The following is a 57,671-nucleotide window of genomic DNA, read 5'->3' as shown; positions in this document are numbered from 1 at the left end:
GTTTTCCGACGCGATGATCAGGTCGCAGGCCAGCGCGATTTCAAAGCCGCCGCCCATCGCCACGCCGTTGACGGCGGCAATGATCGGCTTGTCACAATCGAAGCGGTGGGTCAGTCCTGCGAATCCGCTGGTATCCCAGCCGCGCTGGCCGCCCTGGGCCTGCCACTTCAGGTCGTTGCCTGCGGAAAACGCCCGGTCACCCGCACCCGTCACGATTGCGATCCATTGATCGGGGTCCTTGTTGAACTCGTCAAAAACGCGATGCATTTCAAAGTGCATCGGCGAATGCACGGCGTTCATTACCTCGGGACGATTGAGCGTGACGATGGTCAGCGGACCTCTGCGGTCCACCTTGGCGAATTCATAGGCCATGAGCGATTTCCTTACGCTGCGTTGCAACACTTGAGCGATGTTGTCGTGCCTTAAATAGACAGCAAAGAAGCCGCTTCACAAATTAATTAAGCGCTTGACTAACGCGCCGCGTCTTACCTTAATTCCCAACCATCGTCGGCTCTCGCGAGCAGCGCGGCGGAACAAAAACAAAGTCCGGGGATGGACGTCTGGGAGTCGCGCGTTGGATTTCTCGCTGCCTGACGATTTGACCGCTTATCTGTCCGAGCTCGATCGCTTTATCGATCAGAAGGTTAAGCCGCTTGAGCAGCGCGACGACAACATCCGCTTCTTCGATCATCGCCGCGAATGGGCGCGGACGGATTTCGACAAGGGCGGCCTGCCGCGCCACGAATGGGAAGACCTGCTGCGTCAGGCCAAAAATCTTGCCGATGAAGCCGGGCATCTGCGCTTCGCGATTCCTGCGCGCTACGGCGGCAAGAACGGCTCCAATCTCTGGATGGCGGTGATCCGCGAGCATTTCGCTGCCAAGGGCCTCGGCCTGCACAACGATTTGCAGAACGAGCATTCCATCGTCGGCAACTTTCCGCTGGTGACGATGCTGGATCGCTACGGCCGCGACGACCAGAAGGCGATGATCGAAGGCTCGCTCACCGGCAAGTACCGCATCACCTTCGGCCTCACGGAACCCGATCATGGATCGGACGCCACCCACATGGAAACGCGGGCAGTGCAGGCCACGCGCGACGGCGTCAGCGGGTGGGTGATCAATGGCGAAAAGATGTGGACCACCGGTATGCATGTCGCCACCCACTGCGCGACGTTCGCGCGCACGTCGGGCAACGACGGCGATGCGCGGGGCATCACATGCTTCCTCGTGCCCGCAAGCGCCAAGGGCGTGAAGGTCGAAGAATATCTCTGGACCTTCAACATGCCGACCGACCACCCGCGCGTCAGCTTCACAGACGTGTTCGTGCCGGACGATGCGCTGTTCGGCGAAGTCGGCCGCGGCCTGTCGCTGGCGCAATGCTTCGTGCATGAGAACCGGATTCGCCAGGCTGCCAGTTCGCTCGGTGCCGCCGTCTACTGCATCAATGAGAGCGTGCATTACGCGCGCGAGCGCAAGCCGTTCGGCCACGCGCTGGCCGAGAACCAGGCGATCCAGTGGCCGCTGGTGGAGCTTGCGACGCAGGCGGAGATGCTGCGCCTTCTGATCCGAAAGACCGCGTGGGAAATGGACCGCATGACGCAGGCGGAAGTCGAGCACCGGCTGTCCGACAAGGTGTCGATGTGCAATTTCTGGGCGAACCGGCTGTGCTGCGAAGCGGCGGATCGCGCCATGCAGGTGCATGGCGGCATGGGCTACTCGCGGCACAAGCCGTTCGAGCACATTTATCGCCATCATCGGCGCTATCGCATTACCGAGGGCAGCGAGGAAATCCAGAAGCGCAAGGTCGCCGGATTTCTGTTCGGCTATATGGGCGCGGGGAAATTCGAGACGACGGAGAAGAGCCGCTAGTTCAGGTTTCACAAGAGGCGAACAATCGCCCGTGAAGAAATGTTTCTGGAGGAAACGATGCGCAGGTGTACGTCTGGCCGGTCCGACCGGTTCATGCTGATCAGTTCGGAGCGGGTGTTCTACGCCGGGCTGCACGGCAAGCCCTCGGTGCGTACGCTCGGTGCGCTCGCGGTCTGCGTGCCGCTGCATGGCACCGCGCGTCTAGAAATCGAAGGCCAGCCGCCGCGCATTGGCGAAATCCTCGCCGTCCCGGCTTACCTGCCGCACAAGATCACGTCGGAGTCCCGCGAAATCCTTGGGCTGCTGATCGAGCCTGAGTCAGTCTGCGACGAAGATCTCGCCGAGACCATTTGCCAGTGCGACGATCCGGTCGCCGCCAGCCGGCTAGCCGCACGCTTCCGCGAGATCTATGCGACCATGGCGCTGAGCGGCACGAGCGGTTTCACCTCGGCGGATTTCGACCAGATCTTTCTCCAGCGCCGCCTGAAGCAGCGCGATCTGGATACGCGCATATCGACCGTCGTGTCGCGGTTTCAGGCGAAACCGTCCAGCAGCATCTCGGGTGATGATTGCGCGAACGGCGTCAAGCTGTCGCTGTCGCGCTTCCTGCATCTGTTCAAGGACGAGACCAGCATGAACTTCAAGACCTTCCGCGCCTGGAAGCGCGCGCGGAATATACTGCATCACGTCAATGTCGAGCGAAACCTCGCGCATTTTGCGCTCGATGCCGGCTATCCGGATTCGACGCATTTTAGCCACTCGCTGCGCCGCATTTATGGACTGCAGCCGAGTGCGCTTTTTTCCGGCTCGCGGCGGCTGCAGATCATCAACGGCCGGGATGTTGTGAGCGACGCAATGGGAATACGGGCTTAGGTAGCCGCGCGCACGCGTGGCGCGACGCCTTGCTCGGCGCCGGCTTTGTCCTGCGCCGCGATCGCCTTGCGGAATCCCTCGCGCTGCTTGAGCCGCCCCCAATAGGTGGCAACGGCCGGAGTGAACTGCGCGGACAGGCCGTTGGATTGCGCGAACATCAGCGCGTATCCGACCGAAATGTCTGCCGCGGTGAAGCGCCCCGCGCAAACCGTCTCCGATTCGGACACAGTGGTTTCGAGCGAGCGCAGCCGCGCCAGAAACCAGCGCGCATAATCGGCGGCGGCCTGCGGGTTCCTGCGTTCCTCCGGCTCAAGCTGTGCGTAACGGAAATAGATGGTCTGCGGGAACGTCAGCGTGGCTTCGCCGAAAAACAGCCAGTTCAGATACGAGCCATAAGCGGGTTCATCGACCGCGACGTTGAGGGGCGTAGGGCCATATTTGGTCACGAGGTAGTGGCAGATCGCGGAGGACTCGGTCATCCGGGTCTCGCCGTCGATCAGCAGCGGGATGGTGCCCAGCGGATTCAGTTCGAGATATTCGCGCTTCAGAAACCGCGGCGGAAACGGCAGCATCTTCAGTTCGTAGGGGATACCGACTTCTTCCAGCGTCCAGAGCGGACGGAAAGAGCGCGCGCTGGCGCAATGATAAAGCGTGAGCATGTCGGACGTTTCCCTTGCTTCTCGGCGTTATACAGCGCGGATCGTAGGCCGAGGCAAGCGCTTACTGCTCCGGCCGGGTTCTTATTGCTCTGGCAGCGTACCCATGTACTTGCACAGCACGCTGAGCATGACTTCATCCGCGCCGCCGCCGATCGAGGTCAGCCGCCGGTCGCGATAGGCGCGGCTGACGCGGGTTTCGTTCATGAAGCCCATGCCGCCCCAGTATTGCAGGCAGGCGTCGGGAATTTCCCGGCCCAGGCGACCGGCCTTCAGTTTTCCCATCGTGGCCAATGGGGTCACATCATTCCCGGCAATGTATTCCTCGCAGGCGCGATAGAGCAGGGAGCGCAGCAGTTCGACTTCGGTTTTCAGTTCCGCGAGCCGGAAGTGGATCACCTGATTATCCAGCAGGGGCTTTCCGAACGCCTTGCGGGCGCGGGTGTATTCGATGGTTTCATCGATGGTCTTTTCGTGGGATTTCAGGCATGCCGCCACCGCCCACAGCCGCTCCTCCTGGAATTGCATCATCTGGTAGGTGAAGCCCTTGCCTTCGTCGCCGATGCGGTTGCGCTTCGGCACGCGCACGTCGGTAAATTTGATTTCCGCCGTGTCCGAGCAATGCATGCCGAGCTTGTCGAGCTTGCGCAGAACCTCCACACCCTTGGTTTTCATCGGCAGGCAGATCAGCGACTTGTTGCGATGAGCCGGGCCATCGCCGGTATTGGCGAGCAGGCACATCCAGTCGGCCTGCGTGCCGTTGGTAATCCACATTTTGCCGCCGTTGATGACATAGTCGTCGCCGTCGGAGCGGGCGGTGGTCTTGATCGAGGCGACGTCGGATCCTGCGCCCGGCTCCGAGACACCGATACAGGCCACATAGTCACCTGCGATGGACGGTGCGAGAAACTCGCGCTTCATCTCGTCCGATCCGAACCGCGCCAGCGCGGGCGTCGCCATGTCGGTCTGCACGCCGATCGACATGCCGACGCCGCCCGCGTTGATCGCGCCGAGTTCTTCCGCCATCACCATGCCGTAGCTGTAGTCGAGACCCGCGCCGCCGTATTCGACGGGCTTGCACAGGCCGAGCAGGCCGAGGTCGCCCATCTTCTTGAACACCTGATGCGCCGGGTAGATTTCATTGCGCTCCCATTCATCGACGAACGGATTGATCTCGTTCTTGATGAACTGCTGCATGGTGCGGCGGATGGCGTCGTGTTCCTGCGTGAACTGCATTGCGTTTCCTGATGTTTCTTATGTGTCTCTAAAGTCCCATCTGGCGGCTCGCCAGATCCTTCATGATTTCCTCGGTGCCGCCGCCGATGGCGTTGACCTTCACCTCCCGGTAAATGCGCTCGACCTTCGGCCCGCGCATGAAGCCCGCGCCGCCGAAAATCTGCACGGCTTCGGACGCGCAGTAGGCCATGGTCTGCGTCGCCTGGTTCTTGCACATGCAGACCTCGGCTACGGGATTGTCGCCTTGCTCCAGCCGCCAGATCAGCATTTCCAGCATCGCCTGCGTTGCCGCCACGCGCTGCGCCATGTCTACGATCTTGTGGCGGATCACCTGATGATCGGCGAGGCGCTTGCCGAAGGTTTTGCGCTCGCGGGCATAGGCGATGGCTTCCTCGACGCAGACCCGCGCGAAGCCGGTGCAGCCGGCCGCAAGGCCCAGCCGCTCGCTGTTGAAGTTCTTCATGATCAGCTTGAAGCCGGCGTTCTCCTGTCCGATCAGATTTCCCACCGGTACGCGGCAGTCGTCGAAGTAGAGCGTCGCGGTATCGGAGGCCCACCAGCCCATCTTCTTCAGCGGCGTGCGCGAGAAACCCGGCGTGTCGCGCTCGATCAGCAGCAGGCTAACGCCGCTCGCGCCTTCGCCGCCGGTTCGCACCGCTACGGTGTAGTAATCCGCGCGCATGCCGGAGGTGATGAAGGTCTTCTCGCCCTTGACGACATAGTGGTCGCCGTCGCGCCGCGCCGTGGTGCGCAAATTGGCGACGTCCGATCCGCCGCCGGGTTCGGTGATGGCGAGGGCGGAAATCTTCCTGCCCGCGAGAATGTCCGGCAGCACCCGCGCCTTCAGTTCATCCGAACCGCCATAGACGATCGGTGGCGAGCCGATGGTATGGCTTTTCAGGCTGGCGCTGACGCCGCCAGCCCCGGCGCGGGCCAGTTCCTGCGCTGCGATCATGGACATGAAGCGGTCGCAGGGCACGCCGCCATACTCTTCCGGGAAGCCGAGCTGGAGCAGGCCGATGGAGGCGGCTTTCAGGTAAAGCTCGCGGGGGAATTCCCCGGCTTCGTCCCATTGCGCTGCAAAAGGTTCGATCTCGGTAGCCACGAAGCGCCGCAGCATATTGCGGAACGCCAGGTGTTCCGGGGTCAGAAAGGGACTGGCCGGTTCATCAATGGATCGTTCCGGGGCGTTCATCGGCATCCTCCGCATTTGGGGAGATTTATGGCCGCTCCAGAGCCCCAAGACTTGCGTTAAGCCGCCATGTCTTCTGAAATTATGCCTTCTGAAATTATGCCTCCGGAAATTGTGACAAGGCCAGCTAGTTTTCACAAGACGCTGGCGGTCCCGGCCTCCTACCGTTCGGAGCAACTCGCGATGAACCTGAGGGCCTGAAATGGATAAAGCCGTCGTCACCTGCGCGCTCAACGGCGTCCTGACCAATCCCAAGCAGCACCATGTCCCGGTGACACCGGAGGAAATGGCTCGGGAGGCCAAGGCCGCGTTTAATGCCGGTGCGTCGGTGATGCATATGCACCTGCGCCGGCAGGAGCCGGATCAAGGGCACATGCCGTCGTGGGACGTGAACCTGTCGAAGGAAGTCCAGCAGGCGATCCGCGAGGCGTGCCCCGGCGTCATCATCAATCACACCACGGGCGTCAGCGGACCGAACTATCAGGGCGCGCTCGATTGCATCCGCGAGACCAGGCCTGAAATGGCCGCCTGCAATGCCGGCTCGCTGAACTATCTGAAGGTCAAGGCCGACGGCTCCTGGGCATGGCCGCCCCATGTGTTCGACAATGCGCCGGACAAGATCCAGAAATATCTCGACGTGATGAAGGTGGCGAAGTCGTTGCCGGAATTCGAGTGCTTCGACGTCGGCATTGTGCGCAGCGTCGCGATGTACAAGCAGAACGGGATGTATTCCGGGCCGCTCGAATACAACTTCGTGATGGGCGTCGCGTCGGGCATGCCCGCCGACCCCGAATTGCTGCCGATCCTGCTCAAGCTGAAACTGCCGGATTCCAACTGGAGCGTCACCGCTATCGGCCGCGAGGAAATCTGGCCGCTGCATCAGCGTTGCGCGGAACTCGGCGGGCATCTGCGCACCGGGCTCGAAGATACGTTCTATCTCGGCGACGGCACCAAGGTGACCTCGAACGGTCAGTTGATCGAGGGCATCGTCGCCTGCGCGCGGAAAGCAGGACGCGAGATCGCGTCGCCAGCCGAGGCGCGGAAAATTCTCAAGCTGAACTAACGATAGCCGAAACGGACATCAGAGCCGTGGTTGAGACAGGGAGGTACGTCATGAACGATCTGACCGCAACGGGCGGCGTGCCCGGTCCCGGACGTATCGGGCGCGTGGCTGTCGGCGACATTCTGCGCCGCGCCGCATGCCGGTTCCCGAACCGCATCGCGCTAACCGACGGTCCACGTCAGGTCACGTTCACCGAAATCGAGCACGATGCCAATCGCTTCGCCAACTATCTGGTGGCGCGCGGGCTCAAGCCCGGCGAGAAGATTTCGACCATCTGCAACAACTCGGTCGAATTCGTCAAAGCGCTGTTTGGCATTCATCGCGCGGGTCTGGTCTGGGCGCCGATCAACACCATGCTCGGCCCGGCTGACATGGATTATATCCTCGGCCATGCAGAGGTTCGTTTCGCGCTGATTGACGACAACCTGCATGCACAGCCGGAACGGCGCGCGGCACTGAAACAGCGTGGTGTCGATCTCATTGCTGTGGATCTGGCCGGTAAGGCAAAGGAGCAGGGGCTTGAAAGCTTCAACGACCTGATCAAGGGACAGTCCATCATCGAACCAGAGATTGCGTTCGACGACCGCGATCTGGCGATGATCATCTACACCTCGGGCACGACGTCGCGGCCGAAAGGCGCGATGCATTGCCATCTCGCGGTGGTGATGGCCGCGATGAGCAACGTCATCGAAATGCATCTCGATCGTAACGACGGCATTACCGGACAGTTTCCGCTGTTCCATTGCGCCGCTCACGTCCTGCTGCTGACGTATCTGTCGGTCGGGGGCAAGCTCGCAATCATGCGCGGATTCGATCCCGTCGCCTGCATGGAGGCGGTCCAGCGCGACAAGCTGACGGTTTTCATCGGATTGCCCGCGATGTATCAGGCGATCCTCGATCATCCGCGCCGCAAGGAATTCGATCTCACGAGCCTGCGCACCTGCGTCTACACCATGGCGCCGATGCCGCGCCCGTTGCTGGAACGGTGCATCGCCGAACTGTGCCCGACATTCGTGCAGCCGAGCGGTCAGACCGAAATGTATCCGGCAACCACCATGTCGCAGCCGGACCGTCAGTTGGCGCGCTTCGGCAACTACTGGGGCGAGTCCATGATCATCAATGAGACCGCGATCATGGACGACGAGGGCAATCTGCTGCCGCCCGGACAGATCGGCGAGATTGTCCATCGCGGGCCCAATGTGATGATGGGTTACTACAAGGACCCGGAGGCGACTGCAGCAGCGCGCAAATTCGGCTGGCATCACACCGGCGACCTGGCGCTGATCGACGAGCACGGCGAGGTGCTGTTCATCGACCGCAAGAAGGACATGATCAAGTCCGGCGGCGAGAACGTCGCCTCGGTCAAGATCGAGGAAGCGCTGCTGGCCCATCCGGCGGTGCTGAATGCCGCGGTGGTTGGACTGCCGCATCCGCAATGGGGCGAGGCGGTGTCGGCCTTTGTCAAGCTGAAGCCCGGCGCGCAGACCGGGGAGGCCGATATCATCGAGCACTGCCGCAAGTCGCTCGGCGGATTCCAGATCCCAAAGCTGGTGCGGATTCTGGACGAAATGCCGATGACCGCGACCGGAAAGCTGCGCAAGGTCGAACTGCGCCAGAGGTTCGTCGACCATTTCAACGCGACATCGGCGGCGTGAAAGCAAAGACCATCCATGACGGTAATTGAAAACTCCATCTCCCACGCCAGCGAGACCTATCAGGCCAATCGCGCGGGCATGCTGGCGCAGATCGCGCGGGTCAACGCGGTGGTCGGGCGGACCAGCGCAGCGTCGGAACTGTCGAAGAAAAGGTTCCATGAACGCGGGCAGCTGCTGCCGCGCGAACGCATCGCGCTGCTGCTTGATCCGGGCGCGCCGTTCCTCGAACTCTCCGCATTGGCCGGTTACTGCCTCGACACACCTGACCCGGAAAAGAGCATTCCGGGCGGTGGTACCATCGCGGGAATCGGATTTGTGTCCGGCGTGCGCTGCATGGTGACCGCGAGCGATTCCGGCATCGAGGCTGGATCGCTGCAGCCGATGGGCCTCGACAAGCGGCTGCGCTCGCAGGAAATCGCGCTGGAGAACAAGCTGCCGTCGGTTCAACTGGTCGAAAGCGCCGGCGCGAACCTGATGCGCTACCGGGTCGAGGATTTCATTCGCGGCGGAACGACATTCCGAAATCTCGCATTGCTCTCGGCCGCGGGACTGCCGGTGGTGACCGTCACCCACGGCTCATCCACCGCGGGCGGCGCCTATCAGACTGGTTTGTCCGACTACATCGTGATGGTGCGCGGACGAACGCGCGCATTTCTGGCCGGGCCGCCATTGCTCAAGGCCGCAACCGGCGAGATCGCCACCGAGGAAGAGCTTGGCGGCGCGGAGATGCACACCAGCACTTCCGGTCTGGGCGACTATCTCGCGGAAGACGATCGCGAGGCGCTCGGCATCGCCCGCCAGATCATGGCCGATCTCAACTGGGATCGCGCGTTGCCCGAGAGCGGCGAGCCGCCACGCGAGCCGCTGTACGATACCGAAGAACTGCTCGGCATCATGCCGATGGACCACAAGCGGCCCGTCGACATGAAGCAGATCATCGCGCGCATTCTCGACGGTTCGGATTTTCTGGAGATCGGCGCGAACTACGGCCCCGCGACAGTCTGCGGTCATGGTCGCATCGGCGGTCAGGCCATCGGCATTATCACCAATAATGGGCCACTGGACCCCAACGGCGCCAACAAGGCGACGCATTTCATTCAGGCCTGCTGCCAGTCGCGCACGCCGATTCTTTATCTGAACAACACCACGGGCTACATGGTCGGCAAGGCCTATGAGGAGGCCGGCATGATCAAGCACGGTTCCAAGATGATTCAGGCCGTGACCAACGCCACCGTGCCGCAGATCACCATTTACTGCGGCGCGTCGTTCGGCGCGGGCAATTACGGCATGTGCGGGCGCGGCTTTCATCCGCGGTTTTGCTTCTCGTGGCCCAACGCCAAGACCGCTGTGATGGGCGGAGAGCAGGCGGCGGGCACCATGGCGATCGTCGCTGAGGCCGCCGCCGCGCGGCGCGGCAAGCCGCTTGAGCCGGAGAAGCTGGAGGCGATGAAATCCCAGATCATCGATGTGTTCGAAAGGCAGATGGATGTGTTCGCCACCAGCGGGCGGCTGCTCGATGACGGCGTGATCGATCCGCGCGACACCCGCGCGGTGCTGATCAACGTGCTGGCGATCTGCAGCGAGGCGGAGAGGCGCAATCCGCAGAAGGTCCAGTTTTCGGTGGCGCGGCCATGAGCAAACTGACGCCGTTCCGTAAAATCCTCATCGCCAATCGCGGCGAGATAGCGCTGCGCGTGATGCGCACGGCCAAGCGCCTTGGCTACGAGACAATCGCGGTCTATTCGACGGCCGATGCGAATGCGCGTCACGTCCGCGAGGCGGATCAGGCGGTATGGATCGGCGAGTCGCAGCCGTCGCAGTCCTATTTGCGGATCGATGCCATTGTTCAAGCAGCGAAGGCCAGCGGCGCGGATGCCATCCATCCGGGCTATGGCTTTCTGGCGGAGAATGCCGAGTTCGCCAAGGCCTGCCGCGATGCTGGTCTCGTCTTCATCGGGCCATCGCCCGAGGCGATCCTCGCCATGGGCAACAAGGCCGGTGCGAAGGACATCATGCAGAAGGCAGGCGTGCCCTGTGTGCCCGGCTATCAGGGCGAGGACCAGAGCGACGCCACGATGCTCACCGCCGCCAAGCGCATCGGCTTTCCGGTGATGATCAAGGCGGTGGCCGGTGGCGGCGGCCGCGGCATGCGATTGGTGGCGAATGACGCGGCGTTTCCGGCTGCCCTGCGTGCAGCGCGCTTGGAGGCGCAGAATGCGTTCGGCGATCCGGGTGTCATTCTTGAGCGCGCCATCGTTCAGCCGCGCCACATCGAAATTCAGGTGTTCGGCGATCGTCACGGCAACGCGATCCATCTCGGCGAACGCGACTGCTCGGTGCAGCGCCGGCATCAGAAGCTGATTGAGGAGGCGCCGTCACCCGCGGTATCGCCTGAATTGCGTACGCGGATGGGTGCGACTGCCGTCGCTGCGGTCAAGGCCATCGACTATGAAGGCGCGGGCACGCTGGAGTTCCTGCTGGATAGCGCGGGCAACTACTACTTCATGGAGATGAACACGCGGCTGCAGGTCGAGCATCCGGTGACGGAAGCAATCACGGGCCTCGATCTGGTCGAGCTACAATTGCGTGTCGCGGGCGGCGAGCCGCTGCCGCTGACACAGGCCGAGGTGAAATCCTCCGGCCATGCCATCGAGGTGCGGCTCTGTGCGGAAGATGCCGCGCATGGCTTCATGCCGCAGTCCGGACGGATGCTGCGCTGGCGCGCGCCGTCAGAATTGCGCGTAGAGGATGCTTTGGAATCCGGCGGCGAGATTTCGCCGTTCTATGATTCGATGATCGCCAAGATCATCAGCCATGGCGCGACGCGTGACGAGGCGCGGCGCAGGCTGACGGCGGGCCTGAAGCAGATGACGGCACTGGGCGTCACCACAAACCAGTCGTTTCTCGCGCGCTGTCTCGATCATCCGGCCTTCGCAGCAGGGCAGGCGACCACAGCGTTCATTGATGAGCATTCGACCGATCTACTCGGCGTGAAAACCGGCGATGGATTGCATGCCGCCGTCGCTGCGCTTCTGGTTCATGTCTCGGCCATTGGGCCGGTTCACGCGCAGCAGCGTCTGGGTCTCGCGCATGGCTATCCCATCCCGATGCGTTTCGATCTCGACGGTCATGTCATCGAGCCGACGGTGCGGCGCGAGCGCGGTGATGTATTCCGGGTCGGGCTGGCGGAGTCCGAACACACCCTGACGCTCGGATCGCGCGACGGCAATGTGCTCCATTTCAGAAGCGACGGCGTTCTGGCCTCGGCCACATTCGTGCGCGAAGGCACTGATCTCTATTTCAATTTCGCCGGGACAACGTCGCATGTGCGGGATCTATCTCATGTCGCCGTGATGAAGGCGGGCGCCGCTGGATCGGACGGCAAGCTGCGGGCATCCATGAACGGGCGCGTGGTGTCGGTGCTGGCCAAGGTCGGGGATATCCTTGCCGCCGGTGCGCCGATCATCGTGCTGGAGGCGATGAAGATGCAGCATGTTCATGCGGCCCCGGTATCGGGTAAGCTCGCCGTGCTGAACGCCGAGGAGGGCGATCAGATCACGACCGGATTCGTGATTGCAGAGATCGAGGCCGCGCAGGACGCTGCTTGATGTGCAATTTATTCCCGGTCATTGCGAGGAGCGGAGCGACGAAGAAATCCAGCTTTGCTTGACCAGAAGTAAATGGATTGCTTCGCTTGCGCTCGTAATGACGAAAAGACTCCAGGAGATTGATGATGTCTGACGCACCAGTTTTGCACGACGAGCGCGGGCACGCGTTCTGGATCACGATCAACCGGCCCGACAAGCGCAACGCGCTGAACGCCTCGGTGATCGCTGGAATCGTTGACGGCTACCGCCGAGCGCATGAGGATAACGATGTCAGGGTGATCGTGCTGACCGGAACGGGCACCAAGGCGTTCTGCGCCGGTGCGGATCTGCAGCCGGGGGCGGGATTTGCGTTCGATCTGTCGCGGCCCAATCTTGACTATGCCGACATGCTGCGCACGGCGCAGAATGCGACCAAGCCAACCATTGCCCGCGTCAATGGCGTCTGCATGGCGGGCGGTATCGGGCTTCTGTGCATGACCGATATGGCGGTGGCGTCGGATGATGTCGTGTTCGGCCTTCCCGAAGTGAAAGTCGGCGTGTTTCCGATGCAGGTTTTGAGTCTGTTGCAATCCATCGCGCCGCCGCGTCTGGTGCGCGAATGGTGCTTCACCGGCGAGCCGTTCACCGCGGCGGAAGCAAAGGACGCCGGGCTGCTCAATCATGTGGTGCCCGCCGCCGAACTCGACGCCAAGGTCGAATGGCTGGTGGGACGTCTGATCGACAAGTCGCCGACTGCGATCCGCCGCGGCAAGTATGCCATGCGCGCGCTGGCCTCGATGTCGTTCGATCAGGGCATCGCCTACACCGAGTCGCAGATCGCAGTGCTGGCGATGACGCAGGATGCGAAGGAGGGCCTCGCGGCCTTCGCGGAAAAGCGCAAGCCGGTGTGGACTGGCAAGTGACGCGATAACGTCGGAGACGTCATGACCAAGGTCTGGATCGAAGCTGCGCTGAACGGGCCATGGACCCGCGCGAAGCAGCCGGGCATTCCGGTCGCGGTCGATGAGATCGTCGCGACGGCATCGCGTGCGCAGGGGCGGGCGCGGCGATCCTCCATGCCCACGCCTATGACGAGACGACCGGTCATCAGAAGGACGATTGGGAAATCTATGCACGTATTATCGAGGGCATCCGCGCCAAGGTGGATGTCATCGTCTATCCAACCATTCCGAGCCAGGCGCTGGGGCAGGAGCAGACAACCAATCGCTTCGGCCATACGGCGGAGCTTGCGAAGCGCGGGTTGATCGAATGGGCGGTGATCGATCCGGGCTCGGTTCATTTCGCGCGGTTCGATGATCTGGCGCATGGCGGGATTTACCTGAACCCGCACGCGGACATTCTGGAAGGCATGCGGATTGCCCGCGCGCACAATGTCCACCCGAGTTACGCGATCTACGAGCCCGGTTTCACGCGGCTTGGCGCCGCGCTGGCAGCCATCGCGCCGCCGTCACCGACGCCGGTCTATCGCTTCATGTTCTCGGAGGAGTTCGCCTGGGGCTTTCCGCCCCGCGACACATATCTCGATGCGCATCTCGACCTGCTGGCGGAAGCCGCGCCGGGTGCACCGTGGATGATCGCAGGTCTCGGCGTCGACATCACGGCGCTGATCCCGCACACGGTGGCGCGCGGCGGCCACGTCCGCGTCGGGCTTGAAGATATCAACTGGGGAAGTGACCAAACCAACGAAGCGCTGGTGAAGGACGCGGTCGGGCGCGTCCGCGATGCGGGTGGTGAGCTGGCGACAACCGCAGAGATTAGAGCCGCGTTGCGCGCAATGGATACGGCGCGGGGACTTCCTAGCGCCCCTTGAACACCGGCTTGCGCTTTTCCATGAACGCGGCGCGGCCTTCCTTGTAGTCCTCGCTCTTGAAACAGGCGTCGACCAGATCTTCGCAGCGCTTCATGTCGCGCATGAGCTCATCCTTGCAGGCTTCGCCGACAATAAATTTGATCGAATCCACGGTGAGCGGCGCGTTGGCGGCAATGGTGGCTGCGTAGGTCTTGACGTAGAATTCCAGCTCATCGTTTTCGACGATGCGGTTGACGAGACCCATCTCGACCGCTTCCATCGCCTCGAACAGCCGGGCGGTGAAAAAGATCTCCTTGGTGAAGGACGGACCGACCACATCCATCAGCCGCTTCACGCCGGAATAGCCGTAGCCGAGGCCGAGCTTGGCGGCGGGCACTGCGAAGCGCGCGTCTTCCGAGCAGATGCGCAGGTCGCAGCAGCTCGCCAGCCCCATGCCGCCGCCGACGCAAAAGCCGCGGATCATCGCGATGGTTGGCTTCGGAAACTCATGCACGCTGGCATAGGCGGCTTCGACCGCCTCGTTGTATTTCCTGACGCCTTCCTCGGAGGAGCGCTCGTCGGCAAACTTCGAGATGTCCGCACCGGCGACAAAGGCCTTGTCGCCCGCGCCCGCCAGCACCACCACGCGGATGCCGTCGTCCTTGGCGTATTCAGTCATCAGCCGGGTGCACGCTTCCCACATCTCCAGCGACATGGCGTTGCGGCGCTCGGGATTGTTGAAGATCACATAGCCGACGTTTCCGTCCTTGCGAGAGATCACCTTGTCGGTCGAAGCCATAGCCGTGTTCCTTGATTAGATTCAGACGACCTTGCTCTGCTGGAGCGAGGCGATCTCCTGTTCACTGAAACCGAATTCCGTCAGCACGTCGCGCGTCTGCTCGCCGACGCGGGGCGGGCGCGCGGCCATGCGGCTCGGCGTGCGCGACAACGTCACCGGCTGGCCGACGAGATGCTTGCCGGCGTCGGGCAGTTGCTGCGCGATGCCGAGGTGCTTGACCTGTTCGTCATCGAACACCTGATCGATGGAGTAAATAGGGCCGCACGGCACGCCGGCATCGTTGAGGATTTTGACCCATTCGCCGGTGGTGCGTTTCGCCATGTAGGTGCCGATGGCGGCGTTGAGCGCGTCGCGGTTCTCCGAGCGCAGCGCGATTGTTGCGTAGTCCGGATGCGTCAGCAGATCCGGCGCTTCGATGGCCTGCGCAAACCGCTCCCAGATCCGCCCGCCCGTGGTGGCGATATTGATGAAGCTGTCGCTGGTCTTGAACACGCCGGTCGGAATGCTGGTCGGGTGATTGTTGCCCGCCTGCTGCGGCACGTCGCCGTCCACCAGCCAGCGCGCGGCCTGGAAGTCGAGCATGAAGATCTGGGCCTGCAGCAGGGAGGTCTGCACCCACTGGCCTTCGCCGGACACATCGCGTTCCAGCAGCGCGGTCATGATGCCGAGCGCGCAAAAGAGTCCCGCCGTCAGGTCGGCGACGGGAATTCCGGCGCGCACCGGGCCTTGTCCCGGCAATCCGGTGATCGACATCAGGCCGCCCATGCCCTGCGCGATCTGGTCGAAACCGGGCCGCTTTGAATAGGGGCCGTCCTGTCCGAAGCCGGAGATGCTGGCATAGACGAGACGCGGGTTGATCGCGCGCATGCTGTCATAGTCGATGCCGAGCTTGTGCTTCACGTCTGGACGGAAATTCTCGACGATGACGTCCGCCTTCGCGGCGAGACGCTTGAACACCTCAAGCCCTTTCGGGTCTTTCAGGTTCAGCGTCATCGCGCGCTTGTTGCGATGCAGGTTCTGGAAGTCCGGGCCGTGACGCGGACCGCCGGGTTGTTCGCTGTCGGCGAGATCGGTCGGCGCTTCGATCTTGATGACGTTCGCGCCCCAGTCCGACAATTGGCGCACGGCGGTCGGCCCGGAACGAATCCGGGTCAGATCCAGCACGGTGAAGCGCGAAAGGGCGGACGAGGCGCGCGGGAACGTCATCGATTTCTCCGGCTTGATTATCCGGCGTTGCCGACGAGGCCTGCGGCGGCGATGCCCGCGAGTGCTGCGGTTTCATCGTTGTCGGAGGTGTCGCCGCTGATGCCGATGGCGCCGAGCAGGTTGCCGCTCTTGTCATTGATAAGGACGCCGCCCGGAACCGGCACCAGCGCGCCGCGCGCCATGGTGTTGATGGCGTCGACGAAATACGGCTGCTCGTTGGCGCGCTTGAAAATCGCGCGCGACCCCATGCCGAGCGCCAGCGCACCGTAGGCCTTGCCGTGCGCGACTTCGCCGCGCAGCAGGCTGGTGTTGTCTTCCGCGATGAACGTCTTGAGCGTGCCGCGTGCGTCGAGAATCGCGATGGCCATCGGCTTCAGCTTCAGTTCCCGGCACTTGGCGAGGGCGGCATCGGAAATCTTGCGGGCAACATCAAGGGGCAGATCAGTCATCAAATACGTCCTTTGTGGGGTAGTTTAGGAAAGTGCGGGGGCTTTCGCCGCGCCATTGTCCAAGCTTATGGCAAGGACGCGGGCGACGTGCAATGCGCCACGGCCCGAACCGTCCTTGATTTGGTGGCGGCAGGAGGTGCCGTCGGCCACGATCAGCGCGTCATCGGCAGCCTTGCGCACAGCGGGCAGCAGGGATGCTTCCGCCATCTCGATCGACACATCATAAGTGTCCGCGCCGTAGCCGAACGCGCCGGCCATGCCGCAACAACTGGACTCGATCTTTTCGACCTTCAGGCCGGGCACCAGCCGCAAAATCTTCTCGACCGGCGCGAAGGCCCCGAACGATTTCTGGTGGCAATGGCCATGGACCAGCGCGTTCCTCTCGACAGCGCCGAGCGGCAGTTTCAACTGGCCGGTTTCGGCCTCGCGCACCAGGAATTCCTCGAACAGCAGCGCATGGGTGCTGACTTTCTTCGCGGCATCGTCAGAACGCAGCGAGAGCAGTTCGTCGCGCAGCGTCAGAAGGCAACTTGGTTCGAGCCCGACAATGGGAACGCCGCGCTCGGCGAACGGGATCAGCGTTTCGACCACGCGCTTGAGTTCGGCTTTCGCGTTTTCCACAAGTCCGGCCGACAGGAACGTGCGTCCGCAGCACAGCGGCCGTCCGCCATCGATCGCACGAGGCAGGTGAACGCGATAGCCGCCGTCGACAAGGACGCGTAACGCGGCGTCGAGATTTTCACGCTCATAGGCGCGGTTGAAGGTGTCGGCAAACAGCACGACCTCGCGGCCATTCTCCGGGCCGAACGCGATTCCGGCCGGCGCGAATACGTCGTTGCGGAATTCCGGCAGATCGCGCTTGGCGCTGATGCCCGCGACCTTCTCGAACAGTGTGCGGAGAATGCCGCTGCGGTTACGCAGGTTGGCGAGCCACGAAAAGCGTGCGGCGAGCGCCGCGTAGTGCGGCAGGTAACCCACCAGCCGGTCGCGTAACGTCAGGCCATGCTTTGCGGCGCGTGCCGCCAGCACTTCGATTTTCATCTTCGCCATGTCGACGCCAGTCGGGCATTCGTGACGGCAGGCCTTGCAGGAGACGCAAAGCTTCATCGTCTCCATCATCGCGTCGGACGACAGTGCATCGGGACCGAGCTGCCCGGAGATCGCCAGCCGCAGCGTGTTGGCGCGGCCGCGGGTGACGTCCTTCTCGTTGCGCGTCGCGCGATAGGATGGGCACATCACGCCGCTCTCGAGTTTGCGGCACGCGCCGTTGTTGTTGCACATCTCGACCGCGCCCTGGAAACCGCCCGCCGCGCCGGGATACGCCGACCAGTCCATCACCGTTGTGATGTTCTCGACCTTGTAGCCGGGCGCGTAGCGAAACAGCGAGCGGTCATCCATCTTCGGCGGATGCACGATCTTGCCGGGATTGAGCGTATTGCCCGGATCGAAGCGCTCTTTCACTTCCTCGAAGGCGTGAACGATCTGCGGGCCGAACATCTGCGCATGAAATTCCGAGCGGACGATGCCGTCGCCGTGTTCACCCGAGTGCGAGCCTTTGTACTCGCGCACCATCGCGAAGGCTTCTTCGGCGATGGCGCGCATCGCCTTGACGTCCTTGTCGAGCTTCAGGTTGAGCACGGGGCGGACATGCAGGCAGCCTTCGGAGGCGTGCGCGTACATGGTGCCGCGCGTGCCGTTCTTCTCGAACACCTTGTTCAGGCGTTCGGTGTAGTCGGCGAGGTGCGGCAGCGGCACCGCGCAGTCCTCGACGAAGGAGACCGGTTTGCCCTCCTGCTTCATCGACATCATGATGTTGAGGCCGGAGGTGCGGAAATCCGTGATCGCCGCTTGCATCGCGGGCTCGATCACGTCGACCACGCCGCCCCATTTTCGTTTCGGCTGATCCCAGCCGAAACCGAGATTGCCCATCAGGTCGCCGAGCTGTTTTAGCTTCGCAAGATTGGCGGCCGGATCCGCCTCCGCGAATTCCACGACCAGCAGCGCTTCCGGCTCACCCTTCACCACGGCTTCGATGGTGGGCCTGAACATCGCGATGTCACGGCCGAGTGCGACCATGGTGCTATCGACCAGTTCGACGGCGATCGGCTTCAGCTTCACCAGATGCTGGGTAGCATCCATCGCTTCATAGAAGCTGCCGAAGTGGCAGACGCCGAACACCTTGCTGCCGATCAGCGGCCACAGCTTGAGTTCGACGCGCGTGGTAAAGGCGAGGGTGCCTTCGGACCCCACCAGCAGATGCGCCATGTTGTTGACCGGCTGCGGCGTCAACGCATCGAGGTTGTAGCCGCCGACCCGGCGCTGCACGTGCGGAAACTGCGCTGCGATCTCGCCTGCTTCGCGTTCGCCGAGTGCCAGCATGTCACGAAACAGGTCGCGGCCCGGCATTCCGGTGTTCTGCCACGCCATGTCCCGCGGCACTTCGCCGAAATGCAGCAGCGTGCCGTCGGCCAGCGCGGCATCCATCGAGATGGTGTTGTCACGCATGGTGCCGTAGCGCAACGAGCGGCCACCGCAGGAATTGTTGCCGGCCATGCCGCCGATGGTTGCGCGGGAGGCGGTCGAGACATCGACCGGAAACCAGAGGCCGTGTTTTTTCAGTTGCCGGTTGAGATCGTCGAGCACGATGCCGGGTTCGACCACGCAGGTGCGCTTCTCGACATCGAGGGAAATGATCTTGTTCAGGTATTTCGAGGTATCGAGCACGATGCCGCTGTTGACGGTCTGGCCGCATTGCGAGGTGCCGCCGCCGCGCGGCGTGACGATGCGGCCGTCATCGCGCGCAATCGCCATCGCGCGCAGCGCATCCTCGACGGTACGAGGCACGACCACGGCGAACGGCTTGATCTGGTAGAATGACGCGTCGGTGGCGTAACGCCCAAGATCGAACGGGTTGAACAGCACGTCGCCGGAAATTTCGCGCGACAGGCGCGCGGCGAGGGCGCTGTGCTGCGCGGTGACGTTTGCGTTTGCGGCTTTCTGCTGAGCCATTTGTGTTCTCGATACTCTTGGCGTTGCTAAAAGCCGTCATTGCGAGCGAAGCGAAGCAATCCAGAGCGACTGAATAAAGAACTGGATTGCGTCGTCGCTTCGCTCCTCGCAATGACGGAACAAATCGCTCAGGTTGTTTCGCGCAGCGCCGACACCTCGGCTGCTGGGCGGCGGCCACTCGGCTGATGCTCGCGCATATACTCGCATACGGCGTCGCATTTGCCGCGCATGTGGTCAAACATCAGTTTGCTAAGCTCTTCGCCGTTGCGGCGGCGCAGGGCGTCCACCATCGCTTCATGCTCGCGCATCGCGTCGCTCAACCGGTCACGCCGCAACAGGTTGGCCGAATAGCGCAGCCGGCGCACCATGGCGTTCGCGGCCGCATAGCTCGAACTCAGGAACGGGTTGGCTGCGGCGTCCACGATGGACTGGTGAATCTTCTGGTTCAGCCGGAAATAGTCGGTCAGTTCCTGGCGGATATAGTGACTGTACATCTCCAGATGCATCCGCTCGATCCGGGCGATGTCCTCGTCCGAGATACGTTCGCAGGCGACGCGGCCGGCCAGGGCATCGAGACCGGCGATCAATTCGAACAGATGCCGGATATCCTGCTCGGAAAACTGGCGGACCCGTGCGCCACGGTTCGGCAGCAGTTCGATCAGGCCCTCCGACGCCAGAACCTTCAGCGCCTCGCGCAGCGGGGTGCGCGATACGTCGAAGCGTTCGCACAGTTCGCGCTCGGGAATACGGCTGCCGGGCTCGAGGTGCCCCTCGACAATAAAGTCGCGGATCTGCCCGAGCAGGTCGTCGTGCAGGGTGGCGGGGGAGGTTTCGACAACCTCAAGGGACTTGGCTCGCAAAAGATTATTCAAAATCAGAAGCCTCCAGAGGGACGTAACGCCGAAAATAGCCCAGCGCGACGCGCTTTGCGCCAATAAGTGTAGTGATACTGGATTTTCTGGTTGTGAAAAAGAAAAATCTGAATACAATTCAGATCTAGAAAATCTTGCGATGCACAATTTATTGCATGCAAAAATGTTAACAAGGTCTTTGGGAGCGCCGATCGATGTCCAACGCCTCTGTCCATACCGGACGGCATTTTCTGCAGATTCCTGGGCCGACCAATGTGCCTGATCGGGTATTGCGCGCGATGGACATGCCGACCATCGATCACCGTGGACCTGAATTCGCCCAGCTCGGGCTCGATGTGATTGAGGGCTCCAAGAAAATCTTCAAGACCAGGAACCCCGTCATCATCTACCCGTCGTCCGGCACCGGCGCGTGGGAAGCCGCCATCGTCAACACGCTGTCGCCCGGCGACAAGGTGCTGATGGTCGAGACCGGCCACTTCGCGACGCTGTGGCGCGCGCTTGCTGACAAGATGAAGATCGAGGTCGAGTTCGTACCCGGTGACTGGCGCCACGGGGTCAATCCGGACGACATCGAACAGCGTCTGGCTAAGGACAAGCAGCACGCCATCAAGGCCGTGATGGTCGTCCATAACGAAACCTCGACCGGCGTCACCAGCCGCATCCACGAGGTTCGCAAGGCGATCGATCGCGCAAATCATCCTGCGCTGCTGATGGTCGATTCAATCTCGGGCCTCGGCTCGATCGAATACGATCACGACGGCTGGGGTGTGGACGTCACCGTGTCCTGTTCGCAGAAGGGCCTGATGTTGCCGCCGGGCCTCGGCTTTAACGCCGTGTCGGAAAAGGCGCTCGCTGCGTCGAAGGCCAACAACTCGCTGCGGTCCTACTGGGACTGGCACGAGATCATCGCCGCCAACAAGGGCGGTTCGTGGCCCTATACGCCTGCGACGAACCTTCTTTATGGCCTGAAGGAAGCTGTCGCGATGCTGCTGGAAGAAGGGCTGGACAAAGTGTTTGCCCGTCACAAGCGCTATTCCGCGGCGACCCGCGCGGCGGTGGAAACATGGGGTCTCGAGAATCTCTGTCTCGACCCGCGCGAGTATTCACCGATCCTGACGGCGGTGGTGATGCCGGACGGCCACGACGCCGACCAGTTCCGCAAGGTCACGCTCGACAACTTCGACATGTCGCTGGGCTCGGGCCTGAGCAAGGTGAAGGGCAAGGTGTTCCGCATCGGGCATCTCGGTCACTTCAACGACCTGATGCTGATGGGCACGCTGGCCGGCGTCGAAATGGCGCTCGATCTCGCCAAGGTGCCGCATCGCAAGGGTGGCGTAATGGCGGCGATGGACGTTCTGACCGGGCGCGGCGCGGCCTCGGCGCAGGCCAAGACGGCAGTGGCGTAACGCCGCGTTGGCGACGTTACGGGTTTGAATTCAAAATCCGCAGGATAGCGGAAACATAATCAAGGTCCGGCACAAGCCGGACTTCAGGGAAAGACACAGGGAGAGACCGCATGAAGAATCTCATCAAGGCGACGAGTATGCTTGCACTGCTGGCGGCGACGCCCGCAGTGGCATGGGAGCCGGCCAAGCCGGTCGAGATCGTGGTTGCGGCAGGTGCCGGCGGTGCATCCGACCAGATGGCGCGCATGATGCAGGCCGCGATCCAGAAGAACGACCTGATGAAGCAGCCCGTCATCGTGTCGCTGAAGGGCGGGGCGTCCGGCGCGGAAGCGCTGATGTACATGAAGGGCAGCGACGGCGATCCCAACAAGGTGCTGATTGCCTATTCGCTGATCTACATGCTGCCGCTGTCGGCGAAGATTCCGTTCAACTGGCGCGAGCTGACGCCGGTCTCGGTGATCGCGATGGACCAGTTCGTATTGTGGGACAACGTCGCCGGCCCGAAGACCGTGAAGGACTTCATTGCTGCGGCGAAGGCCTCAAGCTCGCCGTTCAAGATGGGCGGCACCGGTTCGAAGCGCGAGGATCACGTTCTCACGGTCTTCATGGAAAAGAAGACCGGCGCGAAGTTCTCCTATCTGCCTTACAAGTCGGGCGGCGAAGCGGCGACCCAACTCGTCGGCAACCACACCGAGGCCAACGTCAACAATCCGTCGGAGAATCTCGAAGTGTGGCGCGCCGGTCAGGTGCGTGCGCTATGCGTGTTCGACAAGGAACGCATCTCCTACAAGACCAAGGTCACCGAGACGCAGTCCTGGAACGACATTCCGACCTGCAAGGAAGAAGGTCTCGACATGCAGTACCTGATGCTGCGCGCGATGTTCCTTCCCGGCAAGGTCACGCCCGAGCAGACCGCGTTCTACGACGATCTGTTCAAGAAGGTGACGCAGACTGCGGAATACAAGGAATACATGGAGAAGCAGGCCTTGAAGCCAGTCTATCTCAACGGCAAGGACATGCTCAAATTCCTTGAAGAGGACGATGCCTTGAACAAGTCGCTGATGACCGAAGCGGGCTTCGTCGCAAAATAGCGGTTTTCTCCCTCGCCCCGCTTGCGGGGAGAGGGCCGGGGTGAGGGGACTTGATATCCTTCGCGACCGGTTTGCCCTTACCCGAACCGCCTTCGCGGTTCGACCTCTCCCCGCGTGCGGGGAGAGGTTCAAGACAGCAAATGCGTGAACCATGGCCCAAGACATCGAAATCGTCGTCGAAGATCCGACCGCGCCGGACGAGAATTCACCCGCGATCACCAGCAACCGTACGGTTGAAATGGTGGTAATGGTGCTGCTGCTCGGGCTCGCCGCGCTGCTTGGCTTCGACAACTGGCGCACCGGAGCATCGTGGGACGATACAGGTCCGCAGGCCGGTTATTTCCCGTTCTATCTTTCGATCATTCTGGGCGGCGCGGCGCTCTACGGACTCGTCAGCGTAGCCATCAAGCGCACCGAAGGACTGGAAACCTTCGTCACCCGCGCGCAGCTTCGCCGCGTGCTGCAGGTGTTCGTGCCGACGCTGCTGTTCTGTCTGGCGATGCAATGGCTCGGCCTTTATGTGGCGAGCTTCCTGCTGATCTCGGGCTTCATGGCGATCATCGGCAAGATCGCCTGGTGGAAGTCGCTGCTCACCGCATTCATCTTCGTCGCGATCATGTTCGGGACGTTCGATGTCGCCTTCGACGTCATCATGCCGAAGGGACCGCTCGAAGCGGCCTTCGGACGCTAGACCGGGACCGGGGATACGATCATGGAAGCACTCGGTCTGCTGTTTCACGGCTTCGCGGTTCTCTTCACCTGGAAAATTCTTGCGCTGATGATGGTCGGGCTCGTGCTCGGTATTTTCGTCGGCGTATTACCGGGGCTCGGCGGTCCCAACGGCGTGGCGATCCTGCTGCCGCTGACGTTCTCGATGGATCCGACATCGGCCATCGTGATGTTGTCGTGCATTTACTGGGGCGCGCTGTTCGGCGGCGCGATCACCTCGATCCTGTTCAACATTCCCGGCGAGGCATGGTCGGTCGCGACCACCTTCGACGGCTATCCAATGGCGCAACAGGGCAGGGCGGCGGAAGCGCTGACCGCGGCGTTCACCTCGTCGTTCATCGGATCACTGGTCGCGGTGATGCTGATCACGTTCCTGGCGCCGAGTATCGCCGGTTTCGCGCTCAAGTTCGGGCCGCCGGAGTTCTTCGCGGTCTATCTTCTGACGTTCTGTTCGTTCGTCGGCCTCGGCCGCGAGGCCAAGCACAAGACCGTCATTTCCATGGCACTGGGATTGCTGCTCGCGGGCGTCGGCCTCGATACCGTGTCGGGCCAGTTGCGCATGACGTTCGGGTCGAACGATCTTCTGCGCGGCGTCAATTTCCTTGTCGCGGTGATCGGTTTGTTCGGCATCAGCGAAATCCTGCTGACCATGGAGGAGCGCCTTGCGCTGCGCGGCCACGCGGCACGCATCAGCCTGCGGACAGTTTGGAACGTCTGGAAGGATCTGCCGAAATACTGGGCGACGCTCATTCGCTCGTCCGTGATCGGATGCTGGCTTGGCATCACGCCGGGCGGTGCCATCGCCGCGTCGTTCATGGGCTACAACCTCGCCAAGCGTTTTTCCAAGGACAAGGAGTCGTTCGGCAAGGGCCGCATTGAGGGCGTGTTCGCGCCGGAAACAGCGGCCCACGCGTCCGGCACCGCCGCGCTGCTGCCGATGCTGGCGCTCGGCATCCCCGGCTCCGGCACCGCGGCGATCCTGCTTGGCGGTCTGATGGTGTGGGGGCTCAACCCCGGTCCGCTGCTATTTGTGGAGCACAAGGATTTCGTCTGGGGCCTGATCGCGTCGATGTATCTCGGCAACGTCGTCGGCCTCGTGCTGGTGCTGACGACTGTGCCGATCTTCGCATCGATCCTGCGCGTGCCGTTCGCCGCCATCGCGCCGATGATCGTGGTGTCCTGCGCCATCGGTGCTTATGCAATCCAGAACGCGATGTTCGACATCTGGCTGATGCTGCTGTTCGGTGTGGTCGGTTACGTGTTCAAGAAGATCGGCATTCCGCTGGCGCCGTTTACGCTTGCGCTGGTGCTCGGCAGCCGCGCCGAGGATGCGTTCCGTCTCGCCATGATCGGTTCGGGCGGTACCGTGAAGGTGTTCTGGTCGAACGGCCTGGTCGGTTCGATCACGACGCTGGCGATTGTGCTGCTGTTCTGGCCGCTGATCGACCGGGTATTTGAATTGTTCGGGCGGAAACAGAGTCCGGCGCGGGCGTAGCCATCGTGGGGCGTCATCCTTCGAGGCTCGCAAGAGCTCGCACCTCAGGATGACGATACCGGTATCCGCTGAAACATATCAACGCAAAAGGAGCCGTCATCCTGAGGTGCGAGCCGCCTCTTGCGGCGAGCCTCGAAGGATGACGAAGTCATTCCAACATTAGCTCTGCGTCGCGCCGGTGACCTTGCAAGCGCCGGTCGCGGCTTCCTGATCGATAAACGGGAATTTCGTTTTCTTGAACAGCTTGGTGGTCTTCGGCTTGACCGTCAGCGCCAGCCGCTGGTCGGTTTCGATCTTCCGGCCGCCGGTCTTCGACATGTAGTCGCATTTCACGCGGATGTCCTTGACGGCGAAGTCATTGTCGTTGGTGACGGTGATGTCCGCGGTCCCGATGTTGTTGGAGCCGGGCTTGCGCCATTTCTCGATGGAGATCTTGACCTTGTCGCCGGGCTCGGCGGCGTTCGCGATCCCGGTCGCGCCCAGAAAAATCGCGGCGACGGCAGTGACGATGACTGTCTTCATGATCGTGATCCTGACTGTTGCAATGCGGCTTCGATCGCCAAAACGGCGAAGCCCCTTAAAATCCAAAAATGAACGTGCAGCCATTGAGCGGGAGCGTTTCACCGTTACTATAACGGCCGCGACATCGAAGCGGCAACGGCTGTTGAACAGGAATTGCAATGAACGACATTTGGCGACTCTCGGCTACTGAACTTGCCTCGCAGATCCGCTCCCGCAAGATTTCAGCAAGGGAGGCCGCATCCGCTGCGCTGGCCCGGCTGAATACGGTCAATCCTGCGATCAACGCGGTGATCGATCACCGGCCCGAAGAAACGCTGGCACAGGCCGATGCCGTCGATGCCGCAATTGCGAAGGGCGCCGATGCGGGCACGCTCGCCGGTGTGCCCATCACCATCAAGGTCAACGTCGATCAGGCCGGATTCGCTACCACGAACGGACTGACGCTGCAGCGTGACCTTGTGGCGCAGACCAACAGCCCGGTGGTCGATAATCTGCGCAAGGCGGGGGCGGTCATCGTCGGACGCACCAACACGCCGGCCTTTTCGGCCCGGTGGTTCACGACAAATCTGATCCACGGCGAGACGAGAAACCCGCGCGACCCATCGATCACGCCCGGCGGATCGTCAGGCGGCGCGGCGGCGGCCCTGACAGCCGGTATCGGACACATCGCCCATGGCACCGACATTGCGGGATCGGTCCGCTACCCGGCCTATGCCTGCGGGGTCCACGGCCTGCGGCCGACGCTCGGGCGCATCCCGGCCTTCAACGCGTCGTCCCCGGAGCGGGCGATCGGCCCGCAAATCACGGCGGTGTCGGGTCCGCTGGCGCGGACCGTTGGCGATGTGCGGCTGGCCTTTCACGCCATGTCGAAGCGCGATCCGCGCGATCCCTGGTGGGTGCCTGCGCCGCTGGAAGGTCCAGTCCGCGAGAAGCGCGCGGCGATCTGCCTGCGGCCTGATGGTCTGGAGACCGTGAAGGAGGTCAGCGATGCCGTTGCCGACGCGGGCAAGCGGCTGGCGCGTGCGGGCTGGACCGTCGAGGAGATCACCGAAATACCGCCCTTCGAGGAGGCCGCCGACCTGCAGATGAAGCTCTGGCTATCGGACGGCTATGACGCTCTGCGGGATGCTGCCGAGCGCGAGGGCGATCCCGGCGCGCTGGCCATTCTGCGCGATCAGGAGAAGGTCGCGCGATCGCTGGATCTTGCCGTGTTCTCGAAGCTGCTGACACGGCGCGCCACGCTAGTGCGCGCGTGGGAGATGTTTTTCGAGACCTATGCCGTGATCGTCATGCCGCCGTGCGGAGAACTGCCGTTCCCATGGCAACTCGATCTCAAGGGCGACGCATCCCTGCACCGCGTACTCCGCGCGCAGATGCCGCAGATTGCGCTGCCGTTCATCGGCATGCCGGGGCTGACGATCTCGACCGGGCTGGTGGGCCGCGTTCCTGTCGGCGTTCAGATCGTCGCGGGACGTTACAGGGAAGATCTCTGCTTGCTGGCGGGCGAGGCCATCGAGGCGGGCGGCGTGCCCGCAAGCCCGATTGATCCTGTATTGGCCTGAAGGCGGCGCTTGGCACGGAAGACGCTCTCGGTGTCGGCGAGAAGCTGCTGCGTGCGCCGGACCACGCTGCGTCCGGCCTTGAGATCGCGGTTGGCAACGTAAAGCAGGCGGTGTCCCTCGACGACGAGTTCACGGGCATGCTTCAGTTGCTCGTCGAACGAGACAGCCTCTGTCGCTGCTTTGGCCGTCGTCATGATGCGGCTCCCGGATCTGCCTTGGTCAAGTCTGCCCGGCAGTCACCAACGCCGATGTTAGCCAATCGTTCACCGCGAGTCCCGTTGAACGATCAAAATTTCCACCAAAACCTGATTAGCGAGCCAATGCCTTGGCTATGCGAAGGAATCTGGCGTTGAACCTGCCGCCATGCGGGGCCGTCCAACCGGAAAGGCGGCAGACGCCGCCGCTTGCGAGGGCGAGCATGCCGGTTATTCTCTGTGCACGCGGGGGCGGGTGGACATGAGCCAGACGAAGACGGCGGGCCGGGTTGAGCCGGCGGACGAGTCCGCGACGATGCCGGCGAGCAACCGCAAGGTCGGCATTTACCTTGCGCTGCTGCAACTGTTCTTCACTTTGGGCTGGACGGTCTACGTCGTCTATCTGCCGCAACTCGCCGCCAAGGTCGGACTTCCTCCGTCTGCGGTCGTCGTCATTCTTCTGCTCGATCAGGCGATCTTCACCATCACCGACACGCTGATGGGCATCGCGGCTGATCGCATGACGCCGATCGTCGGCCGCCTCAGCCGGGTTGTCATCTGGCTGACTGTGGTGTCCTGCGCCGCGTTCATTGCGCTGCCGTTCGTGGCCGATCTCGGCCCGAACGCGAAGATCGCGCTGCTCGCATTGACGCTGACATGGGTGGTCACATCGTCCGCGTTGCGCGCGCCGCCGCTGGCGCTGCTCGGCAAGTTCGCGGCGAAGCCGTCGATCCCGATGTTGTCGTGTCTCGTCATGCTCGGCTACGGCATCGCAGGCGCGGTCTCGCCGTATCTCGGCGTCGTGTTGCGCAATCACGATCCGCGAATACCCTTCGTGGTCTCGACCGTGGTGCTGCTGCTCACCGCGCTGATGATGTCGTGGATCGAACACCAGTTGCGTGAAGGCAAGTTGAGCGCGCCGGAACGCAAGCCGCTTGCGATGCCGAAATCGTGGGGCACGCTGACGCTGATCTTCATTGTCGCAGTGCTGGTTCTCGCGCTCGGCTATCAGCTGCATTTTAGCGTCAACAGCGGGCAGCTGTTCCTGCGTTTCGCCAAGCAGCCCGACCTGCAATGGCTGATGCCGGTATACTGGATCGGATTCAATATCGCGATGTTTCCGGCGAGCTTCGTCACGCGGCGGCTCGGCGGGCTGCTGGTGATCGGCGGCGCGGGGTTGCTCGGCGCCGGCGCAGTGTTCGGCATGGAGAACGCGACCGGGCTTAACACCATGATCGCGATGCAGTTCCTGGCGGGTGCGGCGTGGGGCTGCATCCTGATGAGCGCGGTTGCCGCGGCCATCGCGGTTAGCGGCGGCGCAGAAGGCAAGGTGCTCGGCCTGATGTTTTCGGCGCTGGCGCTGGCGACATTCACGCGGATCGCCGCCGTGGCGGGTGGTCTGACCAGAAATTCCGCCTATGAGGCCTTGCTGCAGTGGACGCCAATCCTGTGCTGGGCGCTGGCCGGCGCGGCGTTGCTGATCATCGCGGTCACGCGGCTGCGCAAATGGCGGGAGGGTGCAAATCCCGCCGATGCCCCTGTCTAGACGGCTTGTGCGTTTATTCCCGAAAGTACGTTCTTTTTTTCTCGCGGACGCTCTCCAACCTTTGACTTGGCAAAGGGCAAACGGCGTCGCAGAACGGATGTCATGCGAGTTCGCGTAATCCTTCAGGCGCTTTGCGTGATGCTTCCGACGGCCCTTGCGGCGACGGCGGGTCACGCGGCTGCGATGGAGCGCGGCGTTGCCATCACCGATCCCGAAATTCTGCGACGTCTCGACAACTCGGGACTGAGCCTCGGCAAGCTGCTCGGCGCGGAGGCCAACAGCTCGGGCGCGGCGTTGTTCGCATTGCCGTCGATGGCGCCGTTGCAAACCACGACCGACCGCGATTTCAACGGCTATGTCCTCCAGCACAGGGACGATCTCGACAAGCTTCATCTGTTCGATCGCGATGCGCTCAACGCACCGGGCACGCGGTTCGATCTGGCCGGTATCGTCAACCGGATGGACCGCGCTTATGTATCGCCCGGTGAGTGCGGCGAGATCCGGCTGATCTACCGGCCCATCGCCAACAACGATTCCACCAGCAAGGATACTCCGCCGTCGCGGCTGCCGATGACGCTTAACCTTGTCATGAAGGCGAAGCCTGCAAGCGTTGATGTGACGTGCTCCGAACTGGCGCGGCGGTGGCTCGCTCTGGCCGATCAACCACCGACGGCAGACAGCGCGGCAATGCTCGCCGCCAGGGGCGGCGCGCTCGAATGGGTCACGCGCGAGGCCATCGATCGCATCGAGATCGACGTGCAGATCGCGCGCGCGTCGGCAGACGTCAACGACTTCGAGGGCAGGGCGGACTACCTGATGAAGGTGTTTCGCTATGACGGGACGCGCTTCGAAGAGTCGCCGCTGGAAAACCAGATCGACGCCGCGCGAATTCGGGCCGATGCCACGCTTGCAGCAGACTTCAGGCAATGGCTGCTCGATCCGGTCCGGATCGCGGACCTCGATCGCGGGACCATCGTGTTGCCGGATCGGTTTCTTGCATCGAGCGCCATCAACGTGACGCCGGCGCATGACGATCTGAACAACAAAGCGCGTGAACTGTTCACAAACGACGACATCGTAACCGCTCTGGGCAGAGCATCCGCCAATGCGCCGCTACAAAACCTTCTGTCTCCGGCGGGCTTTGCGCGCAGGCTGAATGACATGACATGCAGTGGATGCCACCAGACCCGCGCAATCGGCGGCTTTCATCTGCCGGGAGCGGAGCGGCTGGAATGGGCGGCGGGTGCGGTGGTGGCGGCAGGGTCGCCGCATTTCTTCGGCGATCAGGAACGCCGCCGCGATGTTCTGATCGCGTTCCGCGACGGCCGCCCGCCGGATTTCTCGCGGGGATTCTCCGCGCGCCCGCAGGCACGTCGCTCGACCGAGCTGACCGGTACGACCTATGTGAACGGGTGGGGCGCGTTGTGTTACGCGGTCGGCGCGAACGCCGCGCCTGACAGGAGTTTCATGTCATGGAGCTGTGCAGAGGGGCTGACGTGTCAGGCAACCGGCGCGAAGGACTCTGACGCGGGATTCTGTTTTCCGAAGAGCAATTAACGCACCCGTCATTGCGAGGAGCGAACCGACGAAGCAATCCAGTCGGTGGCTTTCTGGATTGCTTCGCTGCGCTCGCAATGACGATGGCGGGACTTTCCGCGCTATTACGCTACAATCCCCGCAGCGCGCATCTTGGCGATTTCTGCGGCGTTGAACCCCGCAGCCTGCAACACCTCGTCGCTGTCCTGTCCGACATTGGGCGCCATGCGCGGCTGCACTTTCTTCGCACCCTCGATGAAGATCGGCGTGTTGATGGTGCGCAGATCGCTGTCGGCGAACTGCACAACCGCTTCGGTTTCGCGCATCTGCGGATCGTCCGGGATGTCAGCCGGAATGCCGACGACGCCAAAAATGAGACCGTTGCCGTCGAGAGTCTTGCGCCAGTGGGCGAGGGGTTTGGTCGCAAACACCTCGTCCAGAATTGCGATCAGTGCCGGCGCGTTCTTGTGGCGGATCGGCTTGTTCTCGAAGCGCGGATCGGTCAGCAGGTCTTCGCGATCGATGACCTTGGCGAAGACGGGAAACTGCTTCTCTTCATTGAGCAGCGACAGGATGATCCAGCGGTCGTCGCTGCACTTGTAGTGGCAGGTGACGGCATTCAGCGCGCGGTCGCGCGGCGGGCGCTTCTGGAAGGTCGCGCCGCAGAGCGCAGCCTGCGCATAGATGCCGTTGGACCATATGCCGTTGACCATCAGGTTGGACATCACCTGCGTGCCCTTGCCGGTGCGCTCGCGCTGATAGAGCGCGGTGACGATGCCGGCGAACATCGACATCGCGCAGGGATGATCGCCCATGCCGGGCATCGAGCGGGCGGGTGTGCTCTCGTCGGTTTCGCGCACCAGATCCATCAGGCCCGAGCGCGCCCACCATGCGTTGCTGTCGAAACCGGGCTTGTCGGCTTCCGCGCCGATCTCGCCGTAGCCGGTGAACGACGCATAGACCAGACGGTCGTTGAGCGGCGCGAGATCCTTGTAGGTCACGCCGAGCTTCTTGCGGACCGGAGGCGGGAAATTGGTGATGAACACGTCGCAGTCGGCGGCGAGCTTGCGCAGCACGGCCTGGCCCTCGGGCTTGCTCAGGTCGAGCGCGAGGCTCTTCTTGTTGCGGCCTTCCAGCATCCACGCATAGTTGTGCGGGCTGATCGGATATCCAGGCAAATGCGGCAGGTTGCGGACCGGATCGCCTCCGCCCGGCGGTTCGATCTTGATGACGTCGGCCCCGAAGTCGGAGAGCGCCGTCGCCGCCGCGGGGGCTGCGATGAAGCTGGCGCAGTCGATGACCTTGAGACCTTCGAAAATTCCCCGACCCATGCGGTTTGTTCCCTTTTTTTGTTAAGGGCCGCCTGGGAGGTGACCCGTATCAGTCGTTCTTGCGCTCGTCCGAGATCGCCTTGCCGTCATTCGGCAGCGAGCCCGGTGCCACCAGGGTGACATTGCCCTGTAGCTTTGTCACGGCACGCAGGGTCGACGCAACCTCGTCCCGCAGGGTTTCGCCGCTGGACGGGCATTCCGCAGACAGGGTCATGACATCGACTTCGCTCTCGCGCGTCACAATGAGGCGCAACCGCCCCAATTCGGGGTGCCGCTTGCCGATTTCGGCGATCTGCTCGGGCCGTACGAACATGCCCTTGACCTTGGTGGTCTGGTCGGCCCGGCCCATCCAGCCCTTGATGCGCATGTTGGTGCGCCCGCACGGGCTTTGCCCCGTCAGCACGGCGCTGAGATCGCCGAGCGCCAGGCGAACCCACGGATGATGCGGATCGAGTGTGGTGACGACGATCTCGCCGACATCGCCGTCCGCCACCGGCTCACCGGTTCCGGGCTTGACGATCTCGACAATGACGTTCTCGTTCACCACCAGACCGTCGCGTGCTGCAGTTTCATAGGCGACAACGCCGAGATCGGCGGTGCCGAACATCTGATAGGCATCGATACCGCGTGACTTCATCTCCTCCTGAAGCGATTTGGGAAACGCCGCGCCGGAGACGAGCGCGCGCTTGATCGATGACATGTCGCGTCCGGCGGTTTTGCCTGCATCGAGCAGGATCTTCAAAAAGTCCGGTGTGCCGGTATAGGCGACCGGACGATAGGCTTCGATGAGCTCAAACTGCTGTTCCGTATTGCCGGGACCGGCGGGAATCACGGCGCAGCCGAGTGCGCGGGCGGCGCTGTCGAAGATAAAGCCGCCCGGTGTCAGATGATAGCTGAGGGTGTTGAGGACGATATCGCCGGGCCGGAAGCCCGCTGCGTACAGCGCGCGCGCGCCGCGCCATGGATCGTCGGCAGCGACCTCCGGCTCAAAAATCGGCCCGGGCGACGTGAACAGGCGGCCGAATGATCCCGCGGGCGGGGAGACGAAACCGCCGAACGGCGGCGCGGCCTTGTGCAGGACCGGCAGTTCGGATTTGCGCAGCACCGGCAGTTTTGCCAGCGCGGCGCGGCTGGTGATGGAGGCGAGGTCGATGCCCTTGAAGCGCTCGGCATAGGCCGGTGCTTTCGCCGCCGCACGCAGCACGTCGGGCAGCCGGGCGAACAGGTCGGCGTCGCGCTGCGATGGCGAGCGTGTTTCGAGAGCGTCGTAATGGTTGGTCATCGGTAGTCCATTTGTTCGTCATTGCGAGGAGCGAAGCGACGAAGCAATCCAGTCTTGTGTTTATTCTCACCGCAAGTTTGCTGCGGCCATCTCTGGATTGCTCCGCTGCGCTCGCAATGACGGATGTGATTACAGCCAGCGCTTGCGGCGCTTGAAGCTTTTCAGGTTTTTGAAACTCTTGCGCTGGTCGCCCGCGCCGCCGAGATAGAATTCCTTGACGTCCTCGTTGTCGCGCAGCTCGTCGGCGGTACCGTCGAGCACGACTTTGCCTTGCTCCATGATGTAGCCATGGCTTGCGACGGAGAGGGCCGCGCGCGCGTTCTGCTCGACAAGAAGAATGGTCACGCCGAGGTCGCGGTTGATCTGCTTGATGATGCCGAACACTTCCTTGACCAGCAGCGGCGACAGACCCATCGACGGTTCGTCCATCAGGATCATCTTCGGGCGCGCCATCATCGCCCGGCCGATCGCCAGCATCTGCTGTTCGCCGCCGGAGAGATAACCGGCAAGGCCGGTGCGTTCCTTGAGGCGGGGGAAATATCTGTAGACCATGTCGATGTCGTCATCGACGTTCTTGTCGTTGCGGGTAAATGCGCCGAGCCGCAGGTTTTCCAGCGACGTCATGTCCGAGATGATGCGGCGGCCTTCCATCACCTGAAAGATTCCACGCCGCACGATCTTGTCAGGATCGATGCCGTCGATGCGCTCGCCGTCGAATACGATCTCGCCGCGCGTGACTTCGCCGTCCTCGGTCTTGAGCAATCCGGAGATCGCCTTCAGTGTGGTCGACTTGCCTGCGCCGTTGGCGCCAAGCAGTGCGACGATCGCGCCCTTCGGCACGTCCATGCTCAAGCCGCGCAGCACAAGGATGACATTGTCGTAAACGACTTCAATGTTGCGCACGGCCAGCAGCGGCGCGGCAGTGGTCGCGGTGGCGGGTCGGGCATCTGTTTGCAACGTGGGCTGCACGAGCTTGGCTCCGATGAGTTCTTCTTCATCCCTCCCCCTTGTGGGGAGGGTGGCGTGTTGAGAGCGAAGCGAACAACGCGCCGGGTGGGGGATTGTTGTCGGCCCCCATCCCGGCCTCCGCTTCGCTTGGCCGACCCTCCCCACAAGGGGGAGGGAGTCAGCCAACATTCGTCACTTTACCAGCCGAGCCATTCCGGCTTGCGCGGCAGATCGACGGTCTTCACCTTGTCGAGCTTGATCGCGCCGTTCTTGACGAGATCGGCAACCGACGCGTCGGTCGCGCCGGACACCTTCATGCGATAGATGTCGACCTTCAGCGTCGGGCGGTGATCCTTCTCGGTCCAGGTCGAAGGATTGCAGACGCCTTCCATTCCGGCCGGAACCCAATCCTTCTTCTGATAGAAGGCTTTGAGAACGGTCTCGCCGGTCGCGCCGCCGTTCTTGGCGGCCCACTCGAGGGCTTCCTTCATATAGAGCGCGGTGCAGACACCGGCGATGTAGTGAACCGGCCGATAGGTGGTGCCCGCAGCGTCGGACATCTTGGAAATGTCCTGCATGGTCTTCATGCCGGGAGCGTTGCCGCCCCAGGCCACTGCGGTGCGCAGCGGAAACACCACGCCGTCGGCGGCTGCACCGGCGGCCTTCGCGGCGTTCTCGTCCATGCCCCAGACGTTTCCCATGAACTGGACATCGACGCCGGCGGCCTTACAGGCATTCAGCACCGAGATGTTGGAGCCGGCGGTGTTGCCGAGATAGGCGTAGTTTGCACCCGAGCTCTTCAGGGTCAGGCACTGCGCGCTGTAGTCGCCCGGCGTCAGGGCGAACACGATGGCAGGCAGAACATCGAAGCCGAGTTCGGCGGCGAGCGTTTCGCCGGCGGCCTTTGGTGCGTTCGGATACGGATGGTTTGCACCCATGTGGACGTACTTGGGCTTGCCGGATTTTCCCTTCGTCTTCCAGTCGTCCGCTGCCCAGGTCAGCATGCCACGCAGCGCGTCCGAATAGCTCGGACCATAGAACAGGTTGTAGGGCGCTGCCTTGCCCTTGCCGCCTGCGCCGGTCGGATCGGACAGCGCCGCCGAGTACGATGCCGAGATGTCCGGGATCTTGTCCTGGGCGAGGAAGCCGGTGAGAGCTTCGGTATCCGCCGTGCCCCAGCCGATGATCGCGGCGACCTTGTCCGCGCCGGACCACTTCTTGTACTGCGCGATCGCGCGCGGCACCTGGTAGCCGTAGTCGACGGTGTCGATCTTCACCGGCTTGCCGCCGATGCCGCCGTTCTTGTTGATCCAGGCGTATGCGTCGGCGACGCCTTGTCCGTACGGTGTTCCGACGTCGGATGTCGCGCCGGAATAATCGGCGAGATGGCCCAGCGAAACCTGCGCCTGAGCCACGCCGGCAGTGCCGCCGAGCAGCAGGGCGAGTGACGCTGTACTCAATAATTTCGTCATGGTCATAAGCGTAATCCTCCGGTTTCCTCTCGAGGTCTTTTGTTTTTGTCCCGTTCCGACCTCAATGCGAGAACGGGTAGAGTTTCCAGTAAGCCTTGATTTGCCGCCACCGGTGAGCAAGTCCGTCCGGCTCGAAGATCAAAAAGACAATGATGATGACGCCGATGGCCATCTCGCGCAAGAATGCGATGTTGTTCTTGAGTCCAAGGGCATGATCGATCGCGCTGCCGCTGAGCGCGGCGCTGATCCACTCCATCGATTCCGGCAGCAGAACCATGAAGGCGGTGCCGAGCAACGTGCCCATGATCGAACCAATGCCGCCGATGATGATCATGGCGAGGAAGATGATGGAGCGGTCGATGCCGAAACCTTCGTTGGACACCACCTGATTGTAATGGGCGTAGAGCGCGCCGCCGACGCCGGCAAAGAATGCAGCCAATCCGAACGAAAGCGTTCGGTATTTGGTGAGGTTGATGCCCATGATTTCGGCGGACAGGTAATGATCGCGCACTGCGACCAGCGCGCGCCCGTCACGCGTCCGCATCAGGTTGGTCACCAGAAGATAGCAGACGATCACGTAAGCCAGCACGACGTAGAAATACTGGCGGTCGCCGCGCAACACCTGGCCGAAAATCGAAAACGGTTCGGCGTGGGCCGGAACGCTGCCGCCAGTGAACCATTCGGCGCGCGAGAAGAAGTCGAGCAGGATGAATTGCGCGGCCAGCGTCGCGATCGCAAGGTAAAGACCTTTCAGCCGCGCAGCGGGGAGGCCGAAGATCAGGCCGACCAGCGCTGTGACGAGACCCGACAGCGGAATGGCGAAGAACACCGGCACGTGAAGCTTGCTCGACACGTAGGCCGAGGTAAATGCGCCGAATCCGAAGAAGGCCGCGTGGCCGATGGAAATCTGCCCGGTGAAGCCGACCACGATGTTGAGGCCGAGCGCGGCGATACCGAAGATGCCGATCTGGATCAGCAGGCTGAGGCTGTATTCGTTCAGCACATAGGGCGCGAAACAGATCAGAACGATGCCGGCGACCATCATGTTCCGGCTGGTCGTGGTCGGGAACACGGTGGTGTCCGACGCGTAAGTCGTGCGGTAGTCGCCTGCGGGGAGGAGGGTTTGGCCTGCCATGATCAGATCCGTTCGATGTCTTTGGTGCCGAACAGGCCGTAAGGCTTGATCATGAGGATGATGATAAGTGCGTAGAACGGCGCGATCTCGAACAGGTTGCCCCAGTGCAGGTATTCGCTGTCGACGAAGTGCGCGACGTTCTCAAGCAGCCCGATGATGATGCCGCCGACCACCGCGCCGCCGACGCTGTCGAGGCCGCCGAGGATCGCCGCGGGGAAGACCTTGATGCCGTAGGCTGCGAGGCCCGCCGATACGCCGTTGACCACAGCCACCACGACGCCGGCCACCGCCGACACGGTCGCGGAAATCGCCCACGCCATCGCGAACACGCTTTTCACCGAAATGCCGAGGGACTGCGCGACCTGCTGGTTGAACGCGGTCGCGCGCATGGCGAGGCCGTATTTCGAGACCTTGAAGAACCATGCCATGCCACCCATCATCGCCACCGACACCGCGAGGCTGAGGATGTAGACGGTCTGGACCTGCATCCCGAAGATATTGACCAGCTGGGTGTTGAAGATTTTCGGAAACGGCTGGAGATTGACGCCGAACATCCATTTCATCAGCGCCGAGAACACCGTGGACAGCGCGATGGTCACCATGATGACAGAAATGATCGGCTCGCCGATCATCGGGCGCAGGATGATGAGCTGGATCAGGATGCCGAAGATAAACATGAAGACCAGCGTGATCGGCATGCCGATCCAGAACGGCACCTGATATTTGGTGAGCAGGAACCAGCACACCCACGCGCCGATCAGCAGCAACTCGCCCTGCGCGAAGTTGACCACCTGCGTCGCCTTGTAGATCAGCACGAACGACATCGCGACGACGCCATAAAGCGTACCGACCACGAGACCGTTGATGAGGAGTTGGATCAGAAGCTGGGTGTTCACTCTGCGGCCTCCGCCGTCTTTCTGCGCGCGCCGAGGTCGATGACGGGCAGCGTGCAGCGGATGCGCTGCGTGGTGCCGTCCTGGAAACGGATCACGGTGTCGATGTCGATGTCCGGCTTGCCGCCGTAGATCGCATTAATGATGTCGGCGTACTTGTCATTGATGACGGTGCGGCGGACCTTGCGGGTGCGCGTCAGCTCGCCGTCGTCGGCGTCGAGTTCCTTGTAAAGCAGCAAGAACTTGGAGATGCGTTGCGCCGGCGGTAGCGTGGCGTTGACCGCTTCGACTTCCTTGCGCAGCAGTTCGTAGGTTTCCGGGCGCGAGGACAGGTCGGTGTAGGTGGTGAAGGAAATCCGGTTCTTCTCGGCCCATTTCGAGACGATGGAGAAGCGGATGCAGAGCATCGCCGCGAGGTAGTCGCGCCCGTCGCCCAGCACCACGGCCTCGGCGACGTAGGGCGAGAACTTCAGCTTGTTTTCGATGTACTGCGGCGAGAAGCGGTCGCCGCGCGCGGTCTGCGCCATGTCCTTGATGCGGTCGATGACCACAAGCTGCTTCGCCTTGTTGAAGTAACCGGCGTCGCCCGAATGCATCCAGCCGTCGCGCACTTCCGCAGCGGTAGCGGCCTCGTTCTTGTAGTAACCCGAGAACATGTTGGGATGGCGCACCACGATCTCGCCGACACCGTTGACGTCGGGATCGCGGACCTCGATCTCGATCTCGTCTGACATCGAAACGCCAGTGGTGTCGGGATCGACCTCGTCCGGCTTGTGCAGCGTGAAGGCGCCCAGCGTTTCAGTCTGGCCGTAGAGCGTACGCAGCGGCACGCCCATGGCGCGAAAGAACTTGAAGGTGTCGGGACCGAGTGCAGCGCCGCCGGTCGCTGCCGACCGCAGCCGCGTGAATCCGAGGCGGTCACGCAGCGCGCGGAACACCAGGGTTTCCGCCACCATCGACGTCTTGCCCTGATCCAGCGCCGACAGCCCGGCCTTCATGCCGGTTTCATAGAGGCTCTGCTTCATCGCCGAGGCATCCATCACGCGCGCGCGGACGTCGGCGGCGATGGCTTCCCAGATGCGCGGCGCGAACAGCACGAAGGTCGGCGCGATTTCGCGGAAGTCGTTCATCATGGTATCGGCCTGCTCGACGAAGTTCACCTTCATCCTGGAGAGCAGACCCTTTCCGAGCGCGTAGACCTGTTCCATGATCCAGGGCAGGGGAAGCACCGACACATACTCGTCGTCCGGGCCCTTGGGATCGAAGGAGAGATACGCCGCGCAGTGGCGCAGCACGCTGCCAGCGGTCAGCATCGCGAGCTTCGGATTCGACGTGGTGCCGGACGTGGTGCAGAGGATGGCGACATCGTCAGCCTTGGTGGCGTCGACCAGTTGATCGTAGAGCTGCGGCTCGCGCGCGGCGCGCTCGCGGCCCATCTTCGCGAGCTTGGCGGCGTCGATCAGCCGGGGGTCGCTGTATTTCCGCATGCCGCGTGGATCGGAATAGACGATGTGCTTGAGATGCGGCGCGCGGTCGCCGAGTTCGAGCAGCTTGTCGACCTGCTCTTCGTCTTCGGCGAACACGATCTTGGTTTCGCCGTAGGTTAGCAGATACAGCACTTCCTCGGGCAGCGACTCGCGATACATGCCGAGTGACATGCCGCCGATGGCGTGAGCCGCGATTTCCGCCGCCACCCAGTCCGGACGGTTGTCGCCGATGATGCCGATGACGTCGCCGCGCTTCAGTCCAAGCTCGATCATGCCGAGGGCGAAATCATGCACGCGGGTATGGTAGTCGTTCCACGAAAAAACGCGCCAGAGACCGAAGTCCTTTTCGCGCAGCGCGATGGCGTTGCCGTGCTCTTTGGCGTTGAGCCGCAGCATCTTGGGATAGGTGTCGGCCTGCGCGACGCGGCCTGCATAATCCATCATGCTGTGGCCTCCGCGACGGGATTGGTGTCATCGAGAGCGTCGAGCACTTCGTCTTCTTCGCCGAGATAGGCCTTTCTGACGTGCGGATCGTCCAGCACGTCGGCGGGCAGGCCTTCGGCGATCTTGCGACCGAAATCCAGCACGGTGACGCGGTGGGAAATGTCCATCACGACGCCCATGTCGTGCTCGATCATCATCACCGTCATCCCGTATTCTTCGTTGAGATCGACGATGTAGCGGGCCATGTCTTCCTTCTCCTCGAAGTTCATGCCGGCCATCGGCTCGTCGAGAAGAATGAGTTTCGGTTCCAGCGCCATGGCGCGCGCGAGTTCAACGCGCTTGCGCAGGCCGTAGGAGAGGGTGCCTGCGGTCGCCTTGCGCACCGACTGCAGATCGAGGAAGTCGATGATCTCTTCGACCTTGCGGCGGTGTTCGAGTTCCTCGCGCCGCGCGCCGGTCAGCCAGTACAGCGAACCGGTGATGAAGTTGTTCTTCAGCAGGTGATGCCGGCCGACCATGATGTTGTCGAGCACGGTCATGTGGTGGAACAGCGCCAGGTTCTGGAATGTACGGCCAATGCCGAGCGCCGCGCGTGCATTCGGCTTGAGGCCGGTAATGTCGCGGTCCTGATAGAAAAGCTGTCCCTCGGTCGGGGTGTAACGGCCGGAAACGCAGTTGACGATCGAGGTCTTGCCGGCGCCGTTGGGCCCGATGATCGAAAACAGTTCGCCTTCCTTGACGCCGAAGCTCACGTCGGTCAGCGCGCGCACGCCGCCGAACCGCAGTGAGACCCCCCGCACCTCCAATGCGTAAGCCACTCAAATCCTCCCAGATACGGCGCTTGGCGCGCTCTTTATCTATGGTCCGCTATGGTCCCGATCCTATACCGGGGGGCCGTGGCAAGCCATTCTACTATTGATGTTTTGCGCCGCAGGACGCGTTTGCCGTCGTCGTCCTTACGGCAAACCGCGACACCGAAATGTCTTGTGCCTGACAATTCGTTGGGCAATTTCGGTGCGCGCGCGGTATACCGAAGGACATTTTGCCGCGTCGCAGCATTGCACGACGCGAAGGGCGGTCGAGACAGCATGGTTTCTGCGGATTACCTCAAGCGTATTGCGGTCTGGTCGCGCGGCCTGAGCGAGCGGGAAATCGAAGTTGCTCGCGCCGGTGTCATCGAAAAGTCGTTCGGCGCGAACGAATTCATCTGCATGCGCGGCGATCATTTCGAATACTGGATGGGCGTCGTCACCGGACTGGTCCGGATCGGCACTGGCTCGCGCGACGGCAAGGCCGTCAGCTTCACCGGCATGACCAACGGCGCGTGGTTCGGCGAGGGAACCGTGCTCAAGAACGAAGCCAGACGATATGACGCTGTCGCCTTGCGCGATACGCGCCTCGCGCTGATGGATCGCGCCACCTTCTTCTGGCTGTTCGAGAACAGCGTGGCGTTCAACCGCTTCCTTGTGGGTTTGTTGAACGAACGCCTCGGCCAGTTCATGGGATTGGTCGAATACGGCCGGATGCTGGACGCGAAGGCGCGCCTCGCACGCTCGCTCGCGTCGTTGTTCAACCCGATCCTGTATCCGGATCATACGCGCCACCTGGACATCACGCAGGAGGAGCTTGGCGCGATTTCCGGAATCTCACGCCAGAACGCCAACCAGTGCCTCAAGACGCTGGAGAAGGAAGGTCTGTTGCGGCTCGAATACGGCGGCGTGACGGTGATCGATCTGGAAAAGCTGCGCGGGTACGGGGAATAGGCGTGCGTCGCTCCCTCGCCCCGCTCTTGCGGGGAGAGGTGAAATGGTGCGAACCGCGCAGTTATGCCGTCATTGCGAGGAGCGTAGCGACGAAGCAATCCAGTCTTTGTTTGTTGCTTCTGGATTGCTTCGCTTTGCTCGCAATGACGGGATGAACGTCCGCTGCGCCGGCAAGCCTCACTCCGCCCATTCCAGATCGGTCGTAAAGACAATGGACAGCCAGCGGTCGGGGGTGTCGTTGCCGATCGCGTCGCCAATCTCGTCGCGGATCTTGTCCCATTCCTCGAGCCGCTTTGGCGGCAAACCGGCCGGAACGATGAAGTACAATTCGATCTGCCGGCCGCGGCCGACGCGTGCGACATAGGCCCGGTAGGACAGGAATTGATAGCGTTGCACGATTTGCCGGGCGATGGCCTCGACGTGCTGCATGAGGTCCGGCGGCGTGACCAGCAGGGCGTCGGCGAGCGCCTGACGCACCGTGCCGATCGGTATTGGAATGACAATCAGGCAGACGATCGCCAGCGCGGCAGGGTCGATATAGGGCGACATCCATTTCAGGCTCGTGCCCTGAATCATGTAGCCGAAGATGAAGGCCACGAGCAGGGCGGCCGTCAGCGCCGCCGACATCATCCAGGCCTTTGCATCCAGAGCGACGAAATTGGATTTAATGGTCCGGTTGGCCTTGATGTCAAAGATCGCCATGCCGATCGCGGCGAGCGTTATCAGCACGGCGTAGATAATCGCCTGATCGAATGCGAGTTCACGCCCGCCCGTCAGCAGGCTGCCGATGGCATTGATCAGCGCGTAAATCGCAGCGCCGATCAAGAGGACGCCGTTCAATCCCAGCACCATCGGCTCCAGATGCCAGAAGCCCATGGTGAACTGCGCAATCAGCCTGGACTTGGAGCCGCCGTCCCGCGTCGATGCCGCGATCAGGTTGGACACCAGCAAAGCGAGGATCGTCATCACCGCGTCGATCAGCGCATAGACGCCGTCGAAAACAATCGCGTAGGACCCCGATAACAGGCCGAACAAAATCCCCAGCCCGGCCAGAGCCAGGGTTACCGCGATCGACAGGCGCAGAACGCTTTGTTCGGTCCGCATGTGAGTTCATCCGGCAGGTCTGCGATGACTCGTACATCGCAGGGCGGGCGATATCACACCTCGAGCCACTCCTTGCGGATGGCCTGATTGGCCTTGAGATCGGCCGGGGTGCCTTCGAACACGATGCGGCCGTGGCCCATCACGTAGACCCGGTGCGAGATGCGCATCGCAATCGACAGCTTCTGTTCGACCAGCAGGATGGCGACGCCGCGCCGGGCGATTTCGGCGATCAGATCGCCGACCTGCTGCACGATCAGCGGCGCCAGACCTTCGGTCGGCTCGTCGATCATGACGAGTTCGGGGTCACCCATCAGCGTGCGGCAAATGGTCAGCATCTGCTTTTCGCCGCCGGACAGCACGCCCGCGGCCGTATCGGCGCGCTCCTTCAGGTTCGGAAACATCTCGAGCATGTCGTCGAGCTTCCATTTGCCCGGACGCTTGGTGTCCTTGACCCCGAGCAGCAGGTTCTGCCGCACGGTGAGGCCGGGGAAGATGTCGCGATGCTCGGGCACGTAGCCGAGCCCGAGATGCGCGATCCTGAAGCTCGGCAGACCGGCGATCTCCTGCCCCTTGAACTTGATGGTGCCGTGCGGCGGCACTTCGCCCATGATCGCCTTGACCGTGGTCGAGCGGCCGACGCCGTTGCGCCCCAGCAGGCTGACGACCTCGCCGGCGCCGATATGCATATCGACACCCTGAAGGATGTGGCTCTTGCCGTAATAGGCGTGCAGATCCTGAACTTCCAACATCAGGCAGCTTCCTCGCCCAGATAGGCTTCCTTGACCTTCGGACTGTTGCGGATTTCCTCAGGCGTTCCGGATGCGATGATATGGCCGTAGACCAGAACCGAGATGCGGTCGGCGAGGCCGAACACCACGCTCATGTCGTGCTCGACGATTAGCAGCGTCTTGCCCACGGTGAGACGCCGGATCAGATCCACCGCACGTTCGGTTTCGGCGTGGCTCATGCCCGCCGTCGGTTCATCGAGTAGGATGACGTCGGCGCCGCCGGCGATGGTGATGCCGATCTCCAGCGCGCGCTGTTCGGCATAGGTCAAAAGGCCAGCCGGGATGTCACGCCGCGAGGTGAGGCTGATGTCTTCCAGGATCTGCGCGGTGCGCTCGCGCACTTCAGGCAGGTTGTCGACGCTTTTCCAGAATGCGTATTTGTGCCCCGTCGCCCACAGCACCGCGCAGCGCAGATTTTCCCACACCGTCATGTTGGCGAAGACGTTGGTGACCTGAAAGCTGCGGGACAGCCCGCGCCGGTTGATCTGGTAGGGCGCGAGGCTGTCGATGCGCTCGCCGCGCATCAGCACTTCGCCGCTGGTCGGCGACATATAGCCGCTGATGAGGTTGAACGTGGTCGATTTGCCGGCGCCGTTCGGGCCGATCAGCGCATGGCGTTCGCCTTGCGCCACTTTCAGATTGAGGTCGCGGATCACCTTGGTGATGCCGAAGCTCTTCTGAACGTCGCGGATTTCAATGGCGTTGGGCTTCACATCTGACATCATGCTGCCAGTTCCTTCGCACGCGCTGTGGTCAGCGCCTCGTCCCAAGCCACGGCGGCCCGCTTCCATGTCATGCGCGCAATGCTGAAGCCGCCGACGATCAGGACCAGCGCGACAGCCCACGTGACCGGGTTCGCGGCGTTGAACGGAATTCCGAATGCCTTCACATTTGGATCTTCCATCGGATTCATCGTGTAGTGAACGATAGACTCGATTCCGAGCATCAGGCCGATCATCAGTGCAAGTGTGGGAACAAGCGCGACCAGATAGGACGGCAGGACGCGTCCGAGCGTGCCGCCCCTGATCAGCGGACGATGCATCATCAGGAGGCCCGTGATGCCCCCGGGGGCGTACATCACGACCACGATGAAGAACAGCCCGAAGTAAAGCTGCCAGACATGGGTCAGATCGCTGAGGCCAAGCGACAGCAGCGTGACGAAGATCGCGCCGACGATCGGTCCGATGAAGAAGCCGATACCGCCGATGTAGGCGGCGAACAGCACGGTGCCGGACTGCACCGCGCCGAGATAGGCCGAGTTCGCAATCTCGAAGTTGATGGCGGCGAGCGAGCCCGCGATGCCGGCAAAAAAGCCGGAGAAGCAGAACGCGATGTAGCGGACCACATGCGGATCGTAGCCGACGAACTGCACGCGTTCCGGGTTATCGCGAACCGCATTGCACATCCGCCCCAGCGGGGTGCGGGTGAGGGCGTACATCGCAATCATGCAGATCAGCGTCCAGGCCGCCACCAGATAGTAGATCTGGATCTGCGGGCCGAAATTCCAGCCGAACACGCTCAGCAGCTTGGTGCGGTTGGCGGAGATGCCGGCTTCGCCGCCGAAGAAGGTGCGCAGGATCAGCGCCGAGGAAGCAACCAGTTCGGCGACGCCGAGCGAGATCATGGCGAAGGCGGTGCCCGAGCGTTGCGTCGACACCCATCCGAGCAGGATCGCGAAGGCGAGGCCGGTCAGGCCGCCGATCAGCGGCACCAGCGGCAGCGGGATCGCCCACTTGTTGCCGCCGATGATGTTGATGGCGTGAATGACGAGGAAGCCGCCGAGGCCGTAATAGACCGCGTGGCCGAATGACAGCATGCCGGTCTGGCCGAGCAGGATGTTGTAGGACAGCGCGAAGATGATCGAGATGCCGATCAGGCTGAACGTCGTCAGGGCGCCGCCTGAGCCGAAAACTTTCGGCAGCACCAGCAAAAAGATCGCGACAGCGGCCCAGAGCCCGTAGAACTTGAGGTTGTCGGCGGCGGTCGGCGGCGGCGGCGCGGCGCGTGCGGTGATATCGCTCATGTTTCACGCGTCCCCAAAAGACCCATCGGACGGAGCGCTAGGATCAGCACCAGCAGCACATAGGGCATGATCGGCGCGACCTGCGCGACAGTGACGTTCCAGATATCGGCCAGCCAGGTGGATGCATAGGCGGGGCTCAGCGGACCGAACACTTCGGACAGCGATCCGTTCATCGACACCGCAAAAGTCTGCACAAGGCCGATCAGCAGCGAGGCGATGAACGCGCCCGGCAGCGAGCCAAGCCCGCCGACCACCACGACGACGAACAGGATGGGCCCGAGGAGACCGGCCATGTTTGACTGGGTGACCAGCGCCGGGCCTGCGATGACGCCCGCCACCGCGGCGAGCGCGGTGCCGACGCCGAACACCATCATGAAGATGCGCCCGACATTGTGGCCGAGATGGCCGACCATGTGCGGATGGGTCAGCGCCGCCTGCACGATCATGCCGACCCGCGTGCGCTTCAGCACGAGGAGCAGCGCGAGGAAGATGCCGATCGACACCAGCAGCATGAACATCTTGTAGGCGGGATAGTTGGTCGAGAAGATCGTGAAGGCGGGGAAATCGAGCGAGGCGGGCACGCGGAAATCCACCGGGCTCTTGCCCCAGATGATCTGCACCACTTCCTCGATCGCGAATGCAAGGCCGAAGGTGAACAGCAGTTCGGCGACATGGCCGTTGCGGTGGACCCGGCGCAGGCCGAAGCGCTCGACACCGGCGCCGATAATTCCCGCAAGGAGCGGCGCGATCAGCAGGGCAGGCCAGAAGCCGAACCACCGGCTGACCTGAAATCCGAAAAAGGCGCCGAGCATGTAGAAGCTGGCATGCGCGAAGTTCAGCACGCCGAGCATGCTGAAGATCACCGTCAGGCCGCTGGCCATCAGGAATAACAGCATCCCGAACAGGATACCGTTCAATGTAGATATGACGACTAGTTCAAGCACGACCTCAGCACTCCCCCCGGATACATGAAGGTCTCATGTTCACCCCGGCGGTTGCCGGGGCGAACACAATCAGTTGGCGAAAAAAGCCAGCTTGCAGTGACCTCTTATGGACGGGTCATCTTGCAGGTGGTCGGCAGGACGGTCTTGTCGGCGTCGATCTTGGCGACACCCTTCCAGCCCCAACCGGTCTTTTCTTCGTCGAACGTTTCCTTGTTCTTCAGCTCGCCGAACTGCGCGATGTAGATCGGCTGGAAGAACTGGTGGTCGTCCTTGCGCATGAAGCCTTTGCCGCCGCTGAAGACTTCGTAGTCCATGCCTTCCAGCGCGGCCGCAACCTTGACCGGCTCGAGCGACTTGGCCTTTTCGGCTGCGAGCGCGAACATCCGCATTTCATTGACGGCGCGCGGATAGAACAGGCTGAAGCCGTACTTGTCGCGCAGCGACTTTTCAAAGGCCTTCGACGAAGCGTGCTCGATGTTCGGGTAGGCTTCCGCGACCTGGAATACCTGGTCGTTGAGGTTGGCCTGCTTGATCGCGGTCGGACCGCCGGTGCCGCCTGCGTAGTAGGTGTACCAGTTGACCTTGAGGCCGGAGTCAGCGGCTGCCTTGAGCAGCAGTGCGAAGTCCTGGCCCCAGTTGCCGGTGATCACGCTGTCCGCGCCGGACGCCTTGATCTTCGCGATATACGGCGCGAAGTCGGTGACCTTCAGCAGCGGGTGCTTTTCGTCGCCGACGATCTCGATGTCGGGACGCTTCGCCTTCAGCATCGCGCGCGCGGTGGTGCGCACCGATTCGCCGAACGAGTAGTCCTGGTTGATCAGGTAGAGTTTCTTGATCGCCGGAACGCCCTTCATGTAGTTGGTGAGGGCTTCCATCTTGATGTCGGAATTGGCGTCCCAGCGGAAGTGCGAGAAGCTGCACTTTTCGTTGGTGAGGACCGGGTCGACCGCGGCGTAGTTGAAGTACAGCACTTCCTTGCCGGGATTGCGCTCGTTGTACTTGGTGATGAAGTCGGTCAGCGCGCCGGCCACCGCAGAGCCGTTGCCCTGAGTGATGTAGCGCACGCCCGAGTCGATCGCTTTCTGGGCCTGGATCAGGCTTTCCTGCGGATTGGTCTTGTTGTCGAGCGGAACGATTTCGACCTTCTTGCCGAGAATGCCGCCCTTGGCGTTCACTTCGTCGGCGAGGAACTGGAAGGTCTTGAGACCGATTTCGCCGACGCTCGCGCCGCCGCCCGAGAGCGGGTCGATATAGCCGATCTTCACGGTCTCCTGGGCCATCGCCGCTCCGCCCAACATGGGAAGCGCGACTGCCGCAGCGATCATTATTTTACGCATATTCATCTCCCTGAATTCTCTTTGTGACCGGCTGTTTTTGAATGGATGGCCAAGACTTTTTGATCTTGTACCGTCCGGGCCGTTCGTATGGCGGATTGTGGTCCAACGCTCCGCAAGCCGCAAGCCCGGTCTCTGGCCGGACCGGGGAATGCTTAATTTGCCCGTCCGGGCAGGACCATGATAGGGGTGCGGGCTGTTTGCCGGGCCGCAACCGATGCATATGTACGAGCATGCAAGAATTTGGTTGTTTTTTGTGCTTGCCTACATTTCGGCAATCTTGGGTGCGGGGTTTAAGTGAACATGCCAGCGGGAAAGTCGCGACCGTCACGGTCGCTGTGCAGGATCGATGATGGCCGTCCTGCCATTTGATCTGAAGGGAAAGCGCGTTTTCGTGGCCGGCCATCGGGGGATGGTGGGCAGCGCTCTCGCGCGTCGGCTCGTCCGCGAGGACGTCGAAATCCTGACTGTTTCGCGGAGCGAACTTGATTTGCTCGATCAAGCGGCGGTCAACCGGTGGTTCTCGGCCATGCGCCCGCAGGTTGTACTCCATGCGGCCGCGAAGGTCGGCGGTATTGTCGCCAACAACACCCTGCGCGCCGAATTCATTTACGAAAATCTCCTGATCGCGACCAACGTCCTTCATGCGGCGCACGTGCACGGCGTCGAGAAGCTGCTGTTTCTCGGCTCCTCGTGCATTTATCCGAAGCTGGCTCCGCAGCCGCTGCGCGAGGATTCGCTGCTGACCGACACGCTTGAGCCGACCAACGAGCCCTATGCGATCGCCAAAATCGCCGGCGTCAAGATGGCGGAGGCTTACCGCGCCCAGTACGGCAGCGACTTCATCAGCGTCATGCCGACCAATCTCTATGGCCCCGGCGACAACTATCATCCCGAATACAGCCACGTGGTGGCGGCGTTGATCCGCCGCTTTCACGAAGCGAAGGAAACCGGCGCGCGCGACGTCGTGGTGTGGGGCACCGGCACGCCGCGGCGCGAGTTTCTCTATGTCGATGACATGGCCGACGCCTCGATCCATCTGATCAAGAACTATTCGGAGGGCGGTCTCATCAATGTCGGGACCGGCGAGGATATTTCCATCGCGGATTTTGCGCGGGTGGTGGCGCGGACCGTCGGCTACACCGGCGAGATCGCGTTTGATACGTCGAAGCCGGACGGAACGCCGCGCAAGCTGCTCGACGTCAGCAAGCTCGCCAAATTCGGATGGCGGGCGACGACCTCGCTCGACGAGGGCATGAAGCGCGCGTATGCCGCGTTCCTCAAGGAACAGCGATAAGACTATAGGCGAAATCTCTGGATCCAAGTCTCTGGATCTATTGTGACGACGGTGCAGGGTGCTTGCGAATCTGCCTCGCGTTTGCCGCGCGGGGATTGCGATAGCATTCGCCATAGACCGAGGCGCCCGACTGTTTGCATTCCCTGTAGGATGCAAACATGCAGTCGCCGGGCCGGCTGATGTCGCCCTTCGTGCGGACGCAAAATGCCTTGTCGTCAGCTGACGCAGTTAAAGGCGACGTCGCGCCGACAAGGGGCGAGGCGAACCCGGCTGCGGGGATCGCGAGACCGGCAATGGCGACCAGGAACGCGAAAACAAGCTTCATGGGAACCTCCCTTGCTCGAAGGAAAACCCTGACGGTCGGCCAAGGTTCCGCGATATCCTTGCGCGTCCGGCACGGGAACAGCCGATGAGCGACGATATCTTCGACCTTGAGCGGTTCATCTCGGCGCAGGCGCCGGTGTATCCGCGCGTCGTCTCGGAACTGCGTGCAGGCCGGAAACAAAGCCACTGGATGTGGTTCATTTTTCCGCAGATCGAAGGTCTCGGATTCAGCGCGATGGCGCAGCAATATGCGGTGCACTCGCGCGCGGAGGCTTTGGCCTATCTGGATCATCCGGTGCTCGGGCCGCGGCTGCGCGAATGCACCCGGCTGGTGAACGCTGTTGCGGGCAAGGACATTCACGCGATTTTGGGTTCGCCCGACGACATCAAATTCAGGTCGTCGATGACGCTGTTTGCCAAGGTCACGCCGGACAATGCAGACTTCGTCATGGCCCTGCAAAAATACTACGACGGCGAATTCGACGCGGCGACCATCGCCCGATTGTGAGCGACAGATACATGAAACAGACACCCGTTCTTTCAGCCAACGTCGACACCATCGCCACCTCGGTATTGACCGTGCCGACGAAGGGCGAAGGCTTCATCGATATCACGGCGGAGGTCGCGCGATTTCTGCAGCAGAGCGGCGGTGCGACGGGAGCCGTGAGCCTGTTCATCCGTCACACGTCCGCGTCACTCACCATTCAGGAGAATGCCGATCCCGATGTGCTGGCGGATCTGATGACGTTATTGCGGCGGCTTGCGCCCGCCGACGGCGGCTGGCGTCACACCATCGAAGGTCCGGACGACATGCCGGCGCACATCAAGGCCATGCTGACGTGCAGCAACCTGCAGATCCCGGTTCTCGACGGCGCGCTGGCGCTCGGCACCTGGCAGGCGATCTATCTGATCGAGCACCGGACCCGGCCGCACAGCCGTGAGGTGGTGATGCAGTTTATGGGAAGCGGGGCCTAACAAGGCAGAGCGGAGCACGCTCCCTCGCCCCGCTTGCGGGGAGAAAATGCGGGGTCTCACCATATCCCGCTTGGCTATCTGAACTAGCTCGCCGCGCTTGCGGCTTTGCCCTCAGTCTTTTTCTTCTTCGGCTTCGGCAGCGTCGCCTCGGTGCCGATGATCTCGCTCCGCGCAAGATCGGCGATCTCGGCCTCGCTGAGGCCGAGCACCTCGCGCAATACCTCCTGATTATGCTGGCCGAGCGTCGGCGCGACATTCACAATCGGATAGGGCAACTCGCTGTCGCCCTCGCGATAGGCCACCGACGGCAACAGATGCGGGCCCATGAAGGGCCGGTCGCTCGGCTGCCAGTGTCCGGTCTTCAGCAAATGCGGATCGGCCGCGAGATCCTGCGGCAGCTTGGCGATGCCTGCGGGCACGCCGGCCTTCTGCAATGTCACCATCGCAATGTCGGGACGCACATCGGCGAGCCAGTGCCGGATCGCGACCTCGATGGAATCTTCATGCCTGCGCCGGCCTTCAGCGGTTGCGAATTCGGGATTGGCCGCTAGATCCGCCCGCCGCATCACGCCGCACAGCGCGCGCCACTCGTCGTCGCTTCGCACAGACAGCGTGAGCCACTGATCGATGCCGAGGGTGGGGAAGCATCCGTTCGGCACATGTTGCGGATGGCGGTTGCCGATCCGCGGACTGGTTGCGCCCAGGGCGGACTGTTCGAGAATCGACGGCGCCACCATCGGCAGCATGCATTCCACCTGGCTGAGATCGATGTGCTGGCCTTCGCCGGTGCTCCGCTGATGCATGAAGCCGAGCAGCAGCGCGGCGGCGGCATTCAGGCCGCCGATCGGATCGCCGATCGCCGCATGCAGCATGACCGGCGGATCGTCCGGGCCGCCGGTGACCGACGGCAAACCCGACGCCTGTTCGAGCGTCGAGCCATAGGCGCGCGCACCGCTCCATTTTCCCGTCATGCCGAAGGCGGGCATGGTGACCACAACGAGACGCGGATTGATCTTGAGAATGTCGTCGACGCCGAGGCCGAGGCGCGGCATCACGTCGGCGGCGTAATTGTCGATCACCGCGTCGGCGTCCTTCATCAGGCGCTTGAGCAGCGAGAGGCCGGCTTCGGTGGTCAGGTCCAGCGTGATGCCGCGCTTGTTGCGGTTGTTCATCTGGAACCAGTAGGTCTTCTCGTAGGTCCGTTCCTCATGATAGGGCGGCCGCGTGTCGGTGCCGCGGAACCAGTCGGGATACTGGCACGACTCCACCTTAATAATGTCCGCGCCGAGATCGCCCATCTGGCGCGTTGCGGTCGGCCCGGCCCAGCCCATGGTGAGATCGATGATGCGCAGGCCCTTCAACGGCAACGCGTCTGTCGCAGTCGCCGCGCGCGTGGCGCTGCGTTGATGTGCGGGCAGGGCGGCCTTGTCGTCCGCGCCGGCCAGCGGCGCGCGTCCGTTTGGCTTTGGCTTTGAGCGCGTCAGATATTGCGGCAGCACCGGGCCTTCAAATGACGCCGTACCGATTTTCACCGGCCCGAACGCGCCGCGCACGCGATGCACGTCCTGCTCGAGCAGTTCCTTCATGTCCGGCACGACGGCGAGCGGAAGCCGCAGCTCGATGCCCATCTCGAACCATTCCAGCGCGGTTTTCTTCAGCAGAGCCGGCGTGATGATCGCCTTCAATTCGTCCGCATGGTTGAAGCGGCCGATGGTCGCCGAATATTTCGGATCGGCGCCGAGTTCGGGCATATCGAGCATGGTGCAGAACGCTGACCATTGCGCGGGCGTAACCACGGTGACGCCGAGCCAGCCATGCCTGGTGACAAAGTTGCCGGACGGATAACCACGGCCGAACCGGTTGATACCGGGGCGCGGGCGCGTGAAACCGGATTCCAGCGCGAGTCCGGTGTCGAACTCGCTGATATGCAGCATGGCCTCCAGATTGTTGACGGCGAAGCGGCGCGCGCCGTGCGCATGTCCGTAGAGTCCGGCAAGACTCGGAATGAACGCGGTCAGTCCGCCGACCACGCCGATCTGTCCGTCGCGCGGCAACACCGGCGGTCCCTCGACCGGACCGACCAGCTTCACCAGTCCGGCGAGGCTGCGGCATACCGAGTCGGTCGCGAGATAGTTGCGATACGGTCCGTGTTCGCCGAACCACGACATCGCGGTGATGGCGAGGCCGGGATCGGCCTTGCGCAAACGCTCGTGCGAAATCTGCGAGGCTGCGATGTCGTCGGGATGGCGCGCATCGAGCAGCAGATCGGAGTTCGCGAGCAGTTCGAGAATCCGGTTTGCGCCCGCCGGCGTTTCAGGATCGGCGGTGATGCTCTTCTTGTTGGTGTTCAGCCACGCGAAGTTGAGGCTCTCGCGCTTGCCTTCGCCCGCATCCGCAAGCGGCGGAATGCGGCGGCCGGGATCGCCGCCCTGCGGCTCGATCTTGATGACCTCTGCGCCGAAATCCGCGAACAGCTTGCCGCAATAGCCGAGCGTATCGCCCGATCCGAGTTCAACGACGCACAACCCTGTCAGCGGCAAGTTCGGCATATCCACCCCGGTCTATTTGCGGCGCACAACAATCGCGCGTACTTGTTTTCCGGAGTCTTAGCAACTGCCGCCGCGTTCGGCAAAGCCAACAGCCATGTTCTGTTCAATGAGACGGTGTCGCATTTTGCAGACGTGGCGGCGCCTTGTTGAGTGCAGTCGCCATCGCGCTGATCAACGGCTTCATGAAGAACGAATCGTTGGCGGGATAGATGTCGGTGTGCAGGCCGTTGGCCTTCAGCTCGTCGGACACGACGGGACCAACCGAGGCCACCGGCGTCTGCTTGAGGCCGGCGCGCAACTGGTCTTCACAATTGTGCGCGCGCGCCACATCGATCAAACGCCGCACCTGACCTGAACTGGTCAGCGCAATCGCATCGACGCGGCGCTGCGCCATTTCGCCGATAGCCGCGACGATGTTGGTGTCCGCTGCCTGGCCGTCGTAGATGTAGGGCAGCACGGGTTCGACAGTTGCGCCGTATGAGGTGATCGCCGCGATCAGCTTGCCATGATCCTTGTCGGGATAAAGCTGCAATCCGACGCGGTGGCCTTTCAGGTTCTCTTGAGCCAGCATGGCGGCGACGCCTTCCGATGTCGGCGTCTCGGTCTGCACATTCGCTTCGAGACCGATCTCGCGCAGCGCCCGCACCGGCTTCGGGCCGCGGGCATATCTCTTCGCCTTGGCAAGGGCTGCGACGAAATCCTGATCGACGCCGATGCGCTGCGCGACCTTCATCATGCGGCGAAGGCCTTCGCCGGTCATCAGCACCAGATCGTCGAACGGCTTTGCGATGAACAGCCTGATCCAGGCCTCGATCGGGGCAGGGTCCGGCGCGTCGTGAATGGTGAACATCGGACATTGCAGCACGTTGGCGCCCTGTTCCTGCAGCAGCCGTGAAAACTGCGCTTCCTCGCGCGTTTCCAGAATCAGGATGCGATAACCTTCAAGCCTGCCAGCCATCGATGTCTTTCACGGAGAATGTCTTACGCCGCCACAGTGGAACGCCTCGCGGTAATTTACGCCCTCAACCCATCGGCTGAAAGCCTGTTTTGCAGTCTCTCTTCGTCATTGCGAGCGAAGCGAAGCAATCCAGAGATTCAGGCGTCGCAAGGGAAGGCTGGATTGCTTCGCCGCTGCGCTCCTCGCAATGACGGTGCAGGTCTCCGAGCGATTGGCTAACGGAAGGAGTGATGTTACAGGAGGGTTCCGCCCGCCACCTGTCGTCCAAAATCTGAAAAAGTCCTCATGTCCTCACAGCAATTCGTCCTGACCCTGTCCTGTCCGGACCGCCCCGGCATCGTGTCGGCGGTCTCCACCTTCCTGTTCGCCAACGGGCAGAACATTCTCGACGCGCAGCAATACAGCGATATCGAGACCGGCAGGTTCTTCATGCGGGTGATGTTCGGTTCGCCCGCCGCACCGGTGGACCTGCCCACGCTTGAGGCCGGATTTGGCGTGATGGCAAAGCCGTTCGACATGGTCTGGCAGTTGCGCGACCGTTCTGTGCACCAGCGCGTGCTGCTGATGGTGTCGAAGTTCGATCACTGTCTCGCCGACATTCTTTATCGCTGCCGGCGCGGTGAGTTGCCGATGACCCCGACCGCTATCGTTTCCAATCATCCGCTGGAAACCTACGCCGGGATCGATTTCGCAGGCATCCCGTTTCACCATCTGCCGGTGACGCGCACCACCAAGGACGAGCAGGAAGCGGCGGTCTGGAAAATCATTCAGGACACCAAAACAAATCTGGTGGTGCTGGCGCGTTACATGCAGGTGCTGTCGGAGGATTTCGCCGGCAAGCTCTCGGGGCGCTGCATCAACATCCACCACTCGTTCCTGCCGGGCTTCAAGGGCGCCAAGCCCTATCACCAGGCGCATGAGCGCGGCGTCAAGCTGATCGGCGCGACCGCGCATTACGTCACCAGCGATCTCGACGAAGGCCCGATCATCGAGCAGGATATCGAGCGCATCAGCCATCGCGATGCGCCGGAAGACCTCGTGCGCAAGGGCGCGGACATCGAGCGGCGGGTGCTCGCCCGCGCGATGCGCTATCACCTTGAGGACCGCGTGATCCTCAACGGGCGCAAGACGGTGGTGTTCACCGACTAACTCAGTGCAGCGGGGACTGCTCCTGCTCCATGACGGCGGCCAGCCGTTCGAAACCGCTCCCGGTCCCGGATGCCCGCGCGTCGATCCCGGCATCGGCGTCGAGCACGGCGGCCTGCTCGGTGAATGTCATTCTGGTTTGCGCGCCGTCTGCGGTGAACACAACCGTCGCCAGCGACGCCGACAGCCGCCGCGCGCCGAGGGTCATCTCATAGGCGTAGATGATCCGTTCGCCCGGCACGATGTCGAAGTAGTGCGCGCGGAATCCCCGCATCTCGCCCTCGGCTGTGCGCCATCGGGCCGCTTCCGACCCGCCGATCCGGAAACCGAAGCTGTCTTCGAGCACGGTCCAGTCCGGATGACACGACGTCCATTTGCGCTTGAGATCGAATTCCGACCAGAACCGGAAGGCATGCGGCGGACGTCCCGGCAGCATGCGTTCGACGACGAAGGTGGCGTGGTCCACGGAATTGCTTTTCATCTGCTGTCCTCGGGAAATTCGGCCATCGCCTGCGCCAGCCGGTCGAAAGCCTGAGTCATGGCGGTCTCGCGCTGCTTCACCCACTTGCTGGCCGGTGGAGGGCAATAGATAGTTTCCGCAAGTGGAAACTTTCCATTCGCGGCGTCTGCGGCTACGCCGCGGTCAGATGCCGCTCGATGTCCCCGACCGGATGGCCGGTGAGGTCCTTGTCGATCTCGGCGATGACGCGGTCCTTCACGCTTGAATTGATGACGCGCCGCAATTCCGCCAGCGTGCGCGGCGGCGCGACGATCACGAAGCCCGGAATGTCGCGGTCGCGCGCCAGGTTTTCCAGCGCGTCCGCAATGGTGCGTGCAAACCGCTGCTCTCCGATCTCTTGCCAGTCGGTCTGCTCCATGGCGCTGCGCCGCGCGCCGACACTCGCGAACGAGCGGCCGGGCTGGTCGGACCCCTGTTCGCGCGTCGGCGGATTGGCGTTCAGCAGAACCTGCTCGGTCTTCAGGCGGGGTGCGATCTGGGTGCCTTCGTTGCGCAGGAAAAGCGCTTTGCGCCCGTCGCCGACAATGACGCAGGCGTTGTGGGGAATGCGAAAGAATTCGGTCTTGGTCATGAGAAACAGCCTCCCGCGCTTGCATTGACCAACCGCCCCGGCAGGATTTCGTTCCGGTCGCATGCATACCCCCGATCGGTATCATGGGACGACCGGCCGTAATGCATAAAAGTTGCTCGGTCTTGCTGACGGGATTGTGGTAGTGAGCGCGCCAAGATGGCGGACGGGCCCGATCCGGAGAACATGATGCAGAAATCGAAGCCGCCGTTTCGCGCTGACCATGTCGGCAGCCTGTTGCGGCCGCAGCGGATCAAGGATGCGCGGGCGCGGTTGGCCAAGGGCGAGATCACGGCTGCCGAACTGCTGCGCGTCGAGTCGCTCGAAATCGGCAAAATCGTCCAGAAGCAGAAGCAAAACGGATTGATGCTCGCGACCGACGGGGAGTTTCGCCGTTCGTGGTGGCATTTCGATTTTCTGAAACATCTCGGCGGCTGCGAACTTCACAAGACCGGCGGCATCCAGTTCAACGGAATGATGACACGCGGCGAGAGCATCCGCGTCACCGGCAAGCTGGATTTCCCGGGCAGCCATCCGATGATCGAGCATTTCAAGCTGCTCAAGGACAAATGCGATCTCGCCGGCATTCTGCCCAAGATGACGATCCCTTCGCCGTCGCTGTTGCACTATCGGGGCGGCCGCAGCGCGATCTCGCAGCAGGTCTATCCGGACATGGATGACTTCTTCATCGACCTGGCAAAAACATATCGCAAGGCCGTGCAGGCGTTCTACGACGCCGGCTGCCGCTACCTGCAGTTCGATGACACCGTGTGGGCCTATCTCTGCTCCGAGGACCAGCGGGCGAAGCTGCGCGGGCGAGGTGAGGACCCCGACGCTCTCCCGGCGGTCTATGCCCGCGTCATCAACTACGCGATTGCCGAGCGCCCCGCCGACATGATCATCACCACGCATGTCTGCCGCGGCAATTTCCGTTCGGCCTGGATTTCATCCGGCGGGTACGAGCCGGTGGCGGAGATCCTGCTGTCGCGGGTCAATTACGACGGCTATTTCCTCGAATACGATTCCGACCGCGCGGGCGGTTTCGAGCCGCTGCGATTCCTGCCCAAGGGCAACAAGACCGTCGTGCTCGGGCTCATCACGTCCAAGACAGGCGTGCTTGAGAAGAAGGACGACATCAGGCAGCGCGTGATGGAAGCGGCGAAGTTCGTTTCGCTGGATCAGCTTGCGCTGTCGCCGCAATGCGGCTTCGCCTCGACTGAGGAAGGCAACATCCTCACCGAGGACGAGCAATGGGCAAAACTTCGCCTCACCGTCGATGTCGCGAGCGAGGTGTGGGGCAGGTAGCCCGCGCGAATGACGTGGGTCATTCGTGAATTTCAATCCCTCAGTGCCCGCTCAGCACCAGCGTCTTGACCGGAAGCACCAATGCCTGAATGCGCAACAGCATCGCATGGACGAGGCCGACAGTGTCGACCGCGTGCAGCCAGATGCGCTTTCCCGTGCTGGTGCCCTTGGCGTCGAGCAGCTCGTGGTTGCTGGTGTAGGCGTTGGCAATGCAACTGCTGCCGGGTGTCACGCCATCAAGGCCGCCTTTGAAAATGGGCTGCATGAAGACGAGGATCGTCCCCGGCTGTTGCACCTGCTGCGCTTCGAGCAGTTGCTCACCGCCGCGGAACTGGCCGGCGGCGATGTAATTCTGCACGCCGGTGACGACCATCGGGATGATGACCCATGGTTTTGAAACACAGGTCACCTCTGCGACCATGCCGACCTTCATGACCTGCGCTTCGATCTGGCCGAATCCTGCCGAGAGCGTGTGTTGTCCCGCGCCCTCCGGAATCAGAATGCCGGCGGACCGGATCATCGGATTGACGAGGTCACCAGGTCGCAATGAGAACTGTTCAACGCGCCCGTCCACGCCGGCGCGGATGAAGGTTTTGTCGAGATCCACCTGCGCCTGGGCAAGGGTGGCTTCCGCGCTGTCCCGCTCTGCCGGCAACAGCGTTGTGGTGCGGATCACTGCGGATTGTTTCGCGGCCGATACGGCATCGAGCGTGCCTTGCCGTC

Annotated in this window: 52 protein-coding genes (2 of these 52 cut by a window edge); 21 read left to right on the top strand and 31 right to left on the bottom strand. The window is 62.4% G+C overall.

Features of this window, described 5'->3' with window-relative positions; translation table 11 throughout:
- Positions 1–372, bottom strand: the 5' portion of a protein-coding gene (locus BN32_RS11180) for an enoyl-CoA hydratase-related protein (RefSeq protein WP_019198280.1). The gene continues 408 nt to the left of window position 1, outside the view; only the first 372 of its 780 coding nucleotides appear in the window; it begins with the start codon at positions 370–372; its stop codon lies beyond the left edge, outside the window.
- Positions 373–574: 202 nt separating this feature from the next.
- On the opposite strand from BN32_RS11180, the gene BN32_RS11175 reads away from it, so the two are divergent.
- Both BN32_RS11175 and BN32_RS11170 read left to right on the top strand, forming a co-directional pair.
- Complete coding sequence (locus BN32_RS11175; RefSeq protein WP_019198279.1) at positions 575–1,870, top strand: acyl-CoA dehydrogenase family protein; 1,296 nt, start codon at positions 575–577, stop codon at positions 1,868–1,870.
- Between the two features lie 57 nt (positions 1,871–1,927).
- Complete coding sequence (locus tag BN32_RS11170; protein ID WP_040426298.1) at positions 1,928–2,743, top strand: helix-turn-helix domain-containing protein; 816 nt, start codon at positions 1,928–1,930, stop codon at positions 2,741–2,743.
- On the opposite strand, the gene BN32_RS11165 is transcribed toward BN32_RS11170, so the two are convergent.
- The 3 genes from BN32_RS11165 to BN32_RS11155 form a co-directional block, all read right to left on the bottom strand.
- On the bottom strand, positions 2,740–3,402 hold the full coding sequence (locus BN32_RS11165) for a glutathione S-transferase family protein (RefSeq protein WP_019198277.1): 663 nt from the start codon (positions 3,400–3,402) through the stop codon (positions 2,740–2,742). The two genes, BN32_RS11170 and BN32_RS11165, sit on opposite strands and share 4 nt — an antisense overlap.
- 81 nt (positions 3,403–3,483) lie before the next feature.
- On the bottom strand, positions 3,484–4,635 hold the full coding sequence (locus BN32_RS11160; RefSeq protein WP_019198276.1) for an acyl-CoA dehydrogenase family protein: 1,152 nt from the start codon (positions 4,633–4,635) through the stop codon (positions 3,484–3,486).
- Between the two features lie 28 nt (positions 4,636–4,663).
- Entirely contained in the window at positions 4,664–5,830 is a 1,167-nt protein-coding gene (locus tag BN32_RS11155; protein ID WP_040426296.1) for an acyl-CoA dehydrogenase family protein, read from the bottom strand.
- 199 nt (positions 5,831–6,029) lie between these two features.
- Between BN32_RS11155 and BN32_RS11150 the strand changes: the two genes are divergently transcribed.
- The 6 genes from BN32_RS11150 (at position 6,030) to BN32_RS11125 (ending at position 13,963) form a co-directional block, all read left to right on the top strand.
- Positions 6,030–6,890: a beta-keto acid cleavage family enzyme gene (locus tag BN32_RS11150; RefSeq protein WP_019198274.1), complete on the top strand. Its 861-nt coding sequence runs from the start codon at positions 6,030–6,032 to the stop codon at positions 6,888–6,890.
- 50 nt (positions 6,891–6,940) lie between these two features.
- A complete protein-coding gene (locus BN32_RS11145; protein WP_019198273.1) occupies positions 6,941–8,545 on the top strand; it encodes an AMP-binding protein in 1,605 nt (534 codons plus the stop codon).
- 15 nt (positions 8,546–8,560) lie between these two features.
- Complete coding sequence (locus BN32_RS11140; protein ID WP_019198272.1) at positions 8,561–10,180, top strand: acyl-CoA carboxylase subunit beta; 1,620 nt, start codon at positions 8,561–8,563, stop codon at positions 10,178–10,180.
- Positions 10,177–12,153, top strand: a complete 1,977-nt coding sequence (locus BN32_RS11135; RefSeq protein WP_019198271.1) for an acetyl/propionyl/methylcrotonyl-CoA carboxylase subunit alpha — start codon at positions 10,177–10,179, stop codon at positions 12,151–12,153. The genes BN32_RS11140 and BN32_RS11135 overlap by 4 nt, the downstream gene beginning before the upstream one ends.
- Positions 12,154–12,278: 125 nt before the next feature.
- Positions 12,279–13,055, top strand: a complete 777-nt coding sequence (locus BN32_RS11130) for an enoyl-CoA hydratase/isomerase family protein (protein WP_082773537.1) — start codon at positions 12,279–12,281, stop codon at positions 13,053–13,055.
- Between the two features lie 119 nt (positions 13,056–13,174).
- Positions 13,175–13,963 (top strand): beta-keto acid cleavage family enzyme, encoded by a 789-nt coding sequence (locus BN32_RS11125; protein ID WP_347334724.1) that lies wholly within the window; start codon positions 13,175–13,177, stop codon positions 13,961–13,963.
- Here BN32_RS11125 and BN32_RS11120 read toward each other — a convergent pair.
- The 5 genes from BN32_RS11120 to BN32_RS11100 form a co-directional block, all read right to left on the bottom strand.
- Positions 13,950–14,741, bottom strand: a complete 792-nt coding sequence (locus tag BN32_RS11120; protein WP_019198268.1) for an enoyl-CoA hydratase — start codon at positions 14,739–14,741, stop codon at positions 13,950–13,952. The two genes, BN32_RS11125 and BN32_RS11120, sit on opposite strands and share 14 nt — an antisense overlap.
- Before the next feature lie 21 nt (positions 14,742–14,762).
- Positions 14,763–15,947: a CaiB/BaiF CoA transferase family protein gene (locus BN32_RS11115; protein WP_019198267.1), complete on the bottom strand. Its 1,185-nt coding sequence runs from the start codon at positions 15,945–15,947 to the stop codon at positions 14,763–14,765.
- Positions 15,948–15,964: 17 nt separating this feature from the next.
- The gene (locus tag BN32_RS11110; protein WP_040425651.1) at positions 15,965–16,396 is read right to left on the bottom strand and encodes a GlcG/HbpS family heme-binding protein; all 432 of its coding nucleotides are present in this window, start codon (positions 16,394–16,396) and stop codon (positions 15,965–15,967) included.
- Between the two features lie 24 nt (positions 16,397–16,420).
- On the bottom strand, positions 16,421–19,405 hold the full coding sequence (locus tag BN32_RS11105) for an FAD-binding and (Fe-S)-binding domain-containing protein (protein ID WP_019198265.1): 2,985 nt from the start codon (positions 19,403–19,405) through the stop codon (positions 16,421–16,423).
- A 128-nt stretch (positions 19,406–19,533) separates the two neighbouring features.
- Positions 19,534–20,277 carry a GntR family transcriptional regulator gene (locus tag BN32_RS11100; protein WP_040426295.1) on the bottom strand — a complete coding sequence of 248 codons (744 nt, stop codon included), beginning with the start codon at positions 20,275–20,277 and terminating at the stop codon, positions 19,534–19,536.
- A 194-nt stretch (positions 20,278–20,471) separates the two neighbouring features.
- On the opposite strand from BN32_RS11100, the gene BN32_RS11095 reads away from it, so the two are divergent.
- The 4 genes from BN32_RS11095 to BN32_RS11080 all read left to right on the top strand — a co-directional run bounded on the left by BN32_RS11095 (position 20,472) and on the right by BN32_RS11080 (position 24,998).
- A complete protein-coding gene (locus tag BN32_RS11095) occupies positions 20,472–21,683 on the top strand; it encodes a pyridoxal-phosphate-dependent aminotransferase family protein (RefSeq protein ID WP_019198263.1) in 1,212 nt (403 codons plus the stop codon).
- Positions 21,684–21,793: 110 nt separating this feature from the next.
- Complete coding sequence (locus BN32_RS11090) at positions 21,794–22,774, top strand: Bug family tripartite tricarboxylate transporter substrate binding protein (protein ID WP_019198262.1); 981 nt, start codon at positions 21,794–21,796, stop codon at positions 22,772–22,774.
- A 151-nt stretch (positions 22,775–22,925) separates the two neighbouring features.
- On the top strand, positions 22,926–23,465 hold the full coding sequence (locus tag BN32_RS11085) for a tripartite tricarboxylate transporter TctB family protein (RefSeq protein WP_019198261.1): 540 nt from the start codon (positions 22,926–22,928) through the stop codon (positions 23,463–23,465).
- Between the two features lie 21 nt (positions 23,466–23,486).
- Complete coding sequence (locus BN32_RS11080; RefSeq protein ID WP_019198260.1) at positions 23,487–24,998, top strand: tripartite tricarboxylate transporter permease; 1,512 nt, start codon at positions 23,487–23,489, stop codon at positions 24,996–24,998.
- 159 nt (positions 24,999–25,157) lie between these two features.
- Here the strand turns inward: BN32_RS11080 and BN32_RS11075 are convergent, their stop codons facing one another.
- Complete coding sequence (locus BN32_RS11075; protein WP_019198259.1) at positions 25,158–25,520, bottom strand: hypothetical protein; 363 nt, start codon at positions 25,518–25,520, stop codon at positions 25,158–25,160.
- Positions 25,521–25,678: 158 nt separating this feature from the next.
- On the opposite strand from BN32_RS11075, the gene BN32_RS11070 reads away from it, so the two are divergent.
- Positions 25,679–27,082, top strand: a complete 1,404-nt coding sequence (locus BN32_RS11070) for an amidase family protein (RefSeq protein WP_019198258.1) — start codon at positions 25,679–25,681, stop codon at positions 27,080–27,082.
- Here BN32_RS11070 and BN32_RS11065 read toward each other — a convergent pair.
- Positions 26,995–27,276, bottom strand: coding sequence for a hypothetical protein (locus tag BN32_RS11065; protein ID WP_040425650.1), 282 nt, complete (start codon positions 27,274–27,276; stop codon positions 26,995–26,997). The genes BN32_RS11070 and BN32_RS11065 overlap by 88 nt on opposite strands.
- 262 nt (positions 27,277–27,538) lie before the next feature.
- Between BN32_RS11065 and BN32_RS11060 the strand changes: the two genes are divergently transcribed.
- A complete protein-coding gene (locus BN32_RS11060; RefSeq protein WP_430641903.1) occupies positions 27,539–28,822 on the top strand; it encodes an MFS transporter in 1,284 nt (427 codons plus the stop codon).
- 138 nt (positions 28,823–28,960) lie between these two features.
- Positions 28,961–30,379: a hypothetical protein gene (locus BN32_RS11055; RefSeq protein WP_019198256.1), complete on the top strand. Its 1,419-nt coding sequence runs from the start codon at positions 28,961–28,963 to the stop codon at positions 30,377–30,379.
- A 104-nt stretch (positions 30,380–30,483) separates the two neighbouring features.
- Here the strand turns inward: BN32_RS11055 and BN32_RS11050 are convergent, their stop codons facing one another.
- The 8 genes from BN32_RS11050 to BN32_RS11015 form a co-directional block, all read right to left on the bottom strand.
- Positions 30,484–31,689: a CaiB/BaiF CoA transferase family protein gene (locus BN32_RS11050; protein ID WP_019198255.1), complete on the bottom strand. Its 1,206-nt coding sequence runs from the start codon at positions 31,687–31,689 to the stop codon at positions 30,484–30,486.
- Positions 31,690–31,738: 49 nt separating this feature from the next.
- On the bottom strand, positions 31,739–32,971 hold the full coding sequence (locus tag BN32_RS11045; RefSeq protein ID WP_019198254.1) for a phenylacetate--CoA ligase family protein: 1,233 nt from the start codon (positions 32,969–32,971) through the stop codon (positions 31,739–31,741).
- A 129-nt stretch (positions 32,972–33,100) separates the two neighbouring features.
- Positions 33,101–33,940 (bottom strand): ABC transporter ATP-binding protein, encoded by an 840-nt coding sequence (locus tag BN32_RS11040; RefSeq protein WP_019198253.1) that lies wholly within the window; start codon positions 33,938–33,940, stop codon positions 33,101–33,103.
- Positions 33,941–34,116: 176 nt separating this feature from the next.
- Positions 34,117–35,397: an ABC transporter substrate-binding protein gene (locus tag BN32_RS11035; RefSeq protein WP_019198252.1), complete on the bottom strand. Its 1,281-nt coding sequence runs from the start codon at positions 35,395–35,397 to the stop codon at positions 34,117–34,119.
- Positions 35,398–35,452: 55 nt separating this feature from the next.
- Positions 35,453–36,526 (bottom strand): branched-chain amino acid ABC transporter permease, encoded by a 1,074-nt coding sequence (locus BN32_RS11030; protein WP_019198251.1) that lies wholly within the window; start codon positions 36,524–36,526, stop codon positions 35,453–35,455.
- A 2-nt stretch (positions 36,527–36,528) separates the two neighbouring features.
- Complete coding sequence (locus BN32_RS11025) at positions 36,529–37,422, bottom strand: branched-chain amino acid ABC transporter permease (protein ID WP_019198250.1); 894 nt, start codon at positions 37,420–37,422, stop codon at positions 36,529–36,531.
- Entirely contained in the window at positions 37,419–39,350 is a 1,932-nt protein-coding gene (locus tag BN32_RS11020; protein WP_040425648.1) for a long-chain fatty acid--CoA ligase, read from the bottom strand. The genes BN32_RS11025 and BN32_RS11020 overlap by 4 nt, the downstream gene beginning before the upstream one ends.
- Complete coding sequence (locus BN32_RS11015) at positions 39,347–40,168, bottom strand: ABC transporter ATP-binding protein (protein WP_040425647.1); 822 nt, start codon at positions 40,166–40,168, stop codon at positions 39,347–39,349. The genes BN32_RS11020 and BN32_RS11015 overlap by 4 nt, the downstream gene beginning before the upstream one ends.
- 270 nt (positions 40,169–40,438) lie before the next feature.
- On the opposite strand from BN32_RS11015, the gene BN32_RS11010 reads away from it, so the two are divergent.
- A complete protein-coding gene (locus BN32_RS11010; RefSeq protein ID WP_019198247.1) occupies positions 40,439–41,113 on the top strand; it encodes a Crp/Fnr family transcriptional regulator in 675 nt (224 codons plus the stop codon).
- A gap of 177 nt (positions 41,114–41,290) precedes the next feature.
- Here the strand turns inward: BN32_RS11010 and BN32_RS11005 are convergent, their stop codons facing one another.
- The 6 genes from BN32_RS11005 to BN32_RS10980 form a co-directional block, all read right to left on the bottom strand.
- Positions 41,291–42,217, bottom strand: a complete 927-nt coding sequence (locus tag BN32_RS11005) for a cation diffusion facilitator family transporter (protein WP_019198246.1) — start codon at positions 42,215–42,217, stop codon at positions 41,291–41,293.
- Positions 42,218–42,270: 53 nt separating this feature from the next.
- A complete protein-coding gene (locus BN32_RS11000; protein ID WP_040425646.1) occupies positions 42,271–42,966 on the bottom strand; it encodes an ABC transporter ATP-binding protein in 696 nt (231 codons plus the stop codon).
- Positions 42,966–43,730 (bottom strand): ABC transporter ATP-binding protein, encoded by a 765-nt coding sequence (locus BN32_RS10995; RefSeq protein ID WP_019198243.1) that lies wholly within the window; start codon positions 43,728–43,730, stop codon positions 42,966–42,968. The genes BN32_RS11000 and BN32_RS10995 overlap by 1 nt, the downstream gene beginning before the upstream one ends.
- Positions 43,727–45,028, bottom strand: a complete 1,302-nt coding sequence (locus BN32_RS10990) for a branched-chain amino acid ABC transporter permease (protein ID WP_019198242.1) — start codon at positions 45,026–45,028, stop codon at positions 43,727–43,729. Before BN32_RS10990 ends, BN32_RS10995 begins: the two co-directional genes overlap by 4 nt.
- Positions 45,025–45,972 (bottom strand): branched-chain amino acid ABC transporter permease, encoded by a 948-nt coding sequence (locus BN32_RS10985; protein ID WP_040425645.1) that lies wholly within the window; start codon positions 45,970–45,972, stop codon positions 45,025–45,027. The genes BN32_RS10990 and BN32_RS10985 overlap by 4 nt, the downstream gene beginning before the upstream one ends.
- Before the next feature lie 104 nt (positions 45,973–46,076).
- Positions 46,077–47,309, bottom strand: a complete 1,233-nt coding sequence (locus BN32_RS10980) for a branched-chain amino acid ABC transporter substrate-binding protein (protein ID WP_040426292.1) — start codon at positions 47,307–47,309, stop codon at positions 46,077–46,079.
- Between the two features lie 349 nt (positions 47,310–47,658).
- Between BN32_RS10980 and fcl the strand changes: the two genes are divergently transcribed.
- The gene (fcl, locus tag BN32_RS10975) at positions 47,659–48,603 is read left to right on the top strand and encodes a GDP-L-fucose synthase (protein ID WP_040425644.1); all 945 of its coding nucleotides are present in this window, start codon (positions 47,659–47,661) and stop codon (positions 48,601–48,603) included.
- A 37-nt stretch (positions 48,604–48,640) separates the two neighbouring features.
- Here fcl and BN32_RS10970 read toward each other — a convergent pair whose 3' ends face one another.
- Positions 48,641–48,928, bottom strand: a complete 288-nt coding sequence (locus BN32_RS10970; RefSeq protein WP_019198238.1) for a DUF3551 domain-containing protein — start codon at positions 48,926–48,928, stop codon at positions 48,641–48,643.
- 84 nt (positions 48,929–49,012) lie between these two features.
- Between BN32_RS10970 and BN32_RS10965 the strand changes: the two genes are divergently transcribed.
- Positions 49,013–49,435: a DUF1810 domain-containing protein gene (locus BN32_RS10965; RefSeq protein WP_019198237.1), complete on the top strand. Its 423-nt coding sequence runs from the start codon at positions 49,013–49,015 to the stop codon at positions 49,433–49,435.
- 11 nt (positions 49,436–49,446) lie between these two features.
- A complete protein-coding gene (locus BN32_RS10960; protein WP_019198236.1) occupies positions 49,447–49,902 on the top strand; it encodes a secondary thiamine-phosphate synthase enzyme YjbQ in 456 nt (151 codons plus the stop codon).
- An 83-nt stretch (positions 49,903–49,985) separates the two neighbouring features.
- Here the strand turns inward: BN32_RS10960 and BN32_RS10955 are convergent, their stop codons facing one another.
- Both BN32_RS10955 and BN32_RS10950 read right to left on the bottom strand, forming a co-directional pair.
- Complete coding sequence (locus BN32_RS10955; RefSeq protein WP_019198235.1) at positions 49,986–52,451, bottom strand: CaiB/BaiF CoA-transferase family protein; 2,466 nt, start codon at positions 52,449–52,451, stop codon at positions 49,986–49,988.
- A 103-nt stretch (positions 52,452–52,554) separates the two neighbouring features.
- Positions 52,555–53,409, bottom strand: a complete 855-nt coding sequence (locus BN32_RS10950) for a uroporphyrinogen-III synthase (protein ID WP_019198234.1) — start codon at positions 53,407–53,409, stop codon at positions 52,555–52,557.
- A 285-nt stretch (positions 53,410–53,694) separates the two neighbouring features.
- Between BN32_RS10950 and purU the strand changes: the two genes are divergently transcribed.
- Positions 53,695–54,558, top strand: coding sequence for a formyltetrahydrofolate deformylase (gene purU, locus BN32_RS10945; protein WP_019198233.1), 864 nt, complete (start codon positions 53,695–53,697; stop codon positions 54,556–54,558).
- A gap of 1 nt (position 54,559) precedes the next feature.
- On the opposite strand, the gene BN32_RS10940 is transcribed toward purU, so the two are convergent.
- On the bottom strand, positions 54,560–55,036 hold the full coding sequence (locus BN32_RS10940; protein WP_019198232.1) for an SRPBCC family protein: 477 nt from the start codon (positions 55,034–55,036) through the stop codon (positions 54,560–54,562).
- Positions 55,037–55,187: 151 nt separating this feature from the next.
- Positions 55,188–55,646 (bottom strand): baeRF12 domain-containing protein, encoded by a 459-nt coding sequence (locus tag BN32_RS10935; protein WP_019198231.1) that lies wholly within the window; start codon positions 55,644–55,646, stop codon positions 55,188–55,190.
- A 186-nt stretch (positions 55,647–55,832) separates the two neighbouring features.
- Between BN32_RS10935 and BN32_RS10930 the strand changes: the two genes are divergently transcribed.
- Positions 55,833–56,948 carry a cobalamin-independent methionine synthase II family protein gene (locus BN32_RS10930; protein WP_040426290.1) on the top strand — a complete coding sequence of 372 codons (1,116 nt, stop codon included), beginning with the start codon at positions 55,833–55,835 and terminating at the stop codon, positions 56,946–56,948.
- A 40-nt stretch (positions 56,949–56,988) separates the two neighbouring features.
- Here the strand turns inward: BN32_RS10930 and BN32_RS10925 are convergent, their stop codons facing one another.
- A protein-coding gene (locus tag BN32_RS10925) for an HlyD family secretion protein (RefSeq protein ID WP_019198229.1) crosses the window boundary here: on the bottom strand, positions 56,989–57,671 show its 3' portion. It continues 550 nt past the right edge of the window; only the last 683 of its 1,233 coding nucleotides appear in the window; the start codon falls outside the window, past its right edge — the gene reads right to left on this strand; the stop codon is at positions 56,989–56,991.

Origin of the sequence: Afipia birgiae 34632 (genome assembly GCF_000308295.2) — a bacterium.
Taxonomy (GTDB): Bacteria; Pseudomonadota; Alphaproteobacteria; order Rhizobiales; family Xanthobacteraceae; genus Afipia; species Afipia birgiae.
The sequence above is the reverse complement of the archived record's forward strand: the minus strand, read 5'-3'. Positions and strand labels throughout refer to the sequence as shown.

Bases quoted from the DNA above. Each gene is read 5' to 3' on its own strand.
- BN32_RS11050 (WP_019198255.1), bottom strand. From the start codon at position 31,689: ATGGGTCGGGGAATTTTCGAAGGTCTCAAGGTCATCGACTGCGCCAGC.
- BN32_RS11105 (WP_019198265.1), bottom strand. From the start codon at position 19,405: ATGGCTCAGCAGAAAGCCGCAAACGCAAACGTCACCGCGCAGCACAGC.
- BN32_RS11080 (WP_019198260.1), top strand. From the start codon at position 23,487: ATGGAAGCACTCGGTCTGCTGTTTCACGGCTTCGCGGTTCTCTTCACC.
- BN32_RS11000 (WP_040425646.1), bottom strand. From the start codon at position 42,966: ATGTTGGAAGTTCAGGATCTGCACGCCTATTACGGCAAGAGCCACATC.
- BN32_RS10980 (WP_040426292.1), bottom strand. From the start codon at position 47,309: ATGCGTAAAATAATGATCGCTGCGGCAGTCGCGCTTCCCATGTTGGGC.
- BN32_RS11055 (WP_019198256.1), top strand. From the start codon at position 28,961: ATGCTTCCGACGGCCCTTGCGGCGACGGCGGGTCACGCGGCTGCGATG.
- BN32_RS11010 (WP_019198247.1), top strand. From the start codon at position 40,439: ATGGTTTCTGCGGATTACCTCAAGCGTATTGCGGTCTGGTCGCGCGGC.
- BN32_RS10965 (WP_019198237.1), top strand. From the start codon at position 49,013: ATGAGCGACGATATCTTCGACCTTGAGCGGTTCATCTCGGCGCAGGCG.
- BN32_RS11030 (WP_019198251.1), bottom strand. From the start codon at position 36,526: ATGGCAGGCCAAACCCTCCTCCCCGCAGGCGACTACCGCACGACTTAC.
- BN32_RS11120 (WP_019198268.1), bottom strand. From the start codon at position 14,741: ATGGCTTCGACCGACAAGGTGATCTCTCGCAAGGACGGAAACGTCGGC.
- BN32_RS11065 (WP_040425650.1), bottom strand. From the start codon at position 27,276: ATGACGACGGCCAAAGCAGCGACAGAGGCTGTCTCGTTCGACGAGCAA.
- BN32_RS11075 (WP_019198259.1), bottom strand. From the start codon at position 25,520: ATGAAGACAGTCATCGTCACTGCCGTCGCCGCGATTTTTCTGGGCGCG.
- BN32_RS11160 (WP_019198276.1), bottom strand. From the start codon at position 4,635: ATGCAGTTCACGCAGGAACACGACGCCATCCGCCGCACCATGCAGCAG.
- BN32_RS11005 (WP_019198246.1), bottom strand. From the start codon at position 42,217: ATGCGGACCGAACAAAGCGTTCTGCGCCTGTCGATCGCGGTAACCCTG.
- BN32_RS11135 (WP_019198271.1), top strand. From the start codon at position 10,177: ATGAGCAAACTGACGCCGTTCCGTAAAATCCTCATCGCCAATCGCGGC.
- BN32_RS11035 (WP_019198252.1), bottom strand. From the start codon at position 35,397: ATGACCATGACGAAATTATTGAGTACAGCGTCACTCGCCCTGCTGCTC.
- purU (WP_019198233.1), top strand. From the start codon at position 53,695: ATGTCCTCACAGCAATTCGTCCTGACCCTGTCCTGTCCGGACCGCCCC.
- BN32_RS10930 (WP_040426290.1), top strand. From the start codon at position 55,833: ATGCAGAAATCGAAGCCGCCGTTTCGCGCTGACCATGTCGGCAGCCTG.
- BN32_RS11165 (WP_019198277.1), bottom strand. From the start codon at position 3,402: ATGCTCACGCTTTATCATTGCGCCAGCGCGCGCTCTTTCCGTCCGCTC.
- BN32_RS11095 (WP_019198263.1), top strand. From the start codon at position 20,472: ATGTCCAACGCCTCTGTCCATACCGGACGGCATTTTCTGCAGATTCCT.
- BN32_RS11020 (WP_040425648.1), bottom strand. From the start codon at position 39,350: ATGATGGATTATGCAGGCCGCGTCGCGCAGGCCGACACCTATCCCAAG.
- BN32_RS11130 (WP_082773537.1), top strand. From the start codon at position 12,279: ATGTCTGACGCACCAGTTTTGCACGACGAGCGCGGGCACGCGTTCTGG.
- BN32_RS11170 (WP_040426298.1), top strand. From the start codon at position 1,928: ATGCGCAGGTGTACGTCTGGCCGGTCCGACCGGTTCATGCTGATCAGT.
- BN32_RS11045 (WP_019198254.1), bottom strand. From the start codon at position 32,971: ATGACCAACCATTACGACGCTCTCGAAACACGCTCGCCATCGCAGCGC.
- BN32_RS10940 (WP_019198232.1), bottom strand. From the start codon at position 55,036: ATGAAAAGCAATTCCGTGGACCACGCCACCTTCGTCGTCGAACGCATG.
- BN32_RS11115 (WP_019198267.1), bottom strand. From the start codon at position 15,947: ATGACGTTCCCGCGCGCCTCGTCCGCCCTTTCGCGCTTCACCGTGCTG.
- BN32_RS11145 (WP_019198273.1), top strand. From the start codon at position 6,941: ATGAACGATCTGACCGCAACGGGCGGCGTGCCCGGTCCCGGACGTATC.
- BN32_RS10990 (WP_019198242.1), bottom strand. From the start codon at position 45,028: ATGAGCGATATCACCGCACGCGCCGCGCCGCCGCCGCCGACCGCCGCC.
- BN32_RS10970 (WP_019198238.1), bottom strand. From the start codon at position 48,928: ATGAAGCTTGTTTTCGCGTTCCTGGTCGCCATTGCCGGTCTCGCGATC.
- BN32_RS10955 (WP_019198235.1), bottom strand. From the start codon at position 52,451: ATGCCGAACTTGCCGCTGACAGGGTTGTGCGTCGTTGAACTCGGATCG.
- BN32_RS11070 (WP_019198258.1), top strand. From the start codon at position 25,679: ATGAACGACATTTGGCGACTCTCGGCTACTGAACTTGCCTCGCAGATC.
- BN32_RS11090 (WP_019198262.1), top strand. From the start codon at position 21,794: ATGAAGAATCTCATCAAGGCGACGAGTATGCTTGCACTGCTGGCGGCG.
- BN32_RS10950 (WP_019198234.1), bottom strand. From the start codon at position 53,409: ATGGCTGGCAGGCTTGAAGGTTATCGCATCCTGATTCTGGAAACGCGC.
- BN32_RS11150 (WP_019198274.1), top strand. From the start codon at position 6,030: ATGGATAAAGCCGTCGTCACCTGCGCGCTCAACGGCGTCCTGACCAAT.
- BN32_RS11155 (WP_040426296.1), bottom strand. From the start codon at position 5,830: ATGAACGCCCCGGAACGATCCATTGATGAACCGGCCAGTCCCTTTCTG.
- BN32_RS11110 (WP_040425651.1), bottom strand. From the start codon at position 16,396: ATGACTGATCTGCCCCTTGATGTTGCCCGCAAGATTTCCGATGCCGCC.
- BN32_RS11060 (WP_430641903.1), top strand. From the start codon at position 27,539: ATGAGCCAGACGAAGACGGCGGGCCGGGTTGAGCCGGCGGACGAGTCC.
- BN32_RS10995 (WP_019198243.1), bottom strand. From the start codon at position 43,730: ATGATGTCAGATGTGAAGCCCAACGCCATTGAAATCCGCGACGTTCAG.
- BN32_RS11140 (WP_019198272.1), top strand. From the start codon at position 8,561: ATGACGGTAATTGAAAACTCCATCTCCCACGCCAGCGAGACCTATCAG.
- fcl (WP_040425644.1), top strand. From the start codon at position 47,659: ATGGCCGTCCTGCCATTTGATCTGAAGGGAAAGCGCGTTTTCGTGGCC.
- BN32_RS10960 (WP_019198236.1), top strand. From the start codon at position 49,447: ATGAAACAGACACCCGTTCTTTCAGCCAACGTCGACACCATCGCCACC.
- BN32_RS10935 (WP_019198231.1), bottom strand. From the start codon at position 55,646: ATGACCAAGACCGAATTCTTTCGCATTCCCCACAACGCCTGCGTCATT.
- BN32_RS11085 (WP_019198261.1), top strand. From the start codon at position 22,926: ATGGCCCAAGACATCGAAATCGTCGTCGAAGATCCGACCGCGCCGGAC.